Annotated in this window: 66 protein-coding genes and 1 riboswitch (1 of these 67 only partly in view); of the genes, 30 read left to right on the top strand and 36 right to left on the bottom strand. The window is 48.3% G+C overall.

All coding sequences use genetic code 11. From position 1 onward, the window contains the following. Positions 1–182: 182 nt before the first annotated feature. The 4 genes from AC58P7_RS28405 to AC58P7_RS28420 form a co-directional block, all read right to left on the bottom strand. The gene (locus tag AC58P7_RS28405) at positions 183–1,694 is read right to left on the bottom strand and encodes a sensor histidine kinase (RefSeq protein WP_497349023.1); all 1,512 of its coding nucleotides are present in this window, start codon (positions 1,692–1,694) and stop codon (positions 183–185) included. Then, positions 1,691–2,374, bottom strand: coding sequence for a response regulator transcription factor (locus AC58P7_RS28410; protein ID WP_497349025.1), 684 nt, complete (start codon positions 2,372–2,374; stop codon positions 1,691–1,693). The genes AC58P7_RS28405 and AC58P7_RS28410 overlap by 4 nt, the downstream gene beginning before the upstream one ends. A 160-nt stretch (positions 2,375–2,534) precedes the next feature. Continuing rightward, a complete protein-coding gene (locus tag AC58P7_RS28415) occupies positions 2,535–3,503 on the bottom strand; it encodes a glycosyltransferase family 2 protein (RefSeq protein ID WP_497349027.1) in 969 nt (322 codons plus the stop codon). A gap of 13 nt (positions 3,504–3,516) precedes the next feature. Continuing rightward, positions 3,517–5,658, bottom strand: coding sequence for a glycosyltransferase family 39 protein (locus tag AC58P7_RS28420; protein ID WP_497349029.1), 2,142 nt, complete (start codon positions 5,656–5,658; stop codon positions 3,517–3,519). Positions 5,659–5,908: 250 nt separating this feature from the next. Between AC58P7_RS28420 and AC58P7_RS28425 the strand changes: the two genes are divergently transcribed. Further along, entirely contained in the window at positions 5,909–6,832 is a 924-nt protein-coding gene (locus AC58P7_RS28425; protein WP_497349031.1) for an FAD:protein FMN transferase, read from the top strand. A gap of 306 nt (positions 6,833–7,138) precedes the next feature. Continuing rightward, complete coding sequence (locus tag AC58P7_RS28430) at positions 7,139–8,398, top strand: BaiN/RdsA family NAD(P)/FAD-dependent oxidoreductase (protein WP_497349033.1); 1,260 nt, start codon at positions 7,139–7,141, stop codon at positions 8,396–8,398. A 170-nt stretch (positions 8,399–8,568) separates the two neighbouring features. Here the strand turns inward: AC58P7_RS28430 and AC58P7_RS28435 are convergent, their stop codons facing one another. The 4 genes from AC58P7_RS28435 to AC58P7_RS28450 form a co-directional block, all read right to left on the bottom strand. Next, positions 8,569–9,924, bottom strand: a complete 1,356-nt coding sequence (locus AC58P7_RS28435; RefSeq protein WP_497349035.1) for a dicarboxylate/amino acid:cation symporter — start codon at positions 9,922–9,924, stop codon at positions 8,569–8,571. A gap of 183 nt (positions 9,925–10,107) precedes the next feature. Beyond that, positions 10,108–10,911, bottom strand: a complete 804-nt coding sequence (locus AC58P7_RS28440; protein WP_497349037.1) for a hypothetical protein — start codon at positions 10,909–10,911, stop codon at positions 10,108–10,110. 565 nt (positions 10,912–11,476) lie between these two features. Next, positions 11,477–11,893 carry a hypothetical protein gene (locus AC58P7_RS28445; RefSeq protein WP_497349039.1) on the bottom strand — a complete coding sequence of 139 codons (417 nt, stop codon included), beginning with the start codon at positions 11,891–11,893 and terminating at the stop codon, positions 11,477–11,479. Positions 11,894–11,958: 65 nt separating this feature from the next. After that, a complete protein-coding gene (locus AC58P7_RS28450; protein WP_497349041.1) occupies positions 11,959–12,816 on the bottom strand; it encodes an inositol monophosphatase family protein in 858 nt (285 codons plus the stop codon). A 167-nt stretch (positions 12,817–12,983) separates the two neighbouring features. Between AC58P7_RS28450 and AC58P7_RS28455 the strand changes: the two genes are divergently transcribed. Beyond that, positions 12,984–13,949, top strand: coding sequence for an aldolase catalytic domain-containing protein (locus tag AC58P7_RS28455; RefSeq protein WP_497349043.1), 966 nt, complete (start codon positions 12,984–12,986; stop codon positions 13,947–13,949). Between the two features lie 83 nt (positions 13,950–14,032). On the opposite strand, the gene AC58P7_RS28460 is transcribed toward AC58P7_RS28455, so the two are convergent. Then, a complete protein-coding gene (locus AC58P7_RS28460; RefSeq protein ID WP_497349045.1) occupies positions 14,033–14,356 on the bottom strand; it encodes a hypothetical protein in 324 nt (107 codons plus the stop codon). 190 nt (positions 14,357–14,546) lie between these two features. Between AC58P7_RS28460 and AC58P7_RS28465 the strand changes: the two genes are divergently transcribed. The 4 genes from AC58P7_RS28465 (at position 14,547) to AC58P7_RS28480 (ending at position 17,668) form a co-directional block, all read left to right on the top strand. Beyond that, positions 14,547–14,702: a hypothetical protein gene (locus AC58P7_RS28465; protein ID WP_497349047.1), complete on the top strand. Its 156-nt coding sequence runs from the start codon at positions 14,547–14,549 to the stop codon at positions 14,700–14,702. Positions 14,703–14,767: 65 nt separating this feature from the next. Further along, complete coding sequence (locus AC58P7_RS28470; protein WP_497349049.1) at positions 14,768–15,529, top strand: response regulator transcription factor; 762 nt, start codon at positions 14,768–14,770, stop codon at positions 15,527–15,529. Beyond that, positions 15,526–16,890, top strand: coding sequence for a sensor histidine kinase (locus AC58P7_RS28475; protein WP_497349051.1), 1,365 nt, complete (start codon positions 15,526–15,528; stop codon positions 16,888–16,890). Before AC58P7_RS28470 ends, AC58P7_RS28475 begins: the two co-directional genes overlap by 4 nt. Before the next feature lie 235 nt (positions 16,891–17,125). Beyond that, positions 17,126–17,668, top strand: a complete 543-nt coding sequence (locus AC58P7_RS28480; protein WP_497349053.1) for a C40 family peptidase — start codon at positions 17,126–17,128, stop codon at positions 17,666–17,668. A gap of 285 nt (positions 17,669–17,953) precedes the next feature. Here the strand turns inward: AC58P7_RS28480 and AC58P7_RS28485 are convergent, their stop codons facing one another. Continuing rightward, positions 17,954–18,412 (bottom strand): Hsp20/alpha crystallin family protein, encoded by a 459-nt coding sequence (locus AC58P7_RS28485; RefSeq protein WP_497349055.1) that lies wholly within the window; start codon positions 18,410–18,412, stop codon positions 17,954–17,956. Between the two features lie 128 nt (positions 18,413–18,540). Here AC58P7_RS28485 and AC58P7_RS28490 point away from each other — a divergent pair, with 128 nt between their 5' ends. The 5 genes from AC58P7_RS28490 (at position 18,541) to AC58P7_RS28510 (ending at position 20,566) form a co-directional block, all read left to right on the top strand. Further along, positions 18,541–18,765: a spore germination protein gene (locus AC58P7_RS28490; RefSeq protein ID WP_497349057.1), complete on the top strand. Its 225-nt coding sequence runs from the start codon at positions 18,541–18,543 to the stop codon at positions 18,763–18,765. 34 nt (positions 18,766–18,799) lie between these two features. Further along, positions 18,800–19,009, top strand: a complete 210-nt coding sequence (locus AC58P7_RS28495) for a spore germination protein GerPB (protein ID WP_497349059.1) — start codon at positions 18,800–18,802, stop codon at positions 19,007–19,009. Positions 19,010–19,102: 93 nt separating this feature from the next. Then, positions 19,103–19,819, top strand: a complete 717-nt coding sequence (gene gerPC / locus AC58P7_RS28500; protein WP_497349061.1) for a spore germination protein GerPC — start codon at positions 19,103–19,105, stop codon at positions 19,817–19,819. Positions 19,820–19,873: 54 nt separating this feature from the next. After that, positions 19,874–20,056, top strand: coding sequence for a spore germination protein GerPD (locus AC58P7_RS28505; RefSeq protein WP_497349063.1), 183 nt, complete (start codon positions 19,874–19,876; stop codon positions 20,054–20,056). A gap of 3 nt (positions 20,057–20,059) precedes the next feature. After that, the gene (locus AC58P7_RS28510; protein WP_497349065.1) at positions 20,060–20,566 is read left to right on the top strand and encodes a spore germination protein GerPE; all 507 of its coding nucleotides are present in this window, start codon (positions 20,060–20,062) and stop codon (positions 20,564–20,566) included. 99 nt (positions 20,567–20,665) lie between these two features. Here AC58P7_RS28510 and AC58P7_RS28515 read toward each other — a convergent pair whose 3' ends face one another. Both AC58P7_RS28515 and AC58P7_RS28520 read right to left on the bottom strand, forming a co-directional pair. Beyond that, on the bottom strand, positions 20,666–22,291 hold the full coding sequence (locus tag AC58P7_RS28515; protein WP_497349067.1) for an S-layer homology domain-containing protein: 1,626 nt from the start codon (positions 22,289–22,291) through the stop codon (positions 20,666–20,668). Positions 22,292–22,412: 121 nt separating this feature from the next. After that, entirely contained in the window at positions 22,413–23,336 is a 924-nt protein-coding gene (locus AC58P7_RS28520) for a diguanylate cyclase domain-containing protein (RefSeq protein WP_497349069.1), read from the bottom strand. Positions 23,337–23,667: 331 nt separating this feature from the next. On the opposite strand from AC58P7_RS28520, the gene AC58P7_RS28525 reads away from it, so the two are divergent. Next, positions 23,668–24,369 carry a response regulator gene (locus AC58P7_RS28525; RefSeq protein ID WP_497349071.1) on the top strand — a complete coding sequence of 234 codons (702 nt, stop codon included), beginning with the start codon at positions 23,668–23,670 and terminating at the stop codon, positions 24,367–24,369. 2 nt (positions 24,370–24,371) lie between these two features. Here AC58P7_RS28525 and AC58P7_RS28530 read toward each other — a convergent pair whose 3' ends face one another. Then, positions 24,372–25,109, bottom strand: a complete 738-nt coding sequence (locus AC58P7_RS28530) for a DUF554 domain-containing protein (RefSeq protein WP_497349073.1) — start codon at positions 25,107–25,109, stop codon at positions 24,372–24,374. A 121-nt stretch (positions 25,110–25,230) separates the two neighbouring features. Between AC58P7_RS28530 and AC58P7_RS28535 the strand changes: the two genes are divergently transcribed. Both AC58P7_RS28535 and AC58P7_RS28540 read left to right on the top strand, forming a co-directional pair. Then, entirely contained in the window at positions 25,231–25,464 is a 234-nt protein-coding gene (locus AC58P7_RS28535) for a hypothetical protein (protein WP_477589110.1), read from the top strand. 122 nt (positions 25,465–25,586) lie between these two features. Next, on the top strand, positions 25,587–26,252 hold the full coding sequence (locus tag AC58P7_RS28540; protein ID WP_497349075.1) for a thiamine diphosphokinase: 666 nt from the start codon (positions 25,587–25,589) through the stop codon (positions 26,250–26,252). On the opposite strand, the gene AC58P7_RS28545 is transcribed toward AC58P7_RS28540, so the two are convergent. Beyond that, a complete protein-coding gene (locus tag AC58P7_RS28545) occupies positions 26,249–27,136 on the bottom strand; it encodes a LysR family transcriptional regulator (RefSeq protein ID WP_497349077.1) in 888 nt (295 codons plus the stop codon). The genes AC58P7_RS28540 and AC58P7_RS28545 overlap by 4 nt on opposite strands. 113 nt (positions 27,137–27,249) lie before the next feature. Between AC58P7_RS28545 and AC58P7_RS28550 the strand changes: the two genes are divergently transcribed. From AC58P7_RS28550 to AC58P7_RS28560, 3 genes are all read left to right on the top strand, one after another. Beyond that, a complete protein-coding gene (locus AC58P7_RS28550) occupies positions 27,250–27,633 on the top strand; it encodes a tautomerase family protein (protein WP_497349079.1) in 384 nt (127 codons plus the stop codon). 50 nt (positions 27,634–27,683) lie between these two features. Continuing rightward, a complete protein-coding gene (locus tag AC58P7_RS28555; protein ID WP_497349081.1) occupies positions 27,684–28,013 on the top strand; it encodes a carboxymuconolactone decarboxylase family protein in 330 nt (109 codons plus the stop codon). A gap of 148 nt (positions 28,014–28,161) precedes the next feature. Then, entirely contained in the window at positions 28,162–28,419 is a 258-nt protein-coding gene (locus AC58P7_RS28560) for a response regulator transcription factor (RefSeq protein WP_497349083.1), read from the top strand. A 63-nt stretch (positions 28,420–28,482) separates the two neighbouring features. Here the strand turns inward: AC58P7_RS28560 and AC58P7_RS28565 are convergent, their stop codons facing one another. From AC58P7_RS28565 to AC58P7_RS28580, 4 genes are all read right to left on the bottom strand, one after another. Then, positions 28,483–28,974, bottom strand: a complete 492-nt coding sequence (locus tag AC58P7_RS28565) for a GAF domain-containing protein (RefSeq protein WP_497349085.1) — start codon at positions 28,972–28,974, stop codon at positions 28,483–28,485. Between the two features lie 117 nt (positions 28,975–29,091). Further along, positions 29,092–29,337, bottom strand: coding sequence for a hypothetical protein (locus tag AC58P7_RS28570; RefSeq protein ID WP_497349169.1), 246 nt, complete (start codon positions 29,335–29,337; stop codon positions 29,092–29,094). After that, positions 29,285–29,590 carry an S-layer homology domain-containing protein gene (locus AC58P7_RS28575; RefSeq protein ID WP_497349087.1) on the bottom strand — a complete coding sequence of 102 codons (306 nt, stop codon included), beginning with the start codon at positions 29,588–29,590 and terminating at the stop codon, positions 29,285–29,287. The genes AC58P7_RS28570 and AC58P7_RS28575 overlap by 53 nt, the downstream gene beginning before the upstream one ends. Before the next feature lie 208 nt (positions 29,591–29,798). Then, complete coding sequence (locus AC58P7_RS28580) at positions 29,799–30,248, bottom strand: hypothetical protein (protein ID WP_497349089.1); 450 nt, start codon at positions 30,246–30,248, stop codon at positions 29,799–29,801. 344 nt (positions 30,249–30,592) lie between these two features. Here AC58P7_RS28580 and AC58P7_RS28585 point away from each other — a divergent pair, with 344 nt between their 5' ends. Next, positions 30,593–31,159, top strand: a complete 567-nt coding sequence (locus AC58P7_RS28585; protein ID WP_497349091.1) for an RNA polymerase sigma factor — start codon at positions 30,593–30,595, stop codon at positions 31,157–31,159. Continuing rightward, entirely contained in the window at positions 31,146–32,465 is a 1,320-nt protein-coding gene (locus AC58P7_RS28590) for a hypothetical protein (protein ID WP_497349093.1), read from the top strand. Before AC58P7_RS28585 ends, AC58P7_RS28590 begins: the two co-directional genes overlap by 14 nt. Positions 32,466–32,575: 110 nt before the next feature. Here the strand turns inward: AC58P7_RS28590 and AC58P7_RS28595 are convergent, their stop codons facing one another. The 4 genes from AC58P7_RS28595 to AC58P7_RS28610 form a co-directional block, all read right to left on the bottom strand. Continuing rightward, the gene (locus tag AC58P7_RS28595) at positions 32,576–33,103 is read right to left on the bottom strand and encodes a YfiT family bacillithiol transferase (protein ID WP_497349095.1); all 528 of its coding nucleotides are present in this window, start codon (positions 33,101–33,103) and stop codon (positions 32,576–32,578) included. Positions 33,104–33,142: 39 nt separating this feature from the next. After that, positions 33,143–34,648: an HD domain-containing phosphohydrolase gene (locus AC58P7_RS28600; RefSeq protein ID WP_497349097.1), complete on the bottom strand. Its 1,506-nt coding sequence runs from the start codon at positions 34,646–34,648 to the stop codon at positions 33,143–33,145. A gap of 322 nt (positions 34,649–34,970) precedes the next feature. Beyond that, positions 34,971–36,413, bottom strand: a complete 1,443-nt coding sequence (locus tag AC58P7_RS28605; RefSeq protein ID WP_497349099.1) for a flotillin family protein — start codon at positions 36,411–36,413, stop codon at positions 34,971–34,973. Positions 36,414–36,457: 44 nt separating this feature from the next. Next, on the bottom strand, positions 36,458–37,000 hold the full coding sequence (locus AC58P7_RS28610) for an NfeD family membrane protein (RefSeq protein WP_497349101.1): 543 nt from the start codon (positions 36,998–37,000) through the stop codon (positions 36,458–36,460). Between the two features lie 157 nt (positions 37,001–37,157). Here AC58P7_RS28610 and AC58P7_RS28615 point away from each other — a divergent pair, with 157 nt between their 5' ends. Together AC58P7_RS28615 and AC58P7_RS28620 are read left to right on the top strand one after the other, a co-directional pair. Beyond that, entirely contained in the window at positions 37,158–38,678 is a 1,521-nt protein-coding gene (locus tag AC58P7_RS28615; RefSeq protein ID WP_497349103.1) for a copper amine oxidase N-terminal domain-containing protein, read from the top strand. A gap of 117 nt (positions 38,679–38,795) precedes the next feature. Then, the gene (locus AC58P7_RS28620; RefSeq protein WP_497349105.1) at positions 38,796–39,161 is read left to right on the top strand and encodes a hypothetical protein; all 366 of its coding nucleotides are present in this window, start codon (positions 38,796–38,798) and stop codon (positions 39,159–39,161) included. 53 nt (positions 39,162–39,214) lie between these two features. On the opposite strand, the gene AC58P7_RS28625 is transcribed toward AC58P7_RS28620, so the two are convergent. Further along, positions 39,215–40,579 (bottom strand): 8-oxoguanine deaminase, encoded by a 1,365-nt coding sequence (locus tag AC58P7_RS28625; protein WP_497349107.1) that lies wholly within the window; start codon positions 40,577–40,579, stop codon positions 39,215–39,217. A gap of 60 nt (positions 40,580–40,639) precedes the next feature. After that, positions 40,640–40,736, bottom strand: a riboswitch (purine riboswitch). 223 nt (positions 40,737–40,959) lie between these two features. Here AC58P7_RS28625 and AC58P7_RS28630 point away from each other — a divergent pair. After that, complete coding sequence (locus tag AC58P7_RS28630; RefSeq protein WP_028555458.1) at positions 40,960–41,160, top strand: cold-shock protein; 201 nt, start codon at positions 40,960–40,962, stop codon at positions 41,158–41,160. An 86-nt stretch (positions 41,161–41,246) separates the two neighbouring features. Next, entirely contained in the window at positions 41,247–41,426 is a 180-nt protein-coding gene (locus tag AC58P7_RS28635) for a cold-shock protein (protein WP_497349165.1), read from the top strand. A 64-nt stretch (positions 41,427–41,490) separates the two neighbouring features. Here AC58P7_RS28635 and AC58P7_RS28640 read toward each other — a convergent pair whose 3' ends face one another. Continuing rightward, entirely contained in the window at positions 41,491–42,336 is an 846-nt protein-coding gene (locus AC58P7_RS28640) for a CheR family methyltransferase (protein ID WP_497349109.1), read from the bottom strand. A gap of 120 nt (positions 42,337–42,456) precedes the next feature. Continuing rightward, the gene (gene fumC, locus AC58P7_RS28645) at positions 42,457–43,848 is read right to left on the bottom strand and encodes a class II fumarate hydratase (protein ID WP_497349110.1); all 1,392 of its coding nucleotides are present in this window, start codon (positions 43,846–43,848) and stop codon (positions 42,457–42,459) included. A gap of 263 nt (positions 43,849–44,111) precedes the next feature. On the opposite strand from fumC, the gene AC58P7_RS28650 reads away from it, so the two are divergent. Next, positions 44,112–44,504 (top strand): acyl-CoA thioesterase, encoded by a 393-nt coding sequence (locus AC58P7_RS28650; protein ID WP_497349112.1) that lies wholly within the window; start codon positions 44,112–44,114, stop codon positions 44,502–44,504. A 104-nt stretch (positions 44,505–44,608) separates the two neighbouring features. On the opposite strand, the gene AC58P7_RS28655 is transcribed toward AC58P7_RS28650, so the two are convergent. Both AC58P7_RS28655 and AC58P7_RS28660 read right to left on the bottom strand, forming a co-directional pair. Next, positions 44,609–45,037, bottom strand: a complete 429-nt coding sequence (locus tag AC58P7_RS28655) for a spore germination protein (protein ID WP_497349114.1) — start codon at positions 45,035–45,037, stop codon at positions 44,609–44,611. Positions 45,038–45,075: 38 nt separating this feature from the next. Next, positions 45,076–45,645: a pyridoxamine 5'-phosphate oxidase family protein gene (locus AC58P7_RS28660; protein ID WP_497349116.1), complete on the bottom strand. Its 570-nt coding sequence runs from the start codon at positions 45,643–45,645 to the stop codon at positions 45,076–45,078. A gap of 192 nt (positions 45,646–45,837) precedes the next feature. On the opposite strand from AC58P7_RS28660, the gene AC58P7_RS28665 reads away from it, so the two are divergent. Further along, positions 45,838–46,005, top strand: coding sequence for a hypothetical protein (locus AC58P7_RS28665; protein WP_497349118.1), 168 nt, complete (start codon positions 45,838–45,840; stop codon positions 46,003–46,005). Positions 46,006–46,204: 199 nt separating this feature from the next. Further along, positions 46,205–46,822, top strand: a complete 618-nt coding sequence (locus tag AC58P7_RS28670; protein ID WP_497349120.1) for a DUF3298 and DUF4163 domain-containing protein — start codon at positions 46,205–46,207, stop codon at positions 46,820–46,822. Between the two features lie 7 nt (positions 46,823–46,829). On the opposite strand, the gene AC58P7_RS28675 is transcribed toward AC58P7_RS28670, so the two are convergent. After that, positions 46,830–47,789 (bottom strand): TRM11 family SAM-dependent methyltransferase, encoded by a 960-nt coding sequence (locus AC58P7_RS28675; protein ID WP_497349122.1) that lies wholly within the window; start codon positions 47,787–47,789, stop codon positions 46,830–46,832. A 25-nt stretch (positions 47,790–47,814) separates the two neighbouring features. Further along, positions 47,815–48,705, bottom strand: a complete 891-nt coding sequence (locus tag AC58P7_RS28680; protein WP_497349124.1) for a LysR family transcriptional regulator — start codon at positions 48,703–48,705, stop codon at positions 47,815–47,817. 131 nt (positions 48,706–48,836) lie between these two features. Between AC58P7_RS28680 and AC58P7_RS28685 the strand changes: the two genes are divergently transcribed. Further along, a complete protein-coding gene (locus AC58P7_RS28685) occupies positions 48,837–49,907 on the top strand; it encodes a branched-chain amino acid aminotransferase (protein ID WP_497349126.1) in 1,071 nt (356 codons plus the stop codon). A gap of 233 nt (positions 49,908–50,140) precedes the next feature. On the opposite strand, the gene AC58P7_RS28690 is transcribed toward AC58P7_RS28685, so the two are convergent. After that, positions 50,141–50,575: a YkvA family protein gene (locus AC58P7_RS28690; protein WP_497349128.1), complete on the bottom strand. Its 435-nt coding sequence runs from the start codon at positions 50,573–50,575 to the stop codon at positions 50,141–50,143. Positions 50,576–50,733: 158 nt separating this feature from the next. Between AC58P7_RS28690 and AC58P7_RS28695 the strand changes: the two genes are divergently transcribed. Further along, complete coding sequence (locus tag AC58P7_RS28695) at positions 50,734–50,925, top strand: CDGSH iron-sulfur domain-containing protein (RefSeq protein ID WP_497349167.1); 192 nt, start codon at positions 50,734–50,736, stop codon at positions 50,923–50,925. A gap of 118 nt (positions 50,926–51,043) precedes the next feature. Here the strand turns inward: AC58P7_RS28695 and AC58P7_RS28700 are convergent, their stop codons facing one another. Further along, positions 51,044–51,370, bottom strand: a complete 327-nt coding sequence (locus AC58P7_RS28700) for an EthD family reductase (protein WP_497349130.1) — start codon at positions 51,368–51,370, stop codon at positions 51,044–51,046. 39 nt (positions 51,371–51,409) lie between these two features. On the opposite strand from AC58P7_RS28700, the gene AC58P7_RS28705 reads away from it, so the two are divergent. Then, entirely contained in the window at positions 51,410–51,535 is a 126-nt protein-coding gene (locus AC58P7_RS28705; protein WP_497349132.1) for a hypothetical protein, read from the top strand. Positions 51,536–51,598: 63 nt separating this feature from the next. Here AC58P7_RS28705 and AC58P7_RS28710 read toward each other — a convergent pair whose 3' ends face one another. From AC58P7_RS28710 to aguB, 5 genes are all read right to left on the bottom strand, one after another. Beyond that, positions 51,599–52,105 carry an ankyrin repeat domain-containing protein gene (locus AC58P7_RS28710; RefSeq protein WP_497349134.1) on the bottom strand — a complete coding sequence of 169 codons (507 nt, stop codon included), beginning with the start codon at positions 52,103–52,105 and terminating at the stop codon, positions 51,599–51,601. Between the two features lie 163 nt (positions 52,106–52,268). Beyond that, on the bottom strand, positions 52,269–53,126 hold the full coding sequence (locus AC58P7_RS28715; RefSeq protein ID WP_497349136.1) for an aminoglycoside 6-adenylyltransferase: 858 nt from the start codon (positions 53,124–53,126) through the stop codon (positions 52,269–52,271). 19 nt (positions 53,127–53,145) lie between these two features. Continuing rightward, positions 53,146–53,613, bottom strand: a complete 468-nt coding sequence (locus AC58P7_RS28720; RefSeq protein WP_497349138.1) for a hypothetical protein — start codon at positions 53,611–53,613, stop codon at positions 53,146–53,148. 149 nt (positions 53,614–53,762) lie between these two features. Next, the gene (locus tag AC58P7_RS28725) at positions 53,763–54,374 is read right to left on the bottom strand and encodes a LysE family translocator (protein ID WP_497349140.1); all 612 of its coding nucleotides are present in this window, start codon (positions 54,372–54,374) and stop codon (positions 53,763–53,765) included. Between the two features lie 12 nt (positions 54,375–54,386). Then, positions 54,387–54,723, bottom strand: partial view of an N-carbamoylputrescine amidase gene (gene aguB, locus AC58P7_RS28730; RefSeq protein WP_497349142.1) — the 3' portion only. 539 nt of this gene lie beyond the right edge of the window; the window shows 337 of its 876 coding nt (coding positions 540–876); the start codon falls outside the window, past its right edge — the gene reads right to left on this strand; it ends in the stop codon at positions 54,387–54,389.

The following is a 54,723-nucleotide window of genomic DNA, read 5'->3' on the forward strand; positions in this document are numbered from 1 at the left end:
ATTAAATGTTTGTCCTTTTTTAGCCATAGAAAAATCCCCTCCAAGTTGTTCTCATTTCCTTATGATACCATAAGGTTTTTTTTGAGTGTCTACTTAAAGGGGATAATACCAGACGGGCACTTTTTTTCAAAGTGTCTATCTTTCGGGTTACAGTTCAATCAGCGCAGCCCCTTCTCTTTATTCTATCGCGGCAAACGCACGATAAACGTGCTCCCCTCGTCCACGACACTTTCCACACCAATCGTTCCGCCATGCAGCTCCACAATGGAACGAGTAATCGATAAGCCCAAGCCCGCTCCACCGCTGCGTCGCGCGCGCGAGGAATCGATGCGGTAGAAGCGATCGAACAGATGCGCAAGATGCTCTGGCGCAATCCCTGGCCCATTATCGTGGACAGCGATTTCAATGCCTCCGCCTATTTTCGTCAATGAGACTCTCACTTCACCTGTCTCTGGATGCGTATGTTGAACCGCGTTGTGAAACAGGTTGAGAATCACTTGCTTGATTTTATCCGGATCGCAGTGACACTGTGTCTCTGGCTCCAAGAGGAATGTGACCGTTCTCTCCCCTGCGAGTAGTCGCAGCTGATGCTCCATCTCATGAAGCAAGTCGTCCATGGCCCCATCTGTCTTTTGGAAAGACGGTGTTCGATCGAGCCGCGCCAGCAGCAGAAGGTCCTCAACTAATTTATTTATGCGGACGGATTCGCCGTGCATGCTTTTCAAAGCCTTCAGCAGCTGTTCCGGCTGTTGATAGGCTCCGCGCAGCAATACCTCCAGGAAGCCATGGATGGAGGTCAGCGGTGTGCGAAGCTCATGAGAGGCATCCGCGGCAAAACGGCGCATCTGCTCCTTCGCTTCTTTTTCGGCTTCAAAAGAAAATTCCAAACGCTCTAGCATACTATTGAACGAAGTCGCCAAGCGATCCATTTCCGCCTGCCCTTGATGCGCAGGGAAACGTTCATTCAAGTTACCGGAGTCTATACTCTTCACCGTATCCACCAAATTTGAAAGTGGAACCAATGTCCGTCTCAGTACCGGCAAGAAACCTAGCAGCCCAATGATCATCGCGAGCATCGATAGGAACAAGAACGTCAACAGCTGTCTTAGGAGGACATCTTTAATTGGAGCTGTACTTGTGCTCGCTTGAATGAGACCCTGAATACCACGTGAACGATCAGGTCCCTCTCCAATTTGATGAAAGACAACCAATTGCTCATTCCCTTTGCTGTCTTTCATAATCAGATGATCCTGTTTTTTTCCTCGCGATTTCAATATCTCTAGATATTGTTCTTTATCCAACTCTAACGTGGACTGTTCATCCTGTGATGAGACCAGTTTATAAGTACCCTTGTCATCAATAAATGCAATGGTTAAATCCGGCACGAAAATCCGCGGACTTCCACTGAAATTATCCTGCCGATTATTGCGATTGAAATCCTGCTTAGGTAGAAAAGGACTCGAGCCCTTATCCTGCCCCTCCTCCACACGAAGCCACACGTTGGGCGGCAGCGCAGCAAGCTGGTTGCGAATTGTCTCTGCCTTATTTTGAAACATAAACTGCTGCATGAACACATATTGAAAAACACCAATTAACAGCAGGAGTGCAGACATGACCAGTAACGTGCGAGATAATATTTGAAACTTTAAGGATCGAGTCTCAAAGCTATTAGCCAACCAGCCACGCTTCTTCATGTCAAATCCATCCGATACCCCGCGCCGCGAATGGTACGAATCAGCTTGTGCTCCTTATCTCCAAGCTTTTCGCGCAGTGAGCGTATGTACACTTCCACAATGTTCTCCTCGCCGCCGAAATCATAGCCCCACACTTTATCGAGAATCATCGTCTTACTCAGCACAAGGCCGTGATTAATCGCCATAAATTTAAGCAATTCATATTCCGTCGGCGACAGCTCTAAGATGCGATCATGCATCGAGATCTCTTTGCGACGATCATCCATGCGAAGAGGTCCAATAACGACTTCCCCGAATAAGTTTGGAAAATGGTTCCGAATCCGCGCGTAGATCCGCGCCAACAGCTCTTCAAAGCTAAACGGCTTGATCATGTAATCATCGGCTCCTAACGTGAGCCCTTTTACTCGATCGTCGATTTCATCTTTGGCTGTCAGCATAATAACGGCAACATTGTCCGTTTTCTTGATCATGCGGCACACCTCGAAACCGTCCATGCCCGGCATCATTACATCCAAGATCGCGATATGCGGCTGAAATTTATTACAAGCTGTGATGGCACTGATTCCATCCTGTGCCGTCATCACTTCGAATCCTTCGTTCGTTAGCCCGAGCTCTAGAAATTCTAAGATATGAGGCTCGTCATCCACGAGCAATATTTTAATCCCTTTTAATTGGCGCATGTGTATCGTCTCCCCTGAATTTCTATCGTATACGACTTCTACAATCAGTATCCCATATCCTGCCTAAAAGCAATCTGAGCAGCGGCTGAAAGCTTGCTGAAAGTTCGGCGCGGGCGCACCAAGAAGCCGAACCCTAAGACGGGCCCGACTCTGGCTACCCCTATACGATATGCTTGATGCGGCGCTCCTTCTTCTTCATACCATGACAGTCACGCACAATGTAGAGCGGCCGATTTTTGGCTTCATCATAAATGCGTCCAATGTACTCCCCAATCGCACCTAGCAGAAACAACATGCATCCACTCACGATTAATTCCATCAAGGTAATGACATGCCAGCCTGAAACAGTCGTCTCCGTAAACAAGTGAAGGTAAAGGACGATTAACATATAGCTCACACCTGCCGTCCAGAGCACGCCTCCCATATAGAAAGCCAGCTTGAGGGGTTTCGTTGAAAAGGACGTGATCCCGTCCAAGCAAAGCTTGAGCATTTTCTTCAGCCGAAACTTCGTCTTACCGGCAGCACGTTCTTCCCGTACATACTCGACGTAGGTTTGCTTGAAGCCTACCAAGGGGACGAGGCCTCGGACATATCGGTTTTTCTCCGTTAAGCGGCGCATTTCCTCGCATACCTTGCGGTCCATGAGTCGGAAGTCACCGGTATCGACAGGAATAGAGATATCTGTAGAGGCTCGGAGAACTCGATAAGACAGATGAGCTGTTTGCTTTTTGAAAAAGGTTCCCCCCATACGCTGCCTACGTTTGGCATACACGACGTCATAGCCTTCCTTCCACTTCGTGATCATCGCAAGAATAAGCTCAGGCGGATCCTGCAGATCGGTGTCGATCACAACAACCGCATCGCCACTGGCATAGTCCATACCCGCTGTAATCGCGATCTGATGGCCGAAGTTACGTGAGAAGTTAATCAGCTTCACTCGCTCATCCCGCTCGCTGAAGCCCTGAAGGATAGCCGCGGTATGATCGCGGCTTCCATCATTCACGAACAGCAGCTCATAAGTGCCGTCCGTTTGATTCATGATATCTTTCAACCTATAGTACGTCTGAGTGATGACATCTTCTTCATTGAAAACAGGAACGACAATAGAATAGCGAACATGTTCGTTCATCGAGAGTCCCCTCCTAGTCTAAAGAATCTTCGTTGATGAGGTATAACGCACCGGAGCCTCCTAGGCCACCGCCGCCAGGCGTGAACCCACCATCTCCATCATTGCGTCCGCCGTCCACACCACGTGTGCCGCCTTGTCCTTGTTGCTCACCCTGCTGTGGTTGCGGACCTTGCAAGGATGCAGCTTGGTACTCACTCTTCAGTACTTCCGTGCTATGAGCTTTGATCCATGTTTTAACTTCAGAGCTAGCACTGCCTCCTCCACCGCCAAACCCGCCTTCTCCAGATAAAAAGAAGAATTTAATCTCCTTGTTCGCTACCATTTGCTTCAGTCGAGCTACGGTCATAATCGGATCTGAGCCAGAGAAACCGCCCATCGCCATGACCGCTTTACCTGTTTGTATAATGTAGGAGGACGCTTCTGTCGCTCTGGAAACTGCGAATAAATACGTCTCGCCTGTATTGTTTTTGGTGACATAATCGAGCAATTGCGTATTCACCCCATTGGAGTCTCCCATACGAGCGCCCCCTCCTATGCTCGAGCTGCTCTTCAAGTTAGGTCCTGCTTCTGGAAGCATGCTGTTACCGCCATAGAGCAGCGGCGTAGCTGCCCAATAAAGTGGAGCTGCAAGCAGGGCTAGTAAGCCAAGCATCGCAGTTTTGTGCGCTACCTTTTCTTTCTTGGAAGCTAAGATAAGCACCAACGTTGCAAGGGCGCCTGCCGCACCCACGCCAATCGCTAAGCCTGATCCGATTTGTGCGTTATAAGGCTTAATGATATAGACTTCAAAAGCCGTCGTAACCGCAATAGCTGCGGGTAACAGCCACATTTCCCAAGAAGCTTTATCGCGATGTAAGCGCCAAAGCTCAGTCCAACCTGCCCCAGCGAGCGCAGCCAGAGGTGCTGCCAGCATAATTAAATAATACTGATGGAAAAAACCTGCCACACTGAAGAACGCTGCTGCTGGGAGCAGCCATGCCAACCAAAACAACGTTTCAAACTGTTTGCTTGTAACTGGTTTTTTCCGGCGAAATCCGACTAATAGCGCAAACGCGCCGAAGATGGCAAAAGGCAGCACCCATGAAATTTGCCCGGATAGGGCCGATTGGAACAAACGCAGCGGTCCTGCTTGACCTGTGTTGAAGGCGCCGCCTCCCCCTCCTGCTCCGCCCGGTCCGCCACCATCAGGTCGGCCGCCTTGGCCATCACCGCCAGGGAAGCCTGGTGGAGCGCCATTTTGACCATCTCCACCTGGAACGCCTGCCGGAGGTTCACCACCATCATCGCGCGTGACGCGATTACCGTCACCCGGCTGCTGCAATTGACCTCCGTCTGGTCTCGCGCCGCCTCCGCCTCCAGTACCTCTGTCCCCCGTCAAACGGGATACACCGTTATACCCAAAAGCTAGCTCCAACACCGAGTTGGTCTGACTGCTTCCCATATAAGGGCGTTTATCCTGCGGAATGGAGTCCACGATCACGGCCCACGACAACGACAACACGACAAGCGCAGCTGTGGCACCTGCAAGCACCTTCACCTTGCTTTTCCAATTCACCCTACTTGCGAATAGATAAAATAAATAGAAGGCCGGAATGACCATGTAGGCTTGGAGCATTTTCATATTAAAAGCCACACCCACCATACCAAAGGCCGCTACAACCCAGCCCCATTGCTTACGACGGACCCCGCGGAACAACATCCACGTTGCCAGTATGAGCGTGAAAACCAACATACTATCCACATTATTCGTACGACTTACCGCTGCTGCAATCGGCGTACAAGCGAATACGAGACTCGAGAGCCGCGCTGCTGTAAGACCAAACGTAGGTTTAATGAGGAAGTACATCAAGAGCACAGATCCTACACCAGCCAACGCTTGAGGCAAAATCACACTCCAACCATGTACGCCAAATAGATAGGCGCTTGCCGTCTGGACCCAGAACGTAACTGGCGGCTTATCCACCGTCACATAACCTGCTGGATCGAACGAAGCAAAGAAGAAGTTATGAAAGCTTTGCAGCATGCTTGTTACCGCCGCTGTGTAGTAACCATTCACGGTCTTATCTTGCCAAATGTTAACTATGTTCAGAAAGCCAGCCAATGATGCGATTAGCACGAGCAGGTAGTCGATTTTTTTACTTATAGGTGCCTTCATGTTCGTTAACACTCCCTTTATTACATTCTCGTAGGAACGTCGGGCATTCCCTTGTTGACTTATGTCTCTCACTTTAACTTTTACAGCTGAATTTTTACTGAATGCCCCCTGAACATTTCTTGAAAGCTTTCTGAGAATAGGCTGAGCATTAACATTCAGCCATTTTTCAGCTAATAATCAATTGAATCTCAGCTAACTCCCATATACTGATTTCATATAATAAGGATTCGACAGAAAAGAGGAATTCCTGATGACAAAGACCATACGATCCTTCCTTCCTTTTCATTTTCAAACGATGGATGCGAGTATTGAACTTCTGCTGCCCTGTGATGAACGTCAGCAGCTGCGCATTCAGGAGATTGGCAGAGAGTGGTTTGGGCGCGAAGAAAAGCGGTTCAGCCTTTATCTCGCTGACAGTGAAATCAACCTTTTAAATACCTTGGCGGGGGAAAGCTGCCTTGTGTCCGATACCATGATAGAAGTGCTCTTCCTTGCTGAAATGTATCAAGCGATCACGGACGGGAAATATGCGCCTCTTCTATATAAAGACTCGACAGATCCAACGCATACCTGGACACCTGCTATGCAAGGATGGAGAGTTAATCCTACTACGAAGTCAGTGACGCTGCCTCAACATACGTGTATTCAGTTGCAAGGCATCGAAAAAAGTTGGTCCTTGAAACGATTAACCGACTATATGAAGAAAACCTTATCGCTGGCAAGAGGTCTCATTCTAGCCAAGGGTGACGTGACGGTATGGGGTCAATCTGACGCCCGAGAAGAGTCATGGATGATCGGGATCCAGAATCCATGGAAGGAGAACGCCAAGCTAGGCGCGATTGTGATGCCGGAGGGTGCACTCTCTACGTACAGTCCGCTTGAGGAACGCGAGAATTACGCTGGCAGCGATGTGCTGCAATGCACAGTTGCAGGGCAAGATCTTGTGGAGTGCCACGTATGGGCACGATTGTTGGGCTCACTTGGGCTGGAGGCTGGCCTGTCCCTTCTTGCCAAACGCAGCGAAGTATGTGAAGCTGTTGTGCTTTCCAAGCAAGGAGAGCTGCACTATTATGGGCGAGAAGCCTCTCTCGGGCATCGATGGCTAGACCTGCAGGTGGATCACTACCATTTTAGTGACAGTCATCGTCTTGATGATGTTGATAGCTTCTCTTAAATGTTTTACTGATCAGATCGTTTGTGGATGAAATTAGTGAAAATTGCTTGTTATCCACAATACGGTGTCACTTGTCCACATAAGAGATATTAGTTACCCACAAAATAGGCTATTTTATCAACAAGTTATCCACTTGTTGTGTGTATCTTTTGAATATGGAGCTCCCCCCATGTTATGATTCAAGAAGAAACGGCTGCACCGTCCTCTTAGGACGAGTGTGTTTACCAAGAAATATAGCCTTCTTATTAGGTGAAACATATAAATACTATATTTATACAAAATACGCGAGGCAGGGGCTTTATTCGGATGACTTATGATGTAATCGTAATTGGCGGCGGTTCTGCCGGTCTCATGGCTGGCATTGCCGCAAGCAGGGACGGCGCAAAAGTGCTTCTCGTCGATAAAGGGGACAAGCTGGGGCGTAAGCTCGGCATTTCTGGCGGCGGCAGATGCAATGTAACCAACAACAAAGACATGGATGAACTGATCAAACACATCCCAGGCAACGGGCGCTTCCTTTATAGCGCATTCACCCATTTCGGGAATAAGCATATTATCGATTTTTTTGAAAATCTCGGCATCCACCTCAAAGAAGAGGACAATGGTCGGATGTTTCCCATCAGCGACAAGGCCAAAACCGTCGTCGACGCGTTGATCAGCCAAGTGCGGCGGCAGGGTGTGGAGATCCGGACCAACAGTCCGGTCAAAAAGGTGTTGTATGCGGACGGCCGCGTGAGCGGTGTCCAACTGCAAGGCGGGGAGACGCTCCACAGCCACGCTGTGATCGTCGCCTCCGGCGGATGCTCGGTGCCGCACACCGGCTCCACGGGAGACGGTTATGCTTGGGCTGAGGCGGGTGGGCACACCATTACGCCGCTTTTTCCGACCGAGGTTCCGTTAACCTCGAAGGAGGCTTTTATCCGCAGCCGCGAGCTGCAAGGACTGTCCTTGCGCGACGTGACGCTCAGCGTGCTGAACGCGAAGGGGAAAGCGATTATCGCCCATCGCGGCGATATGGTCTTCACTCACTTCGGCCTATCCGGGCCGATCGCGCTGCGCTGCAGCCAGTTCGTCGTGAAGGAGCTGAACAAATCCGAGCGCAAGGAAGTGCTCGTCACGGTGGATTTGTTCCCTGATCTGAGCACCGACGAGGTATACAACGAGAGCATGGCGCTCGCGAGGAGCGACGCGAAGAAAGCGATCAAAAACGTGCTCAAGCCCCTGCTCTCGGAGCGGCTCATCCCGCTTCTGCTCGCCAAGTCGGAGCTGGACGAGCAGCTGACATATGACAACATTCCGAAGCAGAAATGGCTGGAGCTCTGCAAGCTGATGAAAGCTTTCCCCGTCATCGTTAAGGGGACGCTATCTTTAGAAGAAGCCTTCGTGACAGGCGGCGGCGTTCAGCTCAAAGAAGTAGATCCAAGCACGATGCAATCCAAGCTTGTTCAAGGTCTCTACTTCTGCGGAGAAATCCTGGACATCCACGGATACACGGGTGGATATAACATTACCGCGGCCTTCTCGACGGGGTATATGGCGGGTACGCATGCAGCGATGCAGGGGTGACGCCACCCTTTTGACTCGGAATGTTCCCTTCTAGCGCTCGCTGCATTTCATTCTAGAATCGTTGTCGTTACTGGGTTATTGAGTAGCTCGTTGAACAACAAAAAAAGACGAACGAACACCCCCTTGGTGTCGCTCGTCTTTTCTCATTTCATAATGTCACAATATTGCTATTATGCAGTTACCAATTCCAATTCATCTTCCTCATCACGATCAAACGCGATGCGGTCAAATTCACCTTCGGATTCTGCTACAAGCAAGGCTGTTACTGTTGTTCCTGTTGCGTTTACTGCTGTACGACCCATGTCGATCAGCGCTTCAACGCCTAGGACAAGTCCCATACCTTCAAGCGGCAAGCCAAGTGCTGTCAAGACAACGGTTGTCGAGATTGATGCAGGACCTGGTACACCAGCTACCCCGATGGAGGAAATAACACTGACTAAGATCAACAACGCATACTCGGAAATACCTAGTGGAAGGTTGTAAACTTTCGCTACGAAAATCGCTACAACTGCTGGCCAAACGCCGCCGCAGCCGTTGAAGTTCATCGTTGCCCCAAGCGGTGCCACGAAGCTAGCAATACGCGGTGATACGCGTAGACGTTTCGTAATCACTTCCAAATTCACTGGCAGTGTTGCATAGCTGCTGCGTGTTGTAAAGGCAACTGCAATTGTCGGATATGCCTTTTTAAAGAATTTAATCGGGTTAACTTTCGCCACAAGCAGCACAAGACCACCGAAAACCAAGACGAAGTGGATAATTAATGCCACGTAGGAAGTCAAAATAATTTTAGCTAACGGCTCCAAAGTTTCCCATCCGTATTTAGCTGCCATCGCCGCGATCAACGCGTACACCCCATAAGGTGTCAAACGAATAACGTACTTCACAACTTGGTGCATAACCGCCGTAGCTGAAGTAATAAATGCCTTAACGGATGCAACAGCCTCTGGTTTTTTGGAGCCAATTTGCACGATCGCTACGGCTACGAAAATCGCGAAAATCAGAACCGGCACAACCTTACCGCTCGCCATATCGCTAATTGGATTGGAAGGTACCAGATCCAGAATAACTTGCGAGAATGTCGGAATTTCTTTAGCTTTAAAATCCTTCGGAACCGCTTGTGCGATGCCATTACCCGGATCAATCGCCAATGCGACTAGAAGACCGATCAAAGCTGCGATACCCGTTGTAAGTAGAAACCAGCCAATCGTTTTGATGCCTAGTTTACGAAGCTGAGCCATACTGGACAACGACGAAATACTATTAATAACAAGAATGAAGACAAGAGGCATTACGAGCATTTTGATCAAGTTGACGTAAATCGTTCCGATCGTACTAACACTTTTAAATTGCAATCCTGCCTGATTGAAAATAACCCCAGCCACCAGACCAAGTCCTAAACCGATAAATACTCGGTTACCGAAGCTGACTTTCTTTTTGCCAAGAAAAGCGATGAAACCAATAATTATGATTGATACGACTAAGCTGACCCAGTTGGTTTGAAAAGCGGTTACTAGGTTGTTTTGCATGTTCATCATCTCCTTATTCCTACAAATCCACTCGGTTTAATTGTGATAAGAATATGACAACTCACACTGCATGTCAATGATTTTTTTTGAAAAATGCCAAAAAAAACCGAACAATCACCATTTTTAAACAGTGGTTGATTCGGTTCTATGCATTTTCCTATAAATGACTCTTTGCAAATCCGACTAAATCGTATGCTGGTCATGCACGATAGCGACTACGTACCAATGCGAAGCTGAGTACTCAAAAACAAGTCGTAAGCTGGTCCAATCCATCCCTTGATACTGCGGATCAAAACCAGGGAAATGATATTCAACTGTTATATAAGTAGTCGTTGGATACACGCTGAACACATTGTTGATCATATTCCCTTTGCCCAGAATCGTGTTGTAGCTGATCTGTGGCGCAGCAGCAAAGTTAGCGTTATACACAAATTTGGCCCAATAATTAGGAAATGTAAGATCAATTGGATCACCCGACCCATCGAAAGTGCCCCAGTGAGTGAGACTTGGGCTAGCCCAAAGCGCGGCAAGATTGCTGCCTTGAACTTGAATGTCTGTCGCTGTGCGAATGTACGAATACGGTGAAAATTGCACACCTTTTTGCGGATGTACAAGACTTGCAAGCTTCGTAATATTCTTTTCCTTGAGGGCGGCGATCACTTCTTGGGCCCGGGCTTCGATCACTTTCTTGGCATCCGCCGCGGTAGAAAAGCTTGGGGCCGTCGCAGTTGGCGCGGGCTTCACGCTAGGGGAAACCTGCGGCTTCGTTGTCGCAGACGGTTGCGGTGTTGATGGGCTAGTCGTTGGTAACGGCGATCCTACCGGGGAAGGGGTTGGTTCTTGAGAGGGAGATGAAGACACACCTGCTGTTTGCTGCGCCGTTGGTCCACTGCTGCTCGTGACCCCTTCATCGGTCTTTCCTGTGCTGCATCCTGCAAGGGCACTGATCATACTGACCATAACCACAGCAATTGCGATCTTCCTCATACTTCCCATGAGAACCACTCCTTCTTCAATTGTCTTCCTTATTACACCAAACGCATGCGGGGTGCGAAAGGTTACATCCTATTCCTCTACTCTCAAAATAAAGATGAAAATGGGCTGCCCATTGCATAAGAGATGAAGCCTTCGGCCGAAGGAGTTTAAAGCAGCGTTTGGGTGCCCTTCCCATTGGATAAATCCACTGTTTTTTCCCTTCAGGAGCTATCAACGGGGGTTCTATTGGATATATACAATCGATACACGCGAAATAAGCGTCTTATGCCCGTTTTTTCCGGATTCCACTGGATTCGTCCAGTCAAATTCATATTTTTCGCTTAGAACGGGATGTTCTAATGGATTTATACAATAGCATCAGGAAGATGCTGCCTTCGGCCCAGTCAACCTAAGCTGGGGAGCCCCAAACGAGAAACTATAACGCAGAACGAGGAAACTCTATTGGGGTTGAGGTAGATATGTGCGAAAAGCAGCGAAAAGAACCCGAGGATACCCATCCTCAGGTTCTTCTGTTCCTTATGTTGCGCTTCCCCGTGCCCTCAGCTCCTGCAACAAATTAGATCCGAATACCAGCACTAAAATGATTGTAGTCATCGGCCGAAGGATCAAAGGCCGCTTCATCATCACTTGGCAGCGCATCCCGATCCGCAACCACAGCCGATGCCGCATAACTGTCGGACCAATCCTCATTCACCGTATGCGCCGGAATGCGGATGGAGCCCTCAAGGTCATATGCCATGGCGAATGTGGCCTGCTCGGACTGCATCTGCGGCCGATCTACGAGCCGCCCGCCGTGCGATTGGGCAATTTCAATCGCCGAGGTGATCTCCTGTTCATCGAGATGGATGTGCAGCGTCGCGAGCTCTCCTTCCAGCAGCTCCGGCTTGTAGCCGAGCTCCTCTAGGGTATCTAGCGCAAGCAAGGCATCACGCGTTTGATCAAATTCAAAAAAGATAGGAACAAAGTCCTTCATCCTACAGCACCCTTTCTTCCTTCAAATGGAAAGTCTGCCATTAGGTTTGACCAATTGTTCCTATCCTATTCCAAATCCGATTCCGCCGTCCTCAGTGCTTCTTGGACGAATTGGAGCAGCTCCTCATGGTATTCCGGCACAGCTGCTACCAAATACATGGACTTATCCGCATCAACCATATCTTTAACTGCTGAGCCTCCGAGCAGCGTAAGCGGATTGCCTGCGAAATCCGTGACCTTCACCCCAGCCTCCTGCGCAAGCAGCAAGCCTGCATACAGATCTTCTCCTTCTGAGTTGTACAAAACAACACCGTGCAGATCGCCTCTGGCCAGCATCGCCCACACCAACGTTGGTGCCCACATCCGCATCACTCTTTTGACCGAATATTCCAGATGATGCCGCAGCGCTAATGCCCGTTGATCGTCTTTCTTCACTGCGTGTCCTTGAATCCAGGAAATCGTGGACTTCGCCAGAGCGCCATAAGGCTTCGCCTCCAACTTCCTATCACCTTTCCACGCACCCTCGTCTTGAACAGCTACATAAGTGAATTCCATGGCCGAATCATGTACGACACCCAACACGATGCGCCCTTGATAGCTTAAAGAAATCGAAACGCCGTATAAGGGAATGCCCAGCGCGAAATTGTTCGTCCCATCCAAGGGATCGACGTGCCACACCCAATCGCTCGCCGCTCCCCCCTCACCTGCTTCTTCGCTATAAATGCGATGAGTTGGAAAAACACGCAAGATGTCATCCACAATGAGACGGTCCGCCTGTACATCCACTTCTGTCACGAGATCACCGCGCTCATCCTTGTGCTGAAGGTTTAATTGACCACCGAAACGTTTCTTGGCTAGTTCACCTGCTTTCACGGCTGCCCCTACGGCAACTTCTCTTGCTAATGTCCATTCGTTTCGATTCATTCCCTTCATCCCCCTCGCGTGATCACCCCTGTCTTTTCTATATTACCATATCCTCCCTAGAAAAGTTACGTTGGGGCCTACACTTACATTGACAAGCCACCTGTTCATAAGTGATAATATAGCAAAATCAAAAGGCGACAAGAGCTGTCGAAAGGGGCAATACGAGTATGGTAAAGCATCATCAGCACAAGATTTTGGATTGTACGATTCGAGACGGCGGTTTAATTAACGATTGGGATTTTAGCGTGGAGTTTGTCCAAGACATGTATCGCGGCTTAAGCGCAGCCGGCGTTGAATATATGGAAATTGGTTATAAAAACTCAGAAAAACTACTAAAAGGCGGAGCATCAGGGCCTTGGAGATTCCTGAATGAATCTTTCTTGCGTGATGTGATCACCAAAAAGACGGATACAAAGCTTTCCGCTCTCGTCGATATCGGACGCGTTGATGAGAACGACATTTTGCCTCGTGAAGACAGCTTACTTGATCTAATCCGTGTAGCTTGTTACATCAAAGATGTAGATAAAGGTCTTGAGCTTGTACAGAAATTCCATGACATGGGTTACGAAACGTCCCTGAACATTATGGCGCTTTCCCACGTGATGGAGAACGAATTGACTGAAGCCTTTGAAGAGATCAACAAAAGCCCCGTTGACGTGGTCTACGTCGTAGACTCCTACGGCAGCATGGACAACAAGGATATTGACTACCTCGTATCCAAATTCCAACGTTTGCTTCCTGAGAAGGAGCTTGGCTTGCATATGCACAACAACATGCAGCTTGCTTTCTCGAACACCATTGCTGGTGCTTCCAAAGGCGTAACGTTCTTGGATTCCTCCGTATATGGCATGGGCCGCGCAGCTGGTAACTGTACAACAGAACTGTTGCTCAGCTACCTCAAAGGTGCTCGTTACGACGTTCGTCCAGTTCTTGGCCTTATCGAGAAGCACATGATTACAATGCGCGAGAAATGGGATTGGGGTTACCTCGTTCCTTACATGATCGTTGGTGCCTTGGACGAGCATCCTCGTACAGCGATGGCATTGCTTGATTCTGCTGAAAGAAATAATTTCGTTGACTTCTACGATCGTTTAACTTCCGTCGAAACGTCACCAGCAGCAAGCAAAAAATAATCAACACAACATCCATAACCCCTATTCGTCAGCTCATGAAGGCATCTCCTTCTGAACTGCACGACTAGGGGTTTTTCAATTCACTACTTGATAATTTTTGCTGAAACGACATAGTTTTCTGCGTAGGCACGATCAATTAAGAAAATGAAATCCTCGCTATCTTTGCGATTGAAATTCCTTTTTGGAAGAACCTCGATATAATCACTCTCAATTAACATCGTGCATTTCTCATCCGCATAGATCAATCCATTTTCTAAGCGTTTAATCGCTTCTACCATGACTTCCCGTGACTTCAAATCTCCATGAATCTCCACATAAACTTTGGCGGTAGCGTCGTGATCTCGGAGTAAAATCGCTACCTTCTGTTTGACTTTGATGCGCACCTTCTTTTTCTCAGATATACTCATAGGTTCTACTCCTTCATTCGTCTATGCATTCATTTTATGTAGGAGCTGGGTAAGGTGGACTAGGCTAATGGACATTTTAATTATCCACAGCATGTATGGGGTTTAGGTATTTTAAGGTAAGCAAGGATATTTCTGCACCAATTTGAAAATAGTAAGATTATCAGCACGTCAGGGGGGTCTTGTCATTGTCGTGCCCATAACGCTAAGTCAGACCTATTGCAAGTGGCAGGCACTGCTGGCCTACCGTTCGCAGATGCCGGTTGAACCGGAATTTCTGCAATCTTTTATCAAATGTGAAGGAATTTTCTCTTCGGATGTAGGTAACGGTATCGATGAGAGAAAATGAGACAAAATAATAAAATCGATACCGCTGCCTCCAAGCGGTGACTATGGGAGTGAACTTGATCCGCTATGAGCCGCATTTTGCTGATTGAAGATGAAGATCGTATCGCCCGCGTGTTGCAGTTGGAGCTTGAGCATGAAGGCTATGAGGTACTTATATGTGGGGATGGTCGGTCAGGACTGCAAGCTGCCTTAAGCGAAGAAGGATGGGATCTCGTCCTTCTTGATGTCATGCTTCCAGAGCTCAACGGACTTGAAGTACTTAGACGCATTAGGCAGGTAAATGCCACCCTGCCTATCATTTTGTTAACCGCAAGGGATGCCATTCCCGATCGCGTCAGTGGACTGGATCAAGGCGCCAACGATTATGTCACGAAGCCTTTTGCAACGGTAGAATTGTTAGCTCGTATTCGCAGTCTGCTCCGGCAGAAGAGCCTGCAAGACCAAGCTCCCGAGCAGGATCATTTGCTGAAAATCGATGAACTTAGCATGGATTTGAAAAGCCGCGCCGTCACCCGGGACGGCATTGCCATCGAGCTAACGCCAACGGAGTTTGATTTGCTGCGCTTTCTCATTCAGCATCAGAACGAGGTCATGTCACGGGAGCAGATTATCACAGAGGTGTGGGGCTATGATTTCATTGGGGATACCAATGTTGTCGATGTGTATATCCGTTATTTACGTCAAAAGGTGGACAAGCCCTTCACCACCAAATTGATTCAGACAATACGCGGCATCGGCTATTTAATTAAGTCGGAAGTTCCTACTAGTGGCAAAGATGCCACTTCCCCAGGCAGTCCTCCTCTTGCAGACGCGCAGGAATCACTATGAGCCTGAAACTTAAAATCACCCTATGGGTAACCGTTGGATTGATGGTGATCCTTTTCTTCAGCTTTACCTTTGTCTATTACATGTTCATTCGCGTCACAACTAAGGGTGAAATTGACCTCCTGAAAGATAAAGCCAGCGCCCTGTTGTTGAAGGATTTGCCTAATCATCCGGAGTACTGGAAGGACAATTCACAAATGGATGAGCTTCTGATCCCGCAAGAAATGGTGCGGTATATTACACCTGACTCGAAGGTTGCTCATCAGATTTATTCAGACACGAGTCTCGTAAGGTATCCAGCCAGCTATGCAACGGAAGCTTCTGATACCTTAATCACCGATGCCGATGGCATTCTGCTATTTGTGCGGACACCCGTGTTCAAGAATGGTGAACAGGTCGCTCTCTTAGAAATAGGTCGAAACCTTCGAAGACTTGGCATGTACTCCGAAATGTTGATCTCGATACTCGTTTTAACTTCCATCGGTGCGCTCATTTTGGCTCTGATCGGAGGTTATTTTTATACGAATGTGTTGTTTCGCCCACTTCAACAGTTCATCGCGACCATGCAAAACATTGAGAAGAGCGGTTCATTCCGGCATATCACAATGCCTGCCAAGCAGGCTAATGATGAAATGATGATGCTTGGCGCCACCTTCAACCGTATGATCGACAGGCTGCAAGACATGTTTCGTAAACAGGAGCAATTCCTCGCTGATGCTTCTCATGAGCTTAGAACGCCGCTTACGATTATTGAAAGCTATGCTAGCTTATTGCGGAGATGGGCTTCCAGCAATGATCAATTGCGGGAAGAGGCACTGGAAGCCATAGTATCTGAATCGGCACAGCTGAAGCTCCTCACACAAAATCTGCTTTCGCTCACGGATACCAATCGTGAAAACTGTGAGCAGAATACGAACTTCGACCTGCTTCCGCTCGCCCGGCAAACCGCGGCCTCCCTCCGCGTCACTTCCTCGCGAGAGATTCGCGTCCAAGCGGAGCTCGATATGAAAGAGCTTCAAATGACGGGAGATCCCTATCAGATCAGACAGTTACTCATTATTTTAATAGACAACGCTTTGAAATATAGCCAGCAAATCGTCGATATCCGCATCAGTCTAAACGATAACCGCGTGATCCTCAAAGTCATGGATCAAGGCATTGGCATCGCTGAAGAGGATCTGCCGCACATCTTTGACCGCTTCTATCGATCGGACAAAGCTAGGAATAGGAAACAAGGAGGAGCAGGTCTTGGACTCGCTATTGCCCAGCATATTGTGCAGAAACATCAAGGTACAATCGAGCTCCAAAGCAGCTTAGGACAAGGCTCGACAGCTATTGTAACGCTTCCACAATCCTGTCAATAAGAACATTATAAGGGGATTCTCATCATTCTCTCAGAATTGGATTTCCCCCTAGTTATAGCAATGCTTTCAGCGTTCCGAGGTAAATAATAGGGCAATTTTCATCTGCTATACTGAGTCTCAGGTGGACAACCACCTCGCAAGACTCAGAAAACGATAACGAAGATGTTTTCCTGAGACAACTCAGCGAGTACTTACAATGTAAGTATTCTCGCGACAACTCAAAGGAGGCAATCCCATGAAAAACCCACAAAAAACTTGGTACAAAAAATTAGTCGTTACGGCATTGTCCGTATCTATAGGATTATCAGCAGCTGCAGCAGGTGTACCAGGTAAAGCAGAAGCCGCTACGTCAACTACAGCCGCAAACGCTACAGCGCTTACAGCATCTGCAACTTCGACTTCAAGAGGCAGCCAAGTTATTTCCATCGGTAAACGATATTTAGGAACACCTTATCAATTCGGTGCTACAGCAGGACAAACACGTAACTTTGACTGTTCTTCCTTTACCCAATATGTATTCAAAAAAGTAGGCGTAAACCTGCCGCGCACATCACAACAACAAGCCCGTGTAGGTAAGTATGTATCCCGCAGCAACCTGCGCGTAGGTGATTTGGTCTTCTTCTCGATCCCAGGCAAGCCTGGCGTTATTCACCATGTTGCCATCTATATGGGCAATAACAAAATCCTTCAAACCTACGGCGCAGGCGGGGTACGTATTACCGATATCCATAGCGGAACGTGGTCTTCCCGTTATATGACAGCACGTCGCGTGTTGTAGTAGGCAGCTTTTCTTCCTTTGCTTTTCTATCAATACTATTAACTCTAGCAAAATGTATGAGAGTCCGATTAGATGGAATTAACCATCTAATCGGGCTCTTTTTTCGTGAAATAACCAAATAAATGAATTTCCTATTCGTGATTGGGGGGCGGTGGTGGATTGGATTCAGGATTCGCGGTTCACGGTCGGGGTCGGGTTGAGTTGGGCCTTGTTCAGGTTCAGAAAAAAACAAAAACACCCCCCTCAGCCAATGGCCCGAGGGGGAGGGGATGTATGACGCTGACCCTAGTAACGAATGTACGCCTCATGATAGCTCTCCTTCAAACCACGCTTACGCACCTTGATTTCCAGTAATCTCATCTTATAGCTTGCATTTGCTGATCTCGGCAGCACCAGGGTTGGGAGCTTCACGATCTGATTTTTGCCGCTCTTGAAGCCCGTCAACTTAATTTGGTTTGATTTAACAAACACTTGGAGCGCTCTAGGATCCTCATCTTTGGCGATTTTCACCTTGATGATGACATGCTCATGTGTCTCAAAAATCTCTGTACCAATGGAACCAGAGGAAGAAATGCTGGCATCCATGCCCGGCATCGCTTTTTTCAGCATGTCCTGTACATATCCTTCAGCCCACGTCATATTATCTAGAAAGGTCTGCCCTTTTTCGGCGAACGGCAGCTTTTGTCCAAGAAACTTCTCAACCTGTTCCCACTTCAGCCAAGGATGTCGATTAAATCCGCTCAAGCCCATCACCTCATTTTACTAACAGTATATGTGCCTACCTCCCGATGTGACACCCTCCCGAAAATTCAGAGCACCTCTAGGCGGATACCTCATATACTGTAGGTGTGATTACGCAAGGGGGACGGATTATGCCAGCTATCGTCGGGAATGTGAAAATTATTAGTGTCGGCTCCAGCTCTGTCGTCCATTTCGGCGATTCCTTCATCATCTCACCGAACAGTTCCTCCAAAACGTTTGCCGGAGCAGGTTCATTTAACACAGGAGATTTTCCTCGTGTTTATAATACCTACAGTACGACGGTTACGAACGATTCCGACTTTATTGATGCGAATGCGAGCGGTAATATCCTCTGACAATCGTCAGACCAGAGCGAGGTGTTCAACCGAAATGAACTGGACCATTCATCAAACGATCATGATTCAGCAATTAAAAGTGAACTCGGTCTCCAACTCTTCTGTTCTCCAGATTGGCACGGCCGGATCGATTCGATCGTTGTCTAATCTGTACAATACTGGCGGCTTTATGGAGCCAGCTCCCGAGCTTGGAACTAGTGAAGTCAATCCTGTTGCACTTGTTCCTCTGCCGCGAGCCACGTGATCCGAACGAATCTTATTTACGCGCTTCTAGATTAGCCAGGCTTAGGAAGGTGACCTGAAGAGCTCAGGAATCCGGAAGGAGGTGCTTATCCGAATGAATAACACGATCACGTGGCAGCAATGGGCCCAGCAGCTCTCCGCCTATGTCGAAATGCAGAAACAGCGTATCGATAAGTTAGAGCAAACCGTAAGCAAGCTGCAGACTGATCTGAAGGCCATGAAGGATGAGAAGCGAATTCACATTGATAAAATTGAATATAACTTTGACCAACTGAAGGTTGAAAAGCTAGACGGTACGCTCACAATCGGAATCAGCCCCAGCGCACTAGATCAGATTGAGGATTTCAGCGTGAACGGTAATTCACTGAACAAAGAGGACAAAGGTGGCGGTCTGGGCGCCGGTGATATGAATCCTTTTTATCAAGGTGGACAACATCAGGGTATTGGGCCAAATGCGGGGAACAGTGGGGGCCAAGAGATGAGGCGTGGAAGTGGAACAGCCGCACGGCAAGGGAAAGACATACAAGCGGATGTTACTAGCGGCATTGAACAGTATTTACAGTTCGGTGTTCAGGCCGATATCAACCATCTTGAACATAAATATCAGCATGCACTCGACGAGGATTACAAAGATTTGATTATCGATGATATTCGCAAGCAACTAGAAACCCGTATTCAGCATTATGTGAATCAATACCGCGGCGTTGGGTTCAAAGAACCGTTGGAAGCTGTAACTACCAGCATTATGGACAAAACGAAGCAGGACATTGTTACAGCGATTGAAACTTACATATCCAGTTTACCCAAATAAACGGTCGTTCTTGGACTGTGCCGTTTATCATTTTCTAGGAAAGAAGGGAAAGCATTGTTTAATTTGCATGTAGAAAATAAACAAATATGTGTCGGCGACGTTCGGATTGTCGGGGTATCCAGTGCTTCCATCTTCCTGATTGGCGATACGGAGGTCATCTCCTTATCTTCGATGTTCGACACGCCGCCCGAATCTGTTATCATCGCGCCATTCGTTCCACTTCCTTCGGAGGGATAACCTATGGCACGCCTATCGATTGTTGGCAATATCTATATGAATAGCTTAGGCTCATCAAGCACGATGCATGTGGGGGATAATGTCTACACCGCACTGCAGAACAGAGTCTTTGCTGTTCAACGCGAAGTGCCTATTTATAATGGGAATGAGGGCAGCTTTGCGGCGTATCCGTTTTTCCAGCGGCCTTTTCCAATCCCTCAGCCTCCCGAACCCTTCACAATGTGTGTGGATAACTTAGGGAGCTATATTACCGTTCGAAACATACGCATTATTGGCATAGCGGCCTCCTCCCTCTTTCAAATTGGCAGCAATCGCGTCAACAGATCGGAAACACGTATCAAAAATATTCGTCAATTCGTGACTGATAAACCGGGACCCAAGGAACAAACCACCTTCCTCTTTACAGGTACAGATGACGCCAACGGTGATGTCCCCCCTAAACCAGCAACGTCCGCTGAGCCTAAACCGCCTCGCATCGTGTTCGTCACACAGCAGCAAACGTCTACATAGCTCTAGATCGAACCCTAGCGGAGAGTAGCTGCTCCAACAAAAGCACACCAAAGAGCCCGTCCCCCAACAAGGGGGCGGGCTCTGTCTAAACCTGCCAGCTCACTTCGTGAGCAGCGGTTGGGCGCGGCTTAGCAGCGCCGCCATCTGACCGCGCGTCAAGGACTCGCTCGGGTGGAACGTGCCATCCTCGAAGCCGTCGACAAGGCCCCTGCTGCTCATCGCAGCAATGGCCTCTGCCGACCAGCTGCCTGCTGGCACGTCAGTGAACTTCCTCGCCTCGCCGCTAGCCGCCGAGGTCAGCTTTAACGCGCGGGAGAGCAGCACACTCATCTGCTCCCGCGTCATGCTTTGATCGGGCGCGAAGCGATCACTGCTGATGCCTTGCATCAGCCCGTTCTGCTGAGCGATCCTGATATCCTGCGACGCCCAGTGGGTCGCAGGCACATCACTGAACGTAGCGCTGCCACCGGCCGCTACGTTGCTCAGACCGAGCGCGCGTACGATAATCGTCGCGGCTTGCGCTCGTGTGAGCGCCGCGTCAGGCGCGAATTGGTCTTCGGCTGTGCCGACCATCCAGCCGCGGTTCGCGGCGTTCAGGACATCTTCCTGCGCCCAGTGCTTTTGCATATCCGTGAAGTAGAAACCATCGGCCCACAGCTGATAATACGTCCATGTATTGTCAGCCTCTTGATTGAGACTCCAGCTTCCGGTCCCTTTTAATTGATATTTGCTTACTAGCTTCAGCTTAGCTTTCATGGATTGTTCATTGTCATACCAAACGGTATAGTTACCTAGGGCTAATTCGTTGCCATTCACACTTGCTTTCGCATCCGCTGATTGAATGGTGAACGTAGCAACAGCGGATTGACTAGCCTCGTCGTAACGTACCTTGCCTCCATACAAATTAACCAGCCCTTGAACGTCTTTGGCAGGTATCCCTGCTCCATTCGAGGCAGGATCCTGATTCCAATATCGTCCGTATAACGGCATGCCAAGCAAGATTTTATTCGCAGGAGCTTGGGTTAGCGCATATTGAATGGATTTTTCGACAAAGGGTAAACTAGCAACAGGGCCTGGGGTAGGATCGCCTGGATAGCTCTCATCGTAGGACATTACCATCAAATAATCACTAACAGCAGCTAGTGCTTGATAGTCATATAGGCCGATCCAGCTCGCCGTATCTCCTGTTGGATTGGCCGCTACAGCGACGGATACCTCTATCGTACTCGGCAGCTGTTCACGCAGCTTTTTAGCGAAATCTGTATACTTGTCGCGGTAGGCAGCACCTACATTTTCGATATCCAATTGAAAGCCATCGAGACCATTGGACTTGATACTTTCAACAACTTGTTTAACTAACGTCTCTCGGCCATCAATTGCTTTTTCACCCAGCACTCTATCGAAATCATTGCTTAGAAAAGGGACAACCTTCTTCCCTTGTTTGTGCATTTCTGCTATGAATGCAGCTTGAAGGTCGGACACGTCCAGACTACCATCATCCTTGATATGATAATAGCTCGGCGACACGACATCTAGCGTATCTCCGCTTTTATTCACTTGTGAGGTATAGGTGCTCGGAGCTCCAGAGAACAAGTAAGACATATTAAATTTCCCTTGAGCTGCAGTAGCTTCTGCTAGAACCTCATTCTTTGGCATCAACGTTACCTGTCCCAACGCACCGACAACGACTAGGGTAACGACAAGTTTTCTCCAACCACTTTTCATCTTGTCTCATCCCCTATTCTCACTTCTATCATCCTAGAAAACTACCAAAATCGCTACGAGTAAATACTGGAGAGCAGAAAAAAACCGTGACGTAGAGCGATTAAGCTCTTGCGCAACGGTTTTATTTATCATGGTTATAAAATTGATAGTGATTTCGGCCCTTACCCTTCACTTGGTACAAGGCGATATCTACTTCTTTCATCATTTGGGCTGCGTCCGTTAGATCGGAGTGATACATCGTTATGCCCATGCTGACTGTTGATCGAAAAGCTTGCCCTTGTACATCCCAGTCCTGCTCGACACATGCTATAATCCTCTGTGCAATGCCTTCGACATGCTCCGCGCAACCCACAGCTGGTAATAATATCGTAAACTCGTCTCCTCCCATTCGGGCGAATATATCAATTTCTCGCAGACAGCCCTGAATCCGACTAGCAAACTCCTGCAAGAACGCATCTCCAATATCGTGGCCCATGGTGTCATTAATCATTTTAAAATCATCTATATCTATATAGAGTAAAGCAAAAGCACGCTCTGTTCGTTTGGCTTGTTGCAACAACTGTTGCAAATGCTCCTTAAATAGTCGGCGGTTAGGCAATCCTGTCAGTGGATCATGGAAAGCCATCGCAACGAGTCGAGTCTCATGATTTTTGCGAAACGTAATGTCCTGAAGGGCAAAAGCAATTTCAATGAGTTCTCCCTTTTCATCACAAAGCGGGATCGCTGTGCACTCCACCCAAAGGTTAGCCTCATTCGCTCCACTCGCTCGAAATTCTAGTTTACTGCTCGTATTCGTTTGCAAGGTATGCATAAACAATTTATACACATCTACGCGATACTCCGAATCAATCGCCTCAATGATTTGCCCAATATGTTCGGGTACATAGCCAAGAATCTCATGGAACCTGTTAGAAACATAGATTAAATTTCCCTGGGCATCTAACTGGCAATACAAATCCCATGCCTGCTCAATAATCTGACGTGCGAGCGAATCTTTCTGCAACTTTGAATGTTTAATAAAATCTGAATCCATGTGCTTATGCATAGCCTCTGTCGCCCCCTCTTATGCTTAACATAGAGACTCTGGTAGCTTAGCATGATTACATAAAGATTATATAAAATCATTCTTAAGTTTAAATCAAAGAATAGTCGGAAATTAGCATTTGCTGTCGATTTACATTTGCACATGGACATTCTTTCACCCTACTTTGTACCTAATTACCCCTCACAAAATACTAGTTCACACTCTATGTCAAGAAAAGGATAGAAATTACTAGGAGAATCGTTCTATAATATAGGTAATATCTGTATGAGTCGAGAGAGGGAACACCCTTCTTACTTTGGGAGCTGTTTCATTACTGAGGGGGATTTCAAGCATGGCAGGAGAAACAATCTTAGTCGTAGATGACGAGCAAGAAATTGTCCAGTTAATTCAACTCTACTTGGCGCGTGAAGGCTACAACGTAATCAGTGCCAATAATGGACAAGATGTGTTTGGAATTGTGAGAGAACATCGGCCTGATCTTATTATTCTGGATATTCTGCTGCCAGGACTTGATGGTATAGAAGTGTGTCGACAGCTTCGCAAAACGAGCAATACACCCATTCTCTTCATTTCGTGTAAAAGTGAAGACATTGACATCATTCTGGGTCTAAGCATGGGTGGCGATGATTATATGACGAAGCCGTTCAGTCCTAGCCAGCTCGTAGCACGTGTCAAAGCTCTTCTTCGCCGGAACTCGATCCGAGAGCAGCATCAGGATGATCCTCAACTGGTCAAATTCCCTGGGCTGGAAATCGATCTCGTAAGCCATATCGTAAGAGCAAATGGGCAAACAATCTCTCTTTCTGCCAAGGAATTTGATTTACTTTCCCTTATGGCCAAAACACCAAATCGCGTTTATAAAATCGAGCACCTGTTTGAGCTCATCTGGAGCTTAGACAGTATGGGCGATCCACGTACACTTATTGTACATATCAGCAATCTACGTAAGAAAATTGAAGTTAATCCAGCTGAGCCTCGCTACATCATTACCGTAAGAGGTGTTGGCTATAAATTTAATGGCTCTGCTGTTTAAATTTAGTGATGGAGCCAATCAGCGATAAGTTGCTGAAGAGGTACCGCAGCCGCTGCGATAACAAGTGCTGGCAGCATGTTCGCTACGTTGATCTTTTTTATTTGCAAAATATTGATACCTACACCGAAGACTAGGACGCCGCCTACCGCGGTTATCTGAACGATCATCGCATCCAGCGACGCTTGGCTGAACGCCAGAGCGATCCCTGTAGCAAGCAATGCGATCGTTCCTTGCATCACGAAAACAGATGCCGCGGAGAAAACAACACCAATCCCCAAGGTCGATGCGAAGATGATAGATAAGAACCCATCGAGTAACGACTTGGTATATAAAATATCGTGATTATGCCGCAGGCCGCCATCCAAGGGGCCCAATATCGCCATGGCGCCGATGCAATACACGAGCGTACAGGTGACGAAGCCTTCCGAAATGCTGGTTGTTGCGGAAGGATGAGCTTTCGACTGGTTATTCATCTTGGCCTGCAGCCAGTCGCCAAGTTTAGTGAGATTGGCTTCTATCCGCATCAGTTCTCCGATAATACCGCCAAGCACGATACTCATGATAACGATCACAATTTGATCGGATTTGAGTGCCATTGTAATACCAAGCACAGTAATTGCAAGCCCTAGGCCCTGCATGACTGTGTTTTTTAACCTTTCTGAGATGTGGGGCAGCAGCATGCCTAGTAATCCTCCGATAATAATGGCCACTGCATTCACGATCGTCCCCCATAAAGCCATGCCTTTCATTCCCCTTTGCGTTCAATCTATAATGACCTTCTCATTCTACATGATTCCCCTCATAATTTCCTGCGACGTTGGAGATGGTAAGGATAAGCAACGGGAAAGGAGGCATGGTGGAATGTCGAAAGACAAAACAATGGATCCCATGACAGGTGATACGGTCGAAACCGACGGTATTTATGCCAATGAGGCTGGGCAAGAGGTCACGCTTAAGCGAGGTGATGAGTTTCCCGCCGATCTTGTTCTAGGGCGCAGCACATATGAATTACAAGGGTTTGCCGATGAGGCGGAAATTGATCACGATCAGTCCGAGCTTAACCCTATGCGTAAGCGTGTAGATGCACGAACTTAAGCTTTACTGAACATGTGTCTATTCACGGACGCGCATTTAACCAGATTGATGCAAAGGGAAACCGAGCAGCCGCTATGGCTTCTCGGTTTTTTGCTCATCTATGCTATACTAAGGGGAATATCATGGTTAATTTTGCCCTGGGGGATACGGATATGACACGCATTATGATAATCACAGGCGGTACACTAGGAGATTGGGTTCTAGGCGAAATTCGGACGGATGATATCCTTGTCGGCTCCGATCGGGGGGCGCTATTTCTCATTCAAAATGGCTTTAAACCCCATATTTCGATGGGGGATTTTGATTCGGTCACAACGGAAGAGCTTGCCCTTATTCGAGCTTCAAGCAAAGAATTCATCGATTGCGATCCCATCTACAAGGATTTGACGGATACGGAGATGGCTTTTAACTGGGCACTCGCTCACAACCCAAGCCAGATCCTGCTTGTCGGCGCACTAGGCACGCGGTTCGATCACTCACTGGCCAATGTACATTTGCTCCGCACGGGCATGGCGCAAGGGATTCCCTGTGCGATTATGGATGCAAACAATCTCATCATGGTGATCGATCAAACAACACACGTGAGACGAGGACCGTACACACATATTTCGCTGCTTCCGCTCAGCTTGGAGGTCAAGGGTATCACGCTGCATGGTTTCCAATATCCTCTTCATCAAGCGACACTTGAAATCGGGATGTCGCTCGGGATCAGTAATGTTCTCCTTGAGCCAGAGGGTCTCATCGAGCTATCGTCAGGCTTATTGCTAGTGATACAGAGCAAGGACTAGGCAGAGGTATCCCTAGTTGTAAAGTGCTCTCTGAGAAGCTGTATAAAAAGGCGCTGCGTCGTAGAAACGTAGTCTTGTTTACTATTTTGCAATATGCCAATGGTAATATTCGGATTTATCATAGGGAATCGTATCGAAACCACATCTTGCGATATTCGTGTTGAGGAAAGTACAACCCCAATTGACGGTAGGCTTTGAACACAGGCTGGTATCCCTGAAATTTGGCTCACTGTATACTTAAATGGTTGTGACGGTAAGTGATCCAGCTCTTTTTCCAAACGCATATGATACAAACAACTGGCTCCGCCGATGAAAAGCGGATTCTTTACTAAGTCCTCTGGCGTAAGCTCGCTTTTCGTTGCTAGCGGATGGTCTCTAGCTACAATGAACGAAATGTGCTCCTCATACAACGGTTCAAAGCGCAGGTTAGTCGCCGCAACGGGCTCCCCGCTGACAGCAAAATCGATGCGATTTGCCATTAACTCCTGCGCAAGCAGCTCCGTATTTCCCGTCGAAAAGTGACAAGCCACCCTCGGTTTCAAGGTACTGAATAGGGAAAGAATAGCGGGTAGCGCATCCAGCATAACTGGCTCGATGACCCCAATATTCAGCGTGCCGATTTCTTCTTTTTCCAATGCCTTCGCCCGGTCAGCTACGTAATTCCAATGCTTAATCAGTTCATCCACTTCTTCTGCGTAAATTCGACCAGATGGCGTTAGAACGGCATCCCAGCCTCGCTTAAAAAGCTTTATACCCAACTCCTTTTCAAGTCTCTGCACCTGATTCGTAACCGTAGATTGTGCGTAATTCAGCTTAGCTGCTGCCTTTGTGAAGGATCCCTCTTGGATAATGGTCCGAAAGGTAAGGAGCTCTTTGAGGTCCAAACGCGCTCAACTCCATCGATAAAATTGAATTTTATTATTACTATTTTCAATTATATCAATGGATATAATTCATGTACAATCAGGATAATCCAGTGTGAGGAGTGATGAGCACTATGCCCTTCGTTCGTGTTAGCTATGTAGAAAATCAATATACGGATGCGGAATTACCTGTGATCAGTGCGTGTATCCAGGATGCTTTCATTGCCCATTTCCATGTTCCTGAGGATGATTATTTTCAGGTTTTTCATGCGCATCGCAAAAGTGAGTTTTATTACGATCCCCATTATCTGAATGTCACTAGGACGGATCGTTTGCTCTATATCCACATTTCATTAGCATCGGGAAGAAGCACCGAGCAAAAACGTCAGTTCTACCAGTGGCTAACTGCGCACATTTCCACGCAATGTCAGATAAGTGAAGATGATATTTTCATCGTTCTGCATGAGACAGAAAGAGAGGATTGGAGCTTTGGGAGAGGGCTTGCCCAAATGATATAAGCCCGTCTGAACCCGTCTTATTGATCAAACTGAAGGAAGAAGGGATTTGTGTGAGCCATCCGCCTATTACATCGACTATTAGAGAGACGATTGGGGAGCTTGCTCCGAACTTTGTTCGTTATACGGAAGAGACGCTTTTCGGTGATGTATGGCGAAGTGAAGCTTTATCGTTAAGAGATCGGAGCCTGATTACCGTAGCAGCTTTAGTTGCTGGTGAGCATACGAAACAACTGCCCTACCATCTTACCCTTGCGAAGGAAAATGGATTATCAGAAGCCGAATTGTTCGAGGTCATGACACATCTTGCTTTCTATGTTGGTTGGCCGCGTACTGCTTCTGCAATCCAGGTAGGTAAAGAGGTTTTCCGTCCATGGGAATGACGTGCATTCGACAAATTACATAAAAATTTGGAAATTCGACACTCTCTTTTCTCCATAAGCCAGCTAACTCTGTTACAATAAAGGATAGGCTAGACATTTATTGAGATATTGAGGTCGTTTACGCATGCCCCCAGTCCAAGAAAACCTTGTGAGAAATCTTCTTCCTACCAAACTACCTTCTGTTATCACACTTTTTGCATCTCAGCACGTACTTACGACCCGTGAAGCCGAAATTATTAGTCTTATCGCTTTACGCGGTTATAGTAACAAAGAAATCGCAGATTATTGCTTTATCAGTGAGAAGACTGTCAAAGTACACATCGAGAAAATCATGGATAAGGTCGGAACACGGTCGATGCGTAAGCTCTTATCCGCGATTATTAGCACCGACGCTTACCCTTCATAATGAAAAGAAGACAACGCCAGCTGCCTAGCAGTTGGCGTTGTCTTCTTAGATAGAGCGCTCCAGCTACATCGCGGCGGCGAGCTTTTGCACAAACTGCTCCAAATACTGCTGGTCGATGGCATCGAATCGGCTGAGGATCGGGCTGTCGATATCCAGCACGCCGATAAACTCGTCACCCGCAATAAGCGGGATTACGATCTCCGATTGCGAAGCTGCATCGCAGGCGATATGTCCGGGAAATGCGTGGACATCAGGAACCAGCACGGTTTCCCTGCGGTCCGCAGACGTACCGCAAACCCCTTTGCCGAAAGGGATCCGCACGCAAGCGGGCAATCCCTGAAAAGGTCCCAACACGAGCTCCTTCCGTTCGAGCTGCTCATCTACTAAGTAGAAGCCTACCCAGTTCACGTTCTCCAGAAATTGCCCCAGCAACGCAGACGCGTTCGCCAAATTAGCAACGCGGTTCGGTTCGTCATGTATCAAAGCTTCAACTTGCCCAATTAGCAAGGTATATTGTTCTTCTCTCGTTCCACTATAGTTCGATTTGGCAAACATCTGTCATCATCCTCTTCTGTCCAGTCTATCTTCTATCATACCAAATGAATGGCTTCCCGCCAAAAAATGAAAGGACAATCGGCTGATTCAGCCGACTGTCCTAGTTAGATCTCTATTTTACTCTTTTACGAATGAATGATGGAGAACACGATCGTTTTGCCCATCCGACTCCAGCCGCGTTTCCACTGAATAGTTGCCAATTTGCGTCGTAGACGTTTCGAGTACGCCCTTCGCTACTGCACTTTCGCAAGCGTCCGTGAACTGACGATAAAAGATATCCGCGTCATACCCGAACAGGAAATCCGTGAATTTACGAATGCTTTCCGTATTGCAAAAAGCTTGTTTTCCACTTCCGCTCGCCATTTGGGAACTTATCTGTGAAGGCTAACAGAACAATTTTCACAAATTGGTCTGCGGTAACGGTCTCATTCGGACGGAAGGTTCCGTCTGGGAAGCCATCCAGCAATCCCTGTTGCACCATTTGAGCAATCGTCTGCTCCGCCCAGTGTCCCCCAATGTCCTTGAATCCCGCCGCTTCACTTCTATTTTGCAGGCTACCTATCGTTAATAGGCAACCGATTGTCGCAATCGTCAGCCATTTATTCCATCGTTTCATCGCCATTTTCTCCATTTTTATCCAAATTTTCGGCATTGATTTCTACCATTCTCTAGGATAAACTTTCTACTTGTCTTTGAAAACATGCTGAAAAGCCCATTCATCCAAGCAGGACAAGCTCCCTTACTGGGACTATAGCCGTATGAAATACCAAAAAGACCCTGCCCCCTACTAGGTAGAAAGCAAGATCCTCTATCTCGAACGATGATTACACTTTTCTTTTCACGCCTGCTACCGCTTTGGCAGAGTTGTAATAACGCATCCAGTCAACGATGTACATCATTTTAGCAAGGTAATCTGGTGCACTTCCTTGTAAATGACTGTACTGCTCTTCTTGTAGCAGTTGGTGCAGCTCATACCCCTTCGTAAAAAGGGTCTTAGTGAATGCTTCTTCCGTTTGGGGCTTGTAGAGATCTGTTCCTCGGGAGAGTTCAATTTCCTCAATTATTGTGCCGCGATAGTAAGGGTAAACGTTCACCTGCAGGCCCATATCCATGTAAGCTAAACCTGTATATTCAAAAGGAAGCCAAATTAAATTCGTCTTCTTGTCTTCTAGCTTCACGGTGTACACTAAACCTAAGTTTAGGGCAATCGGCTGCGGATAATTGCTTATTTGACCGGATCGCAAATGATCTGCTATATGCTCAACGAAATTCATGATGTTCTTCCTCTCCGAAGGATCTAGTCCTTCCTTCATATTGCGTGCTAAAGCGCTTCGTTGTCAAGCTAGTCCGCATACGTTCCTCTTCTACCTTATCTCCGTTTGGCAACGTTTCCGTTTCTACTTCTACTGTTCTCTTTTCGAGGTGCAATTTCCTGCCAATGACGACCTAGGTCATGAGGAATACCCGCATTCAAATATTGGCATGAACAGATAAATGAAGGAATACGCTCTGATGAGGCATAAATGGCCGGCAGCGTACGAATGATCTGAGGAAAAGTTTTTATTGGGGAGATGAACTTTTCACGACTTCATGCGTCTATATAAGAGAGGTGAGAGAATTGGAGACGACCGGTGTCCATGTATTTGATTATTTGAAGTACATCGCAGAAACAACAGATCAGAAGGTCATCCTTCGCAATTTGATGGAGACCTACGGGAATGATGTGTGGAATTACGCATTTAGCATTTGTCGCAATAAAGATGCAGCCGACGACATTGCACAGGATGCTTTCTTAAAAGTATATCGCAATCTGACGACCTTCCGTGGCGAAGCTGCGGTTAAAACCTGGTTGCTTACGATAACTCGCAATACCGCTTACGATTATTTGCGCAAAGCATTTTGGCGCAAGGTGACCCTTGTCGGTTTCGTCCAATCGGGAGGAACCTCCCATTCGGCAGAAACAGAAGCGGTTGAGAATTTATACGCAAGTGAGATTTGGCAAAAAGTGATGTCCTTATCCGCTAAATATAGAGAAATTCTAATTCTGCATGCGCATTATCAAATGACCACCAAGGAAATGGCTGCTATCTTAGCCATCTCGGAAGGAACGGTTAAATCCAGGCTTCACCACGCCAGACTTAAGGTTCTTAGTCTGAAGGAGCGTGAAGCTCTTGAAAACTCCTGAACCGGATGACCTCCAGAAGCAATTGGAAGAAGGACCCCTTGGGCAGAAGGGGTTCACTTCCAAACTTCAGCATGACATCGAGGAAACGATTCGAAACAAGGAGCGAAACAAGTCTAAAGTAAAGCCTATTCTCTGTGTCGCTGGTTTGGGTACTGTTCTGGCTGTCGTTCTTCTTTTCCCATGGCACACCATGCATACGCAAAGTGAAGCGGCAGCTCTCGAAGGGAAATTGATGACGGTGTCAACCGTCTCCACGCCCCCTCCGGCTCCCATCAGTACGGCACTGCTAATTGGACTTCGGACGGAGCACGAGCCTGCCAAAAGCGGCCCAGGGCGCGTCCTGTCACCACTTCGTTACAGTACTTATCGGACAATGCTCATAGCTCCCGTTCGCGGACAATTGCAGAAAACCTCCGAAGGAACAGGCATTTTGATGCCGTATAAGCAAAATTTCTGGAAAATTGACTCCCTCACACAGACCACGAGTACGGGGGAGTCGCATTATTTATCAGCTCATTTGGCTGATCAGCCTGCCAAACTGGAACGCTTCGCAACACCAGAGGATCAGGAGTTTAATCGTGTTGAAACACTGTTGTTTGCAGGCAACCAGTATGTTTCCATTGCTGAGTCCGAGGAAGCTTGGAACGGGAATGCCTCTTACCATGCGGATCGCATCTGGGTGCGTACACTCCCACAGTTGAAGGAAGCGCGCACCATGCAGTTCAACAAAAAGCCAGTGGACAAGAATCATGTATCCATTATGGATGTCTATGGCACAAGTATGACTAGTGAGCTTACTGCTATTTCGAACCTTAGTGATGGCCCTCTCGGAGAGATTTCAGGGCAAAGCTGGACGGTGCAGCGTGAGCCAGGCAAGTGGGTTGGCAAAGTCGCTGAAACAGCTAAGGCTGGAGCAACGCGACCTGATTATTACGTGCTTCGCAATTTCCCTCGCGAGCTGCCGGATAAAGTCGTTAATCACGACGATATCTGCTGTTCCTGGAGCAATATCAAATCCTCGTGGCCGCAAGCCACGGATGCATTAACCTCGCCGATGAACGATATGCTGGTCATCTTCGAGGAGGGTAAGCTCAAATTCTACTCCTACGGTCAGGCACCCGGAAGCGAGCCTCAGCTTACCTTAGATTTGCAGCCTGGGGAACAGCTCGTCATGGCGCAATGGGCCACCGATCACTACGTTCAGGAGTGGATCGATAAGGTGGATCGGTATTTGTCGCCTGAGGCTGGGATCGTTAGCGCTGCCGCTTTGAAGCCCGTAGGGCAAGAGAATGTAGCAACTCGATAGAACCTCAAATATAAGAAGAACATGTAAAACCCGCTTCCATGACAGCACAACAAAACCCGCTTTGTCCTCTTGGACTAGCGGGTTTTGTTGTGGTTGCGAGCTTGTTGGTGTTACCAACCTTTGCGATCTCGCAAACTCGTGATGTGAGCAATATGATGATTGCCATGCCACGCATAGTTACCTACATTCCAATCTAGTCTTATCGTATTGCCCGACTCTGGATGAACGAAGGCACGCGCAAACTGATCATGCTGCATATCGCGTAAAAGGATCATCCACCGGCCGTGCAGTGCATCTAGCAATGCTAGCGACAGCTCTACAGGCGCAGACTTCCCATCGCTAAGCTCTGCCCAGCGATCCTCGTAATATGGCCGAATCGTCGGCTCGTCTTCGGTCAGCGCCAATTTGAACCGTGTGTAGCTGTTCATATGGCTGTCTGCGACGTGATGCACCACCTGGCGCAGCGTCCACCCTCCAGGACGATAAGGCGTGTCCAGCTGCTCATCCGAGAGCCCAGTGACTGCATCACGCAGTCTGCTTGGCGTTGACTCGATGTCAGCCATCCACTGACGGAGCTGTGATTCCGACACTTCACCTTCGTGTTCAAACAATCCGATTGGGAAACGCCATGTATCCATATGACCAACCTCCTTTGCTCCTATTATAACCAAGGTTGATTAGGCTGGCGAGAAGTATGCCTTGTATGCATCCGTAAATCCCTGAACAAAACGGGGATCCCACTGGGTCCCCTTCCCCTCCGCGAGAATGGCCATGGCCTTCTCGATAGCCATTCCCTTCCGATACGGACGATCGGACGTCATCGCATCGAACGCATCCGCTACCGCGATGATGCGGCCAAACACTGGGATATCCTGGCCCTTCAGGCCATCCGGATAACCAGCGCCATCATAGCGCTCATGATGCGAGCGCACGCCTGGAAGCAAGGGAGCCATCGCTTCAGCGGGCTCAATCTGCTTCAAAATCGATTCACCCAGATCCGGGTGACGCTTGATTTGCTCGAATTCTTCATCGGTTAATCGGCCATCCTTTAGCAGAACCGCATCGCGAACGCCGATTTTGCCGATATCGTGCAGCAGCGCTGTTTTGTTCAACCAATCGAGCTCCTGTTCGCTCAGATTAACCGCTCGCCCAATCATCAAGGAATACTTGGCGACGCGCGTCGAATGCCCTGCCGTGTACGCATCCCGAGCATCAAGAGCCGCAGCTAGCGTAGCGTAGTAGCTCTGCAGGAGCTGGTTGTTCATTTTTTCGCGGGCATCCAGCCCCTTCACCATATGGTTAAAGCCAGCAATCAATCGGGAAAACTCATCCGAGTATAAGTCGGAGGCTCTTACTTGGAGATCACCAGACTGAACTTGCTTCATCACGCTATGTAAATCTTCAATTGGCTGTTGAATATCCCTTGCCAGCATGCGTGCACCTAAGGAGGAGAAGCCAACGCCCAGCAAAAGAATAATCGCCGCCCATTTCCAATAATCAGCGATCAACTCGGAAGAATCCACGCTTGTGCTCAATCGAATTTGTGTTGCTAAGCTAAAAAGAAATAGCGGCATCGTGCCGATCAGAAATGCACTAAGCTGAAACTTCCGCTGAATCGAAACGATAACGCGTCCATCCAAGGAGACGTCTTCGCCATAAATTCGCTGTCCCAACTCGCGGATATGTATCAACATAGGCCGAATGGCTTGCGCCGTCGTGAAAAATTCAAGCAACGCATGCATACTCGCTATAAGTATGGCACCTATGCCAGCAAGTCCGATATATAAAGGAGGAAGCGTCAACCAGCCCCACGCAATCCCTAAGCTTGCCATGGTCACAGCAGGAATAGATAGCCCCAAAAAGTGCGGCCCCATGATCCGCATGACCGACAGGGCAGGAAAACGATGCGTCTGTAGATACGCCGCTCGGATAGTCGCCAGCTCAGGCGTTTCCTGCCCCATCATTTCGCGAATTGGCCTAATGTGTCTCCGAAAAACGAGAAACTCCGCTAACATCATCACACATAACGAAGAGATCATGATGAAAAAAACACGTACCAACTCAACGTTGGAAATCGAAAGTGTCGTGGATATAATAACCCCACCAACAACAAGAACAGCGATACTAGAACCCATCATATAATTTCGTAAAAGATCACGTAGAAATTTCCTATATATCCCCATGCTACTCCTCGTCTCTATCAAAACTATCCTCACACTGCGAAGTAGACTCGCATCACCTCTATTGTATCGTAATCTGACAATTTTCGCTTGATATCTCTACTAGATTTACTAGCCTATTGGCTGCTCTGCCAAAAAGAAAAAGCCACACTCTACAATTGAGAGTGTGGCCTTTTGGAGTAACGTGTCCGCCGATCTGGGAGGCGATGTGTAAGGCCTTTTTTGGGTCTTACGGTAGCCGGGAGCAGCGCGACGAGGCTGTACCGCCCTTTTTTGGGCGTTACCTCACAAAAACCATCTAGCCCTCTCACGCGTGCGCCAATTCCTACCCTTCCCGCTTTAACGTCGGGTCCGCTTCCGCGCCTAAGAACGCGCGTGCCAAGTCGGTCACGCTTTTGCCTGTGAGCGTCTGGGTGATTTCCGGTACCTGTGCGATCATCTTAGCAATATCACCGGTAATGCGGTTCACACCGGACGTCGAGCCGTCCTGTGAGATCACGGTGATTTTGTCCACGTTGCTCAGCGGTGCCGCAATTTTCTCCGCAAGCTCCGGCAGGATGCGGAGAATTTCCACCGTTACCGCCGCTTGCGTGTACTGCTTGTAGGCTTCGGCCTTCTTCTCCAGCGCCTCCGCTTCCGCAAGCCCCGCTAGGCGCACGACCTCGGCGTTCGCCTTCCCTTTGGCGAGCTCCGCTTCCGCCGTGGCTTCGCCGCGCTTTCTCGTCGACTCCGCGTCCGCCTCGGCTTCAAGAATTTGTCGCTGCTTGTTCACCTCGGCGCGCATAATGGCTGCCAGTTTCTCCGCTTCCGCCGGTTTAATCACAGAAGCCTCGAGCTCCTTCTGCTTCAGCTCGACCTCGATCTGGCGAACGGTTTTGTTCGCCTCCGCTTCCATTTGACGGATACGTACCTGTTCCGTCACGAGCAACTGCTGAATTTGCTTTTGCTTCAATTCATAAGCCAAATCAGCTTCCGCCTGACGACTCGTCGTCTCCTGCTTAAACTCGGCCTCCTTCATGCTGAGCTCCTTACGGTATTGTGCCTCCTTCGCTGACGCGGCGCTCTCCGCTTCAATCATTAATTGATGCGCTTCCGCCTTACGAATAGCCGACTCCTTCTCCGTATCCGCTTGGCGAATGAGGATATCCCGCTCTACCTCAGCTCTAGCAATGCTAGCGCTTTTGCGAATTCGCTCTACCTCTGGCACACCGAGGTTCTCGATGTAGCCCTGATCGTCCGCCACGCGTTTGAGCACGAAGGAAATGAGGTTGAGTCCCATTTTATCCAAATCCTCTGAACACGTTTCCCTCATCTTGCTATTGAGCTCATCCGGATTCTTGAGAATGGACTCTACTGTCAATTGCCCAACTAACCCCCGTAAATGCCCTTCTACGGAATGTAAAATCATCGTCTCCCGCTCCGCCATCGTATGGTCGAGGAATTGCTCGGAAGCGGTTGCGATCGCGATGGGATCACTTTGGATTTTGATCTGCGCGACTGCTTCGATCTTAAGACGAATCCCTTGCTGAGAGAACATCGGCTGCTCAGGCTTCACATCGAAACTCATGAGCATCATAGAAATTGTTTTAGAGCTCTGAAAGCCGGGGATCACGAACGTCCCTCCGCCTTGTACCACTCTTTTGCCCCCCAAGCCATACACGATCATCGCTTCATTCGGCGGCACCTTCTTATACGCTTTCACAATCGAAGCCAGTAAGATAAAAACAACAATAACAATAGCTACTACCATATACAGCACAGTCCACATACCTGTATTACCTCCTAGATTCACACTTCGCGTTGAACTCGGACCTACAATTCACTAAATTCCGTCACCGTTGCCACACCTTTGCTCATGTTCAAAATGACAACCTTCGTCCCTTTCGCCATGGACTCACCGTTCTCCGAACGAACACTAATCGAGCGCGTGGTTCCTTGGAGCACATACACCATTTCGCCCATGCCCTCGCCGTTTATCGGGACCGTAAGCTTCCCCAACTGACCGCTGAGCTCGAAATCGCTCTCCTTCATGCTGTCATCGTGCTTATAAATCACCTTGGCGTACAAAAGGAAGAAGAGCCATGCCATGACAAATCCGGCAGCCACCGCAAGAAGCAAAATGAGCAGCGCACTCGTCATACCGACCTTGTTTAGCACATAGCCCATGCCGCCGAACACCGTCACCCCCGCGAGCAGCGAAGACATATTGAACATAGATGGACCGCCGTGCCCATGCCCGTGTCCATGCGCACCACCCGCATCTCCATGCAGCTCGAAGCTATCCACACCGAAGAGTGTGATGAGCAATGTCAGTACGAGGCCTACAAAAAAACAAACCATAAACAACGTCATCATCGGCTTTACCTCCCACATAAATATAGACGAATTTGGGAATAAAAGGTTTCGTTTCAGAAAATTTAGGAGTTGTTGGCGCATCCTTCTCATTTTACTTGCGTATAATCATTCGATGACTTATCGTTAATTCTATTAAATCGAAGGAGTAGATTATCCCATGTACACAAAAAAATGGACTTGGCTAATTTCAGCAGCAATGGTAATCATGATGTTGATGCTAACAGGTTGTCAATCAATACAAGGCTTAGAACTCGCGAAAGCCATTCAGAATGATGCGAACGTGACGTCCTCCGAGTCAAAAGGCCTACTTCAGCTTGAGCTCGTTCCTGGCGATGCCTCAAAGCTAACAGCAGAAGAAAAAGCAGCACTTGCTGCCCTGCAGAACGTGAAGGTTGAGCTTGCCGTAAAAACACAGGATAGCCAGCATCTATCAGTAGACGGCACGATTATTTACAGCAAAGGCACGATTCCTTTCAAAGTAGCTACAGAAGGAACGAAGATTAATCTCAGCATTGACGGCGCGAAAAAGCCGATTGTTATTGATCTTCTAGGCGGCGCAAATATTTCTTTCTTAAAACTATTACCTAAGGCGATTCAAGAACAATTCGGCAACAAAATTCTTGAGATTAAACCAGCACTCATTGGACTTATATTAGGAAATACCCCTGATCCAGATTCTCTTACAATTTCCCCTGTAACGGATAAAGTGAATGGCGAATCGCTCTCATTGCAAAAAGCACATGTGGAGCTTAACGGCACTGAATTGGCCTCTCTCCTGCAAAAGCTGCTAGCGAACGTTCTTGCGGATGAAAAAGGCTTGAAAGAAGTGCTTAGCCAGTTGTATGATGCCCTTTCACCTGTGATCCAAGAACAAATTAAAGGTGGAGATACAAGCCTTACGCTGCAAATTCTTTCGAACAAAGATCTTGCTCTTAGCGTGGTATACTCCCCTATTCACGATTTCCTAGCAGGACTAGCAGATTCCTTAGATACAACAACGGGTATGTTTAGCACTAACTCTTCCCTTCAGGCAGATGTCTACATCGATGGTGATAAACAAGTCCGTAAGCAAAGCTTAGCGTTGAACCTCCCGCTTACAGACTCGAAAATTGGTGCTTCAGCGGTTAAGGTTTCCTTTGTAAATGAGGTATGGAATCTAAATAAGCCTGTTACTGCTAGCACAATCAATACGTCTGGTGCACTTCAACTAAGCCTGGATGCTACGGCGATCTTTAAGCTTCTTGCTAACCAAGATAAGCAGTCCACGTTGTACAAAATGCTTAAAGATGATTTGAAAGTAACGAAAAAAGATATTAATATGGCTACCAACGGCTCGGGCGGAACGGAAGATGCACCTCAGCCATTTATTAAAAGTAATGGCATCATTGGCATAACGATGGTACCTGTTCGCTTTGTTTCTGAGCAACTTGGTGCTGAAGTTGGTTGGAACGGGGATCTACGACAAGTTACGATTACGGATTATTTAACTGGGAAGACACTCCTCCTGACTTTAGATAGCACAACCGCAAGCGCAAACGGAGTTTCTGTTGATCTAGAGATGGCAGCAACGCTTTCCAACAACTCTACTTTTGTACCTCTTCGCTTCATTGCCGAGCAGCTTGGCTGCAAAGTCTCCTTCAATGATGACACCCGTGTCGTCACTATTCACCGAGACTAAGAAAGAAAAAAGAAGCGCATGGGCGATCACCCTTTTCGCACGGCTGAATAGTCTAGTAATGAACCTAGGCAAAAAGCCTGCTGCACGACGCAGTCGCACGAGAAGGAGTGAACGTTTATGTATACAAACCCTATGCATCCTCATGGGCCACAAGGACATCACGGTCAAGTTCAACAAGGTCATCATGGACATCATGTTGTGTACCAAGCAGAACCTAATTGGCAGCACATGATGAAACAAAAGAGAGACCACGTCATGCATGCTCTTCATCCGCACATAGGCCGTAAGGTCCGCATCACCACGATCGATGGGCACACACATGAAGGGGTCATAATTAACGCAGACGGTCATCATGTTTATCTACACGTGGACCATCACGGACATCATCCTGGACATCACAGACCGATTTATACACCAGCGCAATATAACCAGATTATGACGCTCGTGCTCTTTGAATTATTAGTCATTCTTCTGCTTTCCTAAAACAAAAGCTCGCTCCTCAAGGCCTCAGTGCCAAGGGGGGTGAGCTTTTGTGTTTAAGACTGAATGAACCGTTCGTACGAAGCTTGACATTCGTTAAATAGCTTCTCCTCGTCTGCCCCGGTCAGCACTCCGTCCTTCACAACGACCCTGCCATTCACGATCGTATAATCAACGGCTCGTTTAAGTCCTACCGTCCCTAGCCAGGACTTGGCATCTGTGTGTGTGCCTACCGCGTCGATATGATCGACACGTACCATGAATAAGTCGGCAGATTTGCCTACCTCTAGAGAGCCAATATCGGTTCTGCCCAAGATCTCAGCTCCGCCTCTTGTTGCTACCTTTAATAAATCATAGCCGGTTGGCGCCTGAGCGCTGGATTGAAGTCTGTGCAGGAGATAGGAAACACGAAGCTCTTCAAGCAGATTCGAGCCATCATTTGAAGCACTACCGTCGACAGCTAAGCCGACTGGAATGCCCATCTCCAGCATTTCAGGGACTCTAGCAATGCCAGAGGAGAGTTTCATATTGGAAATCGGACAATGGGCAATGCCCGTCTTCGTTTGCGCGAGCAGCCTCATTTCGTCATCGTTGAAATGAATGCCATGCGCGTACCACACGTCGGAGCCTAGCCACCCCAAGCTCTCCATGTAGGCGAGCGGCCGCATGCCAAATCGTTCGAGCGTGTAGGCCTCCTCGTTCTTCGTCTCGGCGAGATGCGTGTGCAAGCGCACGCCTTTGGCTCTTGCAAGCTTCGCGGATTCCAGCAGAATATCTGCGGAAACACTGAACGGCGAGCAAGGAGCAAGTACGATCTGCCGCATTGAGCCTGCGCTGGCGTCGTGATAGCGGTCAATAAGCCGCTCACTATCCGCGAGGATCGTGCCGATGTCTTGCACGACACTCATCGGCGGCAATCCGCCTTGATCTTTGCCTAGCGTCATCGAACCGCGGGATGCAACGAAACGAATGCCCAAGCGATCCGCCGCTTCGAACTGTTTGTCGATGAAATGGGCGCTATTTCGCTCAGGAAATACATAATGATGGTCAAATACAGTCGTACAACCGTTTTTCATCAGGTCAGCAATACCTGTAAGAGAGCTGTGATAAACAGCATCCGGCGTAAGGCCTTTCCAGATCTCATACAGATAGCGAAGCCAGTCGAACAGCTCGAGCTTCTGCACCTGCGGCAGGTTGCGCGTAAACGTCTGGTACAAATGATGATGGACGTTAATGAGGCCAGGGTACACGAACATGTTCGATGCATCAATGATTTGCGTATTGGAATCCTTCGGAGATAGGCCCTTCCCCATCTCTACAATCTGATTTCCCTCAATGAGCAGGTCAGCCTGTTCTAACACGCGATCGCTCGCATCCACGGTTACAATAGCCTTGGCATTTCGAATCAAGATTGAACCCATTTTTTTCATCCTCCTCAAATAAAAATAGGGAACCAAAAAAATCCTAACCACAAACACAATATACACATATATTGTGTTCGTAGTTAGGATTTAGGTTCCCAGTAGAGCCCCCGAACCGAATTATCGAGGTTATACGAACTATGAAATTGTCGCAAAGCATTTGTTAAATTTAGGATCAGTATAGAGCAACAGGCAAGGAAACGTCAAGAGGCATCGCTGTCTGAAAATAACTCTGATGTTTTTTCAGAAAAGTGGAATAAGCTTCCCTAATAATGGATATATTATCAAAGCTGCGTTATTGATTTACAAGCTCTTCGGAACGAGTTGATTCCGCCGATGAGGAGCGCAGGCACAAATTATTGTTGGAGGTTTATGAACACATGGAAACAGGTACAGTGAAGTGGTTTAACGCAGAAAAAGGGTTTGGTTTTATCGAAATGGAAGGCGGTAATGACGTATTCGTTCATTTCAGCGCCATTACAGGAGAAGGTTTCAAAAGCTTGGATGAAGGCCAACGTGTTCAATTTGAAGTTGTTCAAGGTAACCGCGGACCGCAAGCTGAAAATGTAGTCAAGCTGTAGTCCTTCATCACATATTGCTTTAACTGCTTGCGCGTCAGCGTCTAACATGACAAGGAGGAGTTCATTTGTACTTTTCAAAAAAATCATTGGAACCAGTACCGGAAGAACAAACCAGCATCTGGACCTGCAGCACCGATCAGTGCTCTTGCTGGATGAGAGATAACTTTTCATTCGCCGATAGTCCCGCATGTCCGATTTGCAATTCATCCATGGTCAAGGATTTAAAGATGCTCCCCACCTTATCGAACACAAGCAGCAGGCGATGAATACGTGATCGTAAGAAAAAGCTCTCACCGACTTCTATTGGAGTTGTTGAGAGCTTTTTTATATTCACCTTATTGGGCTCTTCTGATAGATGCGCTCTTTCGCCACACAATCCGCATACTTCACACCTTCAGGTACGAACAGAATCGATTCCTTTTTACCTAATCCCAAATATCCGCCTGACGTCAGACTGCCATAAAAAAGACCGTGAACCTGCTTCTGCAGCTGATGATCGAAATAGATCAGAACATTTCTGCACAGAATGACGTGAAATTCGTTGAACGAGCCGTCCGTAACAAGATTGTGTTGGGCAAAGATCACATTTTCCTTCATGAGCGGTTGAAAATACGCATACAGATGATCTGTATCATAATACGCCGAAAATGCCTTCTTCCCGCCCGCTTCCAGATAATTCTTCGTGTAGGTCTGCATCTGCTTCAGCGGAAATGCTCCCCTCTGCGCAGTTTTAATCGCTCCCTGATTCATATCTGTGGCATAGATGGTCGTTCTCTCCGCCAAGCCCTCTTCTTCCATCAGAATGGCCATCGAATACACTTCTTCCCCCGTTGCACAGCCTGCATGCCAAATTCTGATTTCCGGGTAATTCCGAAGCATCGGCACGACCTCTTCTCGGAAAGCTCGAAAAAAGCTCGGATCTCGAAACATCTCCGTCACCCGAATCGACATGTCATTCAATAACACATCAACAAACCCAGGTTCATGCAGCGCTTTTTCTAAAAGAGAGGTGATTGTCGGCAATCTCTCCAAGCTCATCCGATTGAGTATGCGTCTGCGCAATGAGGAACGCACATACTGGCGGAAATCGAATCCATACATCTGAAACAAACCCTCTAGAAGTAGATTAATCTCGATCTTTTGCAGCTCATCGTACGGGAATTCTTCTATTTTCATGGAGGGTCTCCTAGTACTGTCAACAGTAAAAGTTATTCTTTTACTATATCACACAACATGACTAGAAAGAGTATTCAGATCGGAATTGGTGTTAAAAAGAATATGTCATTCAAAGCAACCTTAATCGGCCTTCGGATGGACCATCTCTTCCGGCCGGACGTAGCTGTCGAATTGCTCAGCTGTTAAGTAGCCGCTGCGCACCGCAGACTCCTTCAGTGTCAGCCCTTCCTTGTGAGCTTGCTTCGCAATACTGGCTGCCTTCTCATACCCGATATACGGGTTGAGGGCTGTAACCAGCATGAGCGATTGTTCTAGATTGCGCTGAATCACCGCACGATTCGGCTCCATCCCTGCGAGGCAATGGTCGTTGAACGAGCGCATGCTATCGGCCAGCAGCCGCACGGACTGCAGGAAGCCCAGGATGATCACGGGCTTGAACACATTCAGCTCGAAATTGCCTTGGCTGGCGGCGAAGCCGATGGCTGCATCGTTGCCCATGACCTGGCATACGACCATCGTCATCGCTTCGCATTGTGTGGGGTTGACCTTGCCCGGCATAATCGAGCTGCCGGGCTCGTTCTCCGGAATCGTGATTTCACCGATTCCGCAGCGGGGGCCGCTCGATAGCCAGCGAACATCGTTGGCTATCTTCATTAAGTTCGCCGCCAGCGCCTTCAGCGCGCCGTGGGCGTAAACGATCTGATCATGGCTGGTCAGCGCATGATATTTGTTCTCGGCCGAGACGAAGCGTGTGCCCGTCTCGCGAGTCAGCACTTCGGCGACGCGGGCGCCGAACTCGGGATGCGCGTTCAGCCCCGTGCCGACGGCGGTGCCGCCGATCGCGAGCTCGCGCATCGTATCGACGGCGCTGCGCACCATGCGCGCCGTCATGTCCAGCATCGCCCACCACCCGCTGATCTCCTGCCCCAGCGTCAGCGGGGTAGCGTCCTGCAGGTGGGTGCGGCCGATCTTGACGATGTCGGCGAAGGCCGACATCTTGGTGTACAGCGTTGCCTGCAGCAGCTCCAGCGCAGGCAGCAGCTCTTGCTCTACCGCGATGACACCGGCCACGTGCATCGCGGTCGGGAACGTATCGTTCGAGCTCTGCGAACGATTCACATCATCGTTGGGATGAATGCGCTGAGCGCCATCCCCGAGCAGTTCGCTGCCTCGGCGGGCGATCACCTCGTTGACGTTCATGTTCGACTGCGTCCCGCTGCCCGTCTGCCAGACGACGAGCGGGAACTCGTCGTTCCAGCGGCCTTGTACGATTTCGTCGGCCGCTTGCGCGATCGCCTCCGACTTCTCTGGCGGCAACCCGCCGAGGTCGCGGTTGACATGAGCGGCAGCTTTTTTGAGCAGCGCGAAGGCGCTTATTAATCTTGGCGGCATACGCTCCGTGCCGATTTTGAAATTTTCGAAGCTGCGCTGAGTCTGAGCCCCCCATAACTTATCCACAGGTACTCTGATTTCCCCCATGGTATCACGTTCTATCCGATATTCTTCCGTCATACATGCCCTCCTTGGTCAGTCCAAACTACATCATCATTACTTCGTTCACACGAATAACCCCACGTTGGTAAGCGTAAACACGCCTCGCATAGTTTCCCCCATAATTGGTGTGTTATGAGCCGCATCTGGTTATCCTACTAGCGGGCGAGCTATAATGGTGAATATTGGCCTACCACTGCCAATGCTAAGTTGTATTTGGTACAACTTTTATGCTTAATATTATGCTTTATTGGTACTACAACAAAACAAAAGGAGATTTACATATGGAAACAAAGCTAGCTATCATCGTCCGCTCCACAGAGATTGATGTGAATGGGCATGTGAATAATGCCAAATATTTGGAGTATCTCGAATGGGGGCGTGAGGAATGGTATGAGGCCTGTGCGCTATCTTACGAGACTTTTGGTTCGCTCGGTATTCAAACCGTGACGGTGAACATCAACATTAACTACCGAAAAGAGTGCAAGCAAGGCGACCATTTAACCGTCAGCTGCCGACCTGAGAAGATAGGCCGCTCAAGCTATGTGCTGCAACAAGAGATCCGCAATGGGCAAGGTGAGCTGTGCGCTGATGCGCTCGTCACGAGTGTAACGATGGACAGTGTGGCGCGTACAAGCCGGGAGGCCCCGGCGGAGTTAAGGAAGTATTTTGCCTAAGTAGCTCGCAGCCTAACAGTAGTTTGCTCTATCTATTTACTCTATCTATTTACTCTATCTATTTACTCTATCGGTTATCGGTTATTCACCTGCACTCTCATAAGCTATAGCATTGTTGAAGGACGTGTGATCGGACAATGACCAAGAGGCGGCGCATCAGGTACAAATTCGACCAGCTTCCGCATGAAATAACACGATTCAGGAAAATTCTCAGGGTCACAGCGACCCTTCATATAGAGCAGAAGGACAATCGTACGTGACTCACTTCCGATAACAAATTGCTCCATGACCAGATTTTCGCTTTTAATGCGCTGACGGATTAACGACAAGTTCGTCCATACATCTTCTACGAAGGATTCTTTCGGACCTCGAATCACTTTCTCATTCTCAGAAACGCTAATACCACGCTTCACTTTTTGAGAAAATGGGAACAACAACCCTGACATCTCGCCAGAAATGCATAGCAAGGCATCCCCGTTCAATAAGCCCTCCAGTGCTTCTTCTGGCGTCTGTGCTTGGATGTAATTATGCATCCTATGGTGAAACTATTGGAAATTTATACATATACATCTCACATATTATCTGTGGATAACTTTTGGCCAATCGGTGTTGGGAGTCCGTCCATGCTCGTCATGTTTTTCGCTTGCCAGTAGTCAAGCAGTCCTTCATCACCTTGCTTGGTCGCCCAGTTCTGCAGCGTTTTCCGTTCACCCTCATAGGTATAAAAAGGAATGCTGTAGCCGCAAGACGACTTCACCTCATGGATATCTACGACCATGATCTGTCGCACACCTGGCAGCAACTCGAACTTAGGCGCCAGCCGATCCCACTCGTCAGAGTCAGGCAATACAACGCTGCCTTTGCCATACAGCCTTATAATTTGAGGTGGTCCTTCGATGGCCATGAACATGATGGTGATGCGGCCATTTTCCGCTAGATGCGCGCTGGTTTCATTTCCGCTCCCCGTTAGGTCTAAATATGCCACTTTATTTACCGATAGAACCCGCAGTACGTCATGCCCCTTTGGCGAAATATTGACATGCCCTTCCGCAGATAACGGTGCTGATCCAACGAAAAATATATGCTGCTTGGCGATAAACGCCTCATGCTCCGGTAGTAGAGCTTCGAATGATTTTCCCATATCGCACTCACCCTCTTTCCATTTTCTTCTATTATGTGCTCCTCCCCCCTATTTGTGAAATATGTATTTGATGCACTCTTGATAGGAAATTCCTATAACAAAACCATTCATAAGTAATTTTCCATACTTTGCATAGTTTCGGATAAGCCGAGGGATACTTATTTAGTGAATCTTAGAGGAGGTGATTGTACCATGTCAACGACCAATAGTAACGACGACGTAGTGAGTCATGCGATTAATGCTGCTGAGGCGAATGCCGAAGACAGCCAATCGAAGCAACAGGTAGAGGAATTGTCTTCTATGCTGCAAAGTGCAACAACGAATGACAGCGAGAACGAGGAAACCTCCTCACAGGAATAATCCGCTTCAGTTCCACAGCATAAAGGGCCTCCGTCGATGCAAATATGGCATCCCAGCCTACATGAAAAAGAGCTTTCCCCTCGTTTAAACGCGATGAAGGGAGAGCTCTTTTTCTTTTTCATGGTAATTCTATGCCAATCGTTGAACCAAACGCCCATCTTTCGAATATGGTGTAGCAAAAACGTAGGGATGATGAATCATGAACGACTTGGATTTGGAGCACCAACCCGTAAGCATACAAACGTATAAGGTGCTGAAGGACAAATTAAATCTGTTGTACCCCGCTGTTATTCATTTGAGCCCTCCCATGGTGCAGCATAAAATCAACACAACGATTGTAGATGCCGTGAATAAGCAACTGCATGATCAGGGATACCCGCAAAACCCCATGACCGATGTGACGGCTTATTATGAAATCAAAACGAATGAACGCCGTGTTCTTAGTTTGTCGTTGATCAATTATGCTTTTTCGGGTGGAGCCCATGGACTCACGATTCAAAATTCGTTGACCTTCAGCACGGAAACAGGCAAAAGCTATACGCTGAAGGAATTATTCAAACCAGGCAGCGATTACGTTGCTAAGCTTAGTGCCATTATTTCAGCTGAACTCCAGCTGCGTGATATTCCTTTGTTGGTTGAATTTAAAGGCATTCGTCCTGATCAGGATTTCTATGTTGCGGATAAATCGCTGGTAGTTTATTTTCAAGTCTATGAGCTAGCCGCTTATGTGTACGGGTTCCTCTATTTCCCGATTTCGGTGTATGCGCTGCAGGATATCATTGCAGAGGATGGTCCTCTTGGTGCGATGATGTACTAAAGACAAGCTAGACGCAAACGATAATCTGTCGGCTGAAGTTACCTTTGTTCACCGTACAGCGTGAATCGATGTGAAAGCCTGCTTCGGTCAAAAGCAAGTCGATCTGCTCTGTCGTTACAATAACCGCGCGCCGCGCTAACCGGCGGGCGGTTTGCAGCATGTCCAGCTTCTCTGCCTCCGGAAGGACAGAGCATAGGTTGTAAGGCATGTCCAGAATAAGCGCATCGTAGATGCGCTGCGGACTACCTTGCAAGGCGTCTTCCGTATGCGGAACGAGCGTCCGCATGTCTGCGATCTGGACCACATCCGGCATGCCGAAATGGTCCAGATTCACCCGCGCGCCGCGCACGGCCAGCGGGTTGATGTCGTAGCCCACAATGTCGATCCCCATCGACATCGCCTCCACCAGCACCGTGCCGATGCCGCAGCACGGGTCAATGACCCGCGTGCCCGCCACCTCGGGCACGGCAATGTTCACCACCGCCCGCGCGAGGCGCGTGCCTAGGGCGGTGGAGTAGTTCTGCGGCTTCTGCTGATGCTGAAGCCACACCGCTTCGCCGTAGCTGCCCTCGCCGAACAACCACCGGCCTCCCAGCTCCGTCACGGCGAAATATTGCTCAGGCCTGCGCATCTCGGCCTTGCCGCGCAGCCCAAGACCCAGTTCGCGCTCGACGCTCCGCTGGCGGTCATAATCGACCGCCGTGTCCGTCTCCGCGAACACAACCTTGAACGTTGCCCCTCGCACGGTCAATGTGCTTAACTGTGAGGCCAGCGCAGGCAGGCTGTCGGCCTCATAAGCAACATCCATCCGCATCTTCAGAAACGGGCTGCGGCTCGGTTCAACCTTACGAGCGCTGACGGCGTAGCGCGCACCAATAACAGCGTCTGCGCCCAGCAACGTGCGCAGCTCTAACTGACACAAAGCCTGCTCATCTTCATGGCAGGCAAATACATAGATATGTTTCATCCTCGATCCCTCACTCTTTCCCACATTAAGCAAACTCCTGAATAACCTGCTTCATGAACGTATCCATCGTTTTACACAAGAACATATCCTTCCGATACACAATCCCCACTTCCTTCTGCGGAATGGGAGCGATGATCGGGATCGCACAAAGCTGCTGCTCATGCATCTGACCGCCCATGCTCTCCACATACGATTGAGGCAAAATTGCCCCGCACACGTGGTTCTTAGCCATCTGCAGCAGAGACTCCAGTGTCGACAGCTCCACAATGGGCTTCCAGGCAAGTCCATTCTGGGCACAGCAATCGTCCATCATTTGGCGAACGTAGAACTTCTGCTGCAGCATCGCAATCGGAATCTCTGTGAGCTCCGCCAACCGAATCTCCTTCACCTGCTCGTAGGCAAATGGATGCTGAGCCGAAACTACCAGTTGAAGCTTCTCCTGATACAACGGAATACACTTCAATTGCTCATCCTCTTCCGGCAAAAACACAACACCCACATCGAGCTCGTTGCTGAGCAGCTTTTCTTTGGTCTCTTCGGTGGCCAACTCCATCACGGAAAGCTCGATTTTGGGATATTTCGCATGAAACGTCATAATCGTCGCCGTCAGCAAATGATTCCCCGAACAGCCGATTCGCAGCCGTCCTCTCTGCATCCCTTGGAGCTCATTCATCGCCATTTGCGCCTGCTCCAGCTCATGAAAAATGTTTCGACTATGCTTGCGCAGAATCTCGCCCGCTTCCGTCACATAAATCTTTTTGCCGATGCGCTGAAAAAGAGGTGAACCCACCCGATCCTCCAACAATCGGATCTGTTGACTGAGTGTAGGCTGGCTGATTCCCAGCTTCTCCGCTGCTTTGGTGAAGTGCAGCTCCTCACACACCGCCAAAAAATACACCAACAACCGATAATCCACCTGACACTCTCCGATCATAGTTATTAACTATGATAGTAATTGATAAATCGCAATTGATCAATGATTGCAAATTTTCTATAGTTAAGGGTAATAGATTTACGGAACCCTCCATATGAAAGGCGGCGTATCACATGTACGGAAGCATTCGAATAGAACCTAATCACAACGGCAAAACCATGCCCAATTTAGACGAGAATCTCGGGTTTGGGAAGCATTTTACGAGTCATATGTTTATGATGGATTACGAAGAAGGCCAGGGCTGGCACGATCCACGCATCGTTCCTTATGGTCCGATCTCGCATGATCCTGCGGCGATGGTTTTTCACTATGGGCAAGCGGTTTTCGAGGGTATGAAGGCTTTTCGCACCGAGAGTGATGAGATTATGTTGTTCCGACCTGATCAAAACGCGAAGCGCTTGAACCGCTCCAGTGAACGACTCAGCATCCCGCAAATGGACGAAGCATTCATTGTCAGTGCTATTCAGGCGCTAGTTCGTGTCGATGCTGCCTGGGTACCGAAGAAGAAAGGCTCATCCCTTTACATCCGCCCCTTCGTCATTGCTACGGAAGCAGCCTTAGGTGTGCGCCCTGCTACGCACTATTCGTTCCTTATCATTATGTCGCCGGTCGATGCTTACTATGAGGAAGGGCTGAAGCCGGTTAACATCCTTGTCGAGAGCCATTATGCACGTTCTGTTCAAGGTGGAACCGGTGTCGCCAAAGCAGCGGGCAATTACGCAGGCAGCCTGAAGGCGCAAACACTTGCCAAAGAGCATAACTGTGCGCAGGTGCTCTGGCTCGATGCGATCGAGAAGAAATATTTGGAAGAAGTCGGCAGTATGAACGTCTTTTTCAAAATCAACGGAGAAGTTGTCACGCCTAGCCTTAGCGGCAGCATTCTGGAGGGTATCACACGTGGTAGCATTATCCACCTGCTCAAAGAATGGGGTATTCCGGTGTCCGAGCGTAAAATTTCGATCGATGACATTGTTAGGGCCCATGCGAATGGGTCGCTGGAAGAGGCTTTTGGCACAGGAACCGCAGCGGTTGTCTCGCCAATCGGCAGCCTGTTGTGGAACGGTACATCTATGGTGATTAACCAGGGGAAAACGGGTGAATTGGTGGAACGTCTGTACACGACCATCACGGGTATTCAAAGCGGCAAGCTGCCGGACACGTTTGGCTGGTTACTGTCGGTTTAGGCGGCAGTGACGGGTACATTCGCGTAAATAGTGCTCAATCGAGGGAATAGTGGTGGTCAACCACACTTAATCTCACAAAAACCAGCTTCACATCCGAATTAGCGGTGGTTCACCCCTCTTATTTCCTTCGTTTGCGCTTATATGCCGCTCAATTCGATGGAATAGCGGTGGTCAACCACCCTTATTTTCACCAAAAAGAGCTTCACATCCGAAATAGCAGTGGTTCACCACCCTTATTTCCCGCTCTCGCCATCATCGTCCTTCGCTTTTCCCTGCTCCTCCACAACATGACCATCAATATCGATAATATCCTTGCTGCTAACTGCATCATCCCCGAGGAAATCCCTCAGCTTGTTCTTCGCTTTACGTCTAACCTCGTCATCGATGCTCTTCGAAACTGCCGCTAAGGCAAAGCCTAGCGCACTTAAATCATCGACATACCCCACAACTGGCAGCAAATCGGGGATTAGATCCAGCGGCAAAATGAGGTACCCGAGGGTCCCATAGATTTGAACCTTCGCGCGGAGCGGTGTTTTCGGACTTTCCAACGCATAAAATAGCAGCAACCCGCTATAAATCACTTTACTGCCGGCTTTCTTGGCACCCTTTTTCAGCTTGGACCAGAAGCCCTCAATAGAGAAGTATTTCTCATATTTGGAAGGATTCATTTCATGATCACTCCATTCATTTCATCTACCTATGTATATCCACTATTTTACACCTATCTGCCACATAAAGTCTTGGTTTCGGCTTACTTCTTATTGTTATGCTCTATTTGATTATAGTTAATCGGCTTCTGGCAACAATGGTTAAAAAATGGAGGTGCATAGTTGTGGCAGAAATTAAAGTTCTAGATAATGGTCCCCTGCTCGCAAGTGGCGTTACGTTAATGGATGGCGAAGGAAAACCAATGGAATCGAAAGATCAGATCTATCTGTGTCGTTGTGGGCTCTCATCTAACAAACCATATTGCAGCGGTGCTCATAAGGGGAAATTTGAAAGTCAGGTTCGCGCCTAATCCACGCTAGGATACTATAACCTATCTATAACCTAAAGGGTTGTTCTCAAGCAGATTTATCTACTTGTGGAACAACCCTTTTAACTCTTTTCCAACATACCATGACTCACAGTTCCTCTCAATCCCCTAAGAACGTGGCAACAACTTCTTCGATGTAAATGTCTTGCTCCCCACTATAATAATTTGCAACGTCATCCTTCAGTTCCTGAACTCTAGGATCGCTTATGAATGTCTCCAAGGCTTCTTTCGTTTCAAAATACAAACTGAAAATAAACGAATACGCAGGTGTAGTTCCGTCTGCTGAAGATAGGACCTTTTTGACCTCATACTTGGAGGCCCCCATCTCTAGCACGGTCTTTCGGGATAGCAATGCAACATGTTTATTCAAATAGTAATTCTCATCAAAAGGGATACCTTGTTTGTAGTGAAACGTTAATACCAGCATGCGCTCAGCTCCTTAATGGGGATATGAGCATGATAAACGATGACACTAGCGATAGAGTCAACAGAAAATAATCCCGATGTCCCTCTCCTAGGCTTGCTCGGGGCTAGCTTATACCGATTAGTTGCAGCAAATAAAAAACTCCAAGCCAAAAAGGACATTCTGTAATTCGCCAGCAGTGCTAGCCTGAATGTCCTCTGTTCACCGTATATCTTCGCTAGACGCCTTACATTAACCTACTGCACCATGCTCCCTGAGAACGTCAATCACCGCAGTATGTCCTTGCTCTTTGGCCAGATCAATTGCATAAACGCCGTCCACTGTCTTCACATTTACATCCGCACCATATTCGAGCAATAACCCAATAATCTGTGTACTATCCTTATGGAAAGCGGCCACATGTAAAGAGGTATGCCCATTGCTATCCATAATGGCCGTCTTCGCACGGTGAGCGAGCAGCAGCGCAATAACTTCCAGGCTCCGCTCACCTGCAATAGCTGCGTGTAAGGCCGTATTGGAAGGGATATAGCTGACTTTGGAGTGAGATAAGGCATTCACATCAGCTCCATTTTCCAGAAGCAGCTTGACCACTTCTCCCTTACCGAAATGTGCCGCGAAGCCTAAAAGGGTAAGTCCATCGCTGTTTTCCGCATTGGCGAGCGAAAGATCCGCATCCAGCAAATCCCTTACGCGACTTACGTCGCCGGTGCGAGCTGCTGTAAAAATGTCGTTGATCATGTAGGGGGGGCCTCCTCTAACTTTTATGTTATTTCAATTCGGCAAAAATTCAGCGATTCCCTTTTTTACATTCTAGGTTAGATGGCCCTTTTCCCTCTCCACTCCGAACACAACCGTCCCCAGTTACGCATCAAGCCATCTACCGCTAAACCAAATGGGTTTATCACCTCTTCGGCCGACTTCTAACCTCTTTCAGATAACTAAGAACATTCCGCTCTTCCGAGTAAACGTATTCAAAATTTAGCCGAGCAGCGACCTCCTTGGCCGTTTCACGAAACAGGTCGCACATCGCAAAAAGGGCATCCCAGATGTTATCGTAATCAGTATCCGAATAGGTTGCCAAATAAGCTTGCCATTCTTCTGTGGTCAGATGCTCTTTGATGTACTTTCCACATTTGCTCGCACTCATCGTAAAATCAGAACGCATCCCAATTTTCCACTCGATCATCTGGATGAGGACATTGCGGTTGATTTGCTCGTACATATACATAACATAGGTCAACTCTTCGCGCCAAAGCCCTTTTGCTATGTTCAAACAGATCCACCAGAACTCATTGCAGCCTCCTTGAAATTTCTTCTCCGATGGCCTGCGGATATGGTAGTCTCTATCGCTCGCCGCGGGGAACGGCCCTACTGTACCGTCTTTATCTAAAATCAGCTCGCTTAGACTATCCGGCTCAAGAAGTTGATGCCGCTGTGCTAGAGGAATTAATGTCAGATCGATCCGATTCCCATCTTGGAATTGCATGAGGTATACGATACGTTCCGTTGGCTCCGATGGATACATTTCATTTTCATCCGGCATTTGCATGATGAGCCGCTCTCCAAAATGATCGATCCAGCTGGGATCCGTACGGAATGAGTCCGTTTCCTGCACGAAATAGACGATATCGTAATCCTGAAAATCATCCCGCGGCACATTAGGATTCGTACGCGATCCATTCATCATTACCGCACGTATTCGCTCATCATGCCTTGCTGTATCTAGAATTAAGGACATCATTTCTTGTTCATTACGCATAGTCATCTACCCTTTCGAGTCATTTGAGTACGATACATCTATTCCCGCCTTGGAACCATGACAGATCCGCGGTTGTTAACTTCTCCAACTCCAACTCAAGCGTTTCAATTTCTTGAATGCCCCCGCCATACCAAATCGCCCACAGTTCAATGGGACTCGCAAGCGGGTACAGATTATTCAAATAGGCTAAAAGCCGTTCCCTACACGCCGTATCCCAACTCCCGCCGATCCAATAGACATAAGGCTTGCTTATATATACATCTAGCCGATATGGTGGATTCTTGCATTCGGCAATTTGTAGTCCTTCCATATCCGATTCCGCGCCTGCATACCATACATCCAGCTCATCATCTAATTCATCCCAAGGCAACGCTCCCGTAGGGAGCGGATCCATCTTTTTGATGTCTTTTACCTTCATCCTCACAAGCCCTCTAAGATCGAGCACCGGCAGCGGCTGCTCCGCGGCGATAAAGTAAAATTCGCTCATTCGTCACCCTCCTATTTCCCATATTGTCCCAATATATCATATACGCGCAGCCATGGCTCAATCTACATCTAGTATCGTTCCGCCACCAGCTCCTATGAATCGATATGCCGATTCACAGCATGCTGCTCAAACCCTAAACGCAAAAAAGACTACTCCCGAAAGAGTAGCCCTATCACTGCGAACAAACCAAATACCGTTAACATCGCCCCCGAGACGCGGTTGATCCACAGGAACGCAGTTCCTTTGATGCGATCCCGGAGCAGCCCCACCAGCAAACTCAATAGCAGCCACCAAAACGCTGAGCCTGTGAACACGCCTGTCACGAGAGCTATCGCAGGCGTGAAACCCGCAGCAGCGTTGTCTCCCAACCCGAGTCCGGCGAATGCGCCCACGAACGACATGATGGTCATCGGATTCGTAAAGGTGAGCAGCAGCGTGGACGCATAGGATTTGAACAACGTGTCCCCTGTCGCTTTGGCCGCCTCAACTGCAGGCTTGGAACGGAAGGTTTGCACCCCCAAATAGATGAGGAACAGACCGCCAGCAAGCTGCAGAATCACCTTTTGATCCAAGAGGAAGCTGGTGATCAACGTCAAGCCGAACCCGGCGATAAACCCATAAATCGCATCCGCGGTTGCGGCACCCAACCCAGACAGAAAGCCATGCAAGCGGCCTAACGTCAATGTCCTGCGCATACATAAGATCCCGATGGGACCCACAGGTGCCGCGATTGAGAAGCCAAGTAGAAGTCCTTTTAACAACGGGATAAGCAATTAGAACACCTGCTCACCATCGTAAGTAGCAATTTTCTTGTAGAGATCGGGACGACGATCCCGGAAAATACCCCATTCGATACGCTGAATTTCCAGCTGATCGAGATCAAACTCAGCAACCAGGACAGTTTCCTCGTCGCGACCAGCTTCCTCGATCAGATTGCCCTGCGGGCCTGCAATGAAGGACGAACCATAGAAATTGATACTGGAATCCTCATCTTCTTCTTTGCCAATCCGATTCGATGCGATAACCGGCATCAAGTTACAAGCCGCGTGACCGCGCATGCACATTTGCCAGTGATCCTTGGAATCGATCGAACCATCCTGCGGCTCTGAG

The sequence above is a fragment of the Paenibacillus sp. J22FR5 genome, from assembly GCF_059691975.1.

Coding starts and splice junctions, on each gene's coding strand:
- AC58P7_RS28650 (WP_497349112.1), top strand. CDS start 44,112: ATGGAAACAAAGCTAGCTATCATCGTCCGCTCCACAGAGATTGATGTG.
- AC58P7_RS28690 (WP_497349128.1), bottom strand. CDS start 50,575: ATGAATCCTTCCAAATATGAGAAATACTTCTCTATTGAGGGCTTCTGG.
- AC58P7_RS28420 (WP_497349029.1), bottom strand. CDS start 5,658: ATGAAGGCACCTATAAGTAAAAAAATCGACTACCTGCTCGTGCTAATC.
- AC58P7_RS28660 (WP_497349116.1), bottom strand. CDS start 45,645: ATGGGAAAATCATTCGAAGCTCTACTACCGGAGCATGAGGCGTTTATC.
- AC58P7_RS28600 (WP_497349097.1), bottom strand. CDS start 34,648: ATGGGGATATATAGGAAATTTCTACGTGATCTTTTACGAAATTATATG.
- AC58P7_RS28525 (WP_497349071.1), top strand. CDS start 23,668: ATGGCAGGAGAAACAATCTTAGTCGTAGATGACGAGCAAGAAATTGTC.
- AC58P7_RS28455 (WP_497349043.1), top strand. CDS start 12,984: ATGGTAAAGCATCATCAGCACAAGATTTTGGATTGTACGATTCGAGAC.
- AC58P7_RS28580 (WP_497349089.1), bottom strand. CDS start 30,248: ATGAATTTCGTTGAGCATATAGCAGATCATTTGCGATCCGGTCAAATA.
- AC58P7_RS28595 (WP_497349095.1), bottom strand. CDS start 33,103: ATGGATACATGGCGTTTCCCAATCGGATTGTTTGAACACGAAGGTGAA.
- AC58P7_RS28640 (WP_497349109.1), bottom strand. CDS start 42,336: ATGAAAATAGAAGAATTCCCGTACGATGAGCTGCAAAAGATCGAGATT.
- AC58P7_RS28435 (WP_497349035.1), bottom strand. CDS start 9,924: ATGCAAAACAACCTAGTAACCGCTTTTCAAACCAACTGGGTCAGCTTA.
- AC58P7_RS28550 (WP_497349079.1), top strand. CDS start 27,250: ATGCCCTTCGTTCGTGTTAGCTATGTAGAAAATCAATATACGGATGCG.
- AC58P7_RS28565 (WP_497349085.1), bottom strand. CDS start 28,974: ATGTTTGCCAAATCGAACTATAGTGGAACGAGAGAAGAACAATATACC.
- AC58P7_RS28685 (WP_497349126.1), top strand. CDS start 48,837: ATGTACGGAAGCATTCGAATAGAACCTAATCACAACGGCAAAACCATG.
- AC58P7_RS28425 (WP_497349031.1), top strand. CDS start 5,909: ATGACAAAGACCATACGATCCTTCCTTCCTTTTCATTTTCAAACGATG.
- AC58P7_RS28470 (WP_497349049.1), top strand. CDS start 14,768: ATGAGCCGCATTTTGCTGATTGAAGATGAAGATCGTATCGCCCGCGTG.
- AC58P7_RS28570 (WP_497349169.1), bottom strand. CDS start 29,337: ATGGCGAGCGGAAGTGGAAAACAAGCTTTTTGCAATACGGAAAGCATT.
- AC58P7_RS28655 (WP_497349114.1), bottom strand. CDS start 45,037: ATGCATAATTACATCCAAGCACAGACGCCAGAAGAAGCACTGGAGGGC.
- AC58P7_RS28700 (WP_497349130.1), bottom strand. CDS start 51,370: ATGCTGGTATTAACGTTTCACTACAAACAAGGTATCCCTTTTGATGAG.
- AC58P7_RS28670 (WP_497349120.1), top strand. CDS start 46,205: ATGAACGACTTGGATTTGGAGCACCAACCCGTAAGCATACAAACGTAT.
- AC58P7_RS28460 (WP_497349045.1), bottom strand. CDS start 14,356: ATGAGTATATCTGAGAAAAAGAAGGTGCGCATCAAAGTCAAACAGAAG.
- AC58P7_RS28610 (WP_497349101.1), bottom strand. CDS start 37,000: ATGATGACGTTGTTTATGGTTTGTTTTTTTGTAGGCCTCGTACTGACA.
- AC58P7_RS28575 (WP_497349087.1), bottom strand. CDS start 29,590: ATGAAACGATGGAATAAATGGCTGACGATTGCGACAATCGGTTGCCTA.
- AC58P7_RS28705 (WP_497349132.1), top strand. CDS start 51,410: ATGACACTAGCGATAGAGTCAACAGAAAATAATCCCGATGTCCCTCTC.
- AC58P7_RS28410 (WP_497349025.1), bottom strand. CDS start 2,374: ATGCGCCAATTAAAAGGGATTAAAATATTGCTCGTGGATGACGAGCCT.
- AC58P7_RS28450 (WP_497349041.1), bottom strand. CDS start 12,816: ATGAATCGAAACGAATGGACATTAGCAAGAGAAGTTGCCGTAGGGGCA.
- AC58P7_RS28630 (WP_028555458.1), top strand. CDS start 40,960: ATGGAAACAGGTACAGTGAAGTGGTTTAACGCAGAAAAAGGGTTTGGT.
- AC58P7_RS28720 (WP_497349138.1), bottom strand. CDS start 53,613: ATGAGCGAATTTTACTTTATCGCCGCGGAGCAGCCGCTGCCGGTGCTC.
- AC58P7_RS28480 (WP_497349053.1), top strand. CDS start 17,126: ATGAAAAACCCACAAAAAACTTGGTACAAAAAATTAGTCGTTACGGCA.
- AC58P7_RS28415 (WP_497349027.1), bottom strand. CDS start 3,503: ATGAACGAACATGTTCGCTATTCTATTGTCGTTCCTGTTTTCAATGAA.
- AC58P7_RS28515 (WP_497349067.1), bottom strand. CDS start 22,291: ATGAAAAGTGGTTGGAGAAAACTTGTCGTTACCCTAGTCGTTGTCGGT.
- AC58P7_RS28490 (WP_497349057.1), top strand. CDS start 18,541: ATGCCAGCTATCGTCGGGAATGTGAAAATTATTAGTGTCGGCTCCAGC.
- AC58P7_RS28620 (WP_497349105.1), top strand. CDS start 38,796: ATGTATACAAACCCTATGCATCCTCATGGGCCACAAGGACATCACGGT.
- AC58P7_RS28510 (WP_497349065.1), top strand. CDS start 20,060: ATGGCACGCCTATCGATTGTTGGCAATATCTATATGAATAGCTTAGGC.
- AC58P7_RS28530 (WP_497349073.1), bottom strand. CDS start 25,109: ATGGCTTTATGGGGGACGATCGTGAATGCAGTGGCCATTATTATCGGA.
- AC58P7_RS28535 (WP_477589110.1), top strand. CDS start 25,231: ATGTCGAAAGACAAAACAATGGATCCCATGACAGGTGATACGGTCGAA.
- AC58P7_RS28475 (WP_497349051.1), top strand. CDS start 15,526: ATGAGCCTGAAACTTAAAATCACCCTATGGGTAACCGTTGGATTGATG.
- AC58P7_RS28710 (WP_497349134.1), bottom strand. CDS start 52,105: ATGATCAACGACATTTTTACAGCAGCTCGCACCGGCGACGTAAGTCGC.
- AC58P7_RS28520 (WP_497349069.1), bottom strand. CDS start 23,336: ATGCATAAGCACATGGATTCAGATTTTATTAAACATTCAAAGTTGCAG.
- AC58P7_RS28675 (WP_497349122.1), bottom strand. CDS start 47,789: ATGAAACATATCTATGTATTTGCCTGCCATGAAGATGAGCAGGCTTTG.
- AC58P7_RS28445 (WP_497349039.1), bottom strand. CDS start 11,893: ATGAAGGACTTTGTTCCTATCTTTTTTGAATTTGATCAAACGCGTGAT.
- AC58P7_RS28405 (WP_497349023.1), bottom strand. CDS start 1,694: ATGAAGAAGCGTGGCTGGTTGGCTAATAGCTTTGAGACTCGATCCTTA.
- AC58P7_RS28615 (WP_497349103.1), top strand. CDS start 37,158: ATGTACACAAAAAAATGGACTTGGCTAATTTCAGCAGCAATGGTAATC.
- AC58P7_RS28440 (WP_497349037.1), bottom strand. CDS start 10,911: ATGAGGAAGATCGCAATTGCTGTGGTTATGGTCAGTATGATCAGTGCC.
- AC58P7_RS28605 (WP_497349099.1), bottom strand. CDS start 36,413: ATGTGGACTGTGCTGTATATGGTAGTAGCTATTGTTATTGTTGTTTTT.
- gerPC (WP_497349061.1), top strand. CDS start 19,103: ATGAATAACACGATCACGTGGCAGCAATGGGCCCAGCAGCTCTCCGCC.
- AC58P7_RS28715 (WP_497349136.1), bottom strand. CDS start 53,126: ATGCGTAATGAACAAGAAATGATGTCCTTAATTCTAGATACAGCAAGG.
- AC58P7_RS28495 (WP_497349059.1), top strand. CDS start 18,800: ATGAACTGGACCATTCATCAAACGATCATGATTCAGCAATTAAAAGTG.
- AC58P7_RS28625 (WP_497349107.1), bottom strand. CDS start 40,579: ATGGGTTCAATCTTGATTCGAAATGCCAAGGCTATTGTAACCGTGGAT.
- AC58P7_RS28665 (WP_497349118.1), top strand. CDS start 45,838: ATGTCAACGACCAATAGTAACGACGACGTAGTGAGTCATGCGATTAAT.
- fumC (WP_497349110.1), bottom strand. CDS start 43,848: ATGACGGAAGAATATCGGATAGAACGTGATACCATGGGGGAAATCAGA.
- AC58P7_RS28430 (WP_497349033.1), top strand. CDS start 7,139: ATGACTTATGATGTAATCGTAATTGGCGGCGGTTCTGCCGGTCTCATG.
- AC58P7_RS28540 (WP_497349075.1), top strand. CDS start 25,587: ATGGTTAATTTTGCCCTGGGGGATACGGATATGACACGCATTATGATA.